The sequence below is a fragment of the Rhodoferax sp. GW821-FHT02C08 genome (assembly GCF_059421805.1).
Genome location: NZ_JBWKVR010000012.1, coordinates 114,213 through 164,591 on the forward strand (window position 1 = coordinate 114,213; position 50,379 = coordinate 164,591).

The window sequence follows — 50,379 nt, forward strand, 5'->3', positions numbered from 1 at the left end:
CGATATCTTTTTGGGTGTGCCCTTCAATATCGCCAGCTATGCGCTGCTCACGCACATGGTGGCGCAGCAGTGCGACCTGGCGGTGGGCGACTTCATCTGGACCGGTGGCGACTGCCACATCTACAGCAACCATGTAGACCAGGTGAACGAGCAGCTGAGCCGCACGCCCTACCCCTACCCGACGCTGCATATCAAGCGCAAGCCGGCCGATATCTTCAGCTACGAGTTTGATGACTTCGAGGTACTCGACTACCAATGCCACCCGGCCATCAAGGCGCCGGTGGCGGTGTAAGCATGGCCAAGCTGCACCTGATTTTTGCGCGCGCCGCGAATGGCGCGATCGGCGTGAACGGCGCCCTGCCCTGGCATCTGCCCGAAGACATGGCGCACTTCAAGCGCACCACGCTGGGCTGCCCGGTCATCATGGGCCGCAAGACCTGGGATTCACTGCCAGCGCGCTTTCGGCCGCTACCGGGACGCGTGAACATCGTGGTGACGCGGCAAGCCGATTGGCAGGCCGAGGGCGCCTTGCGGGCCGGCTCGGTTGCCGAGGCTGCAGCACTGTGTCCGGCCGATACCGATGCCTGGGTGATAGGCGGCGCCGAGATCTATGCGCAGGCCTTGCCGCTGGCACAGACCGCCGTGGTCACCGAGATCGGTGTGGCGTTTGACGGCGATGCATTCGCCCCAAGCTTCGGCCCCGAATGGACCGAGACCAGCCGCGAAGCGCACACCAGCAGCACGGGCCTGCCGTTCAGCTTTGTGCGCCTGCAGCACGGCGCTTAAAAAACTAATTTTTTGATAGCAGCTAGCGCAGGTGGAATGTGCGCTAGCGGCCTAAAAAGCTTAGAATTTTTTAGCGCTGCTGGGTCTTGCCACTGTCGTCCGACAGCACGATTTCCACGCGGCGGTTCATCTGGCGGTTCTGCGCCGTGTCATTGGCCGCCACCGGATAGGCTTCGCCATAGCCACGGATGGCCACACGCTCATTGGCCACCCCCATACCTTGCAAGGCGCCACGTACCGCATTGGCCCGGCGTTCCGACAACTCCTGGTTATGCGCCGATCCACCGGTGCTGTCGGTAAAGCCCTCGACCAGCACCTTGCGCTGCGGGTTCTGCTGCAACACATCGGCCAGCTTTTGCGCGGTGCGCATGCCGTCCGGCGTCAGCCTTGCCTGGTCGGTGCCAAACAGCACGTCGCCCAGGGTGATGACCATGCCGCGCTCGGTTTTCTTGGCGGCCAGGTCGGCCAGTTGGGCTTCGAGCTGGGCGTTGCGGGTCTGGGCTTCGGTGGCGATGCGGCGGGCTTCTTCGGTCTTGCGCTGGGCATCGGCAGCATCGCCTTGGGCGACCAGGGCATTTTGCTGGGCTGCAAGCGCATTGGCCTTGGCCTGGTCGGCTTCGTTCGAGCGTTGCTGCAGGCGCAGTGCGTCGCTTTCCTTGCCAGCCTTCACGACATCGGTTTCGGCCGCCTTCTGGACAGCGGCTTCACGTGCCAGCGCGATCTTCTGCTTGGCCAGGTAGGCCAGCTGATCCACCTTTTCCGGCTTGTCCTTGTGGTCGGCCGAGGCATTGGCCTGGGCCAGCGCATCGCCGGCCTGCTTCAGTTCCAGCGGGGCATAGCGGTTGACATCGGAATTGGCCTGGGCCGACTGGTAGTCGCTACGGGTTTGCTCCAGTAGGCTGGTGCTGGTGGGCAGGGAACTGCAGGCGCCGAGCAATACAGCAAGGGCCAGGGCGACGGGGGTGGCGTAGAGTTTTTTCATGGTGTTCTTTCTTGGGGTTTACTTGCTGGCGCGGTCGAGTTCTTCACGCAGAACGCGCACGCTGTCTTGCATCGCATCAGCGGCCGCCTGCGACTTGGCTGAGTTGGCTTTACCCTGGGCCAGCTTGGCATCGGCCTGGGCCTGGTTCGCCAGCACCGCGGCCAGCTTGTAGTCCTTGTTGTCCATGGCCTTTTGGGCGGCGGTCATTTTTTCGCGGGCCGAGGCCATCTCCAGCGGAGCGAACTCTGCCCCGCCGGCACCGGCTGCGTTGTCTACCGCGGCTTTGGATACCGCGACATCGGCGGTGGCCGGGGTTTTCATGCTGCTGCAACCAAACAGCAGTGCCAGGGCAACAGCACTCGCGGCCAAGGGCCAGTTCATTTTTGTCATAGATATCTCCAGTGGAAAAAGGGAATTCAGAAAGCCTGCGCCTGGCCGTCGGTAGACAGACCATGCGTTACGTGCCTTGGCAAAACCAGCTTGCCTAGCGCATTGGGAATGGCCTCGATATGCACCACGGGGGCGCTGCCGGTGACCGCGCCAAACATGGTGGCAAAGGCCGAATCGGCGGCGTCGCGTCCTATACCCAGGCGCACAAAGCCCATGGGAACGGCTACGCCAGAGGCGTCAAAGATGTACCAACGGTCACCCAGAAAGACCTCCACATAGGCGTGGAAATCGGTCGGGCCCAGGGTAGGGTCGGCACCGTAGTCGATGCCGGTGGTGAAGCGCGCCGGAATGCTGACGGCGCGGCACAGCGCGACCATCAGATGCGCGAAGTCGCGGCACACGCCAACCCGGTCCACCAGGGTGTCGATAGCCGTGGTGTTGCCATCGGACGAGTTGGAACGGAAGTTGATACGGCTGGTTACCCAATTGTGGATGGCCTCAACCCGGCTGTAGCCAGGCGGTAACTCGCCAAATTCATTGATGGCCAGGCGGTGCAGGCGGTCGGATGGACAGTAGCGGCTGGGGTATAGGTACTGCAACACCTCGCCCGGAATATCGGCCACACCGACCTCAGGGATGTTCTCTGGCAGCGCGGTGAAATGGGCCAGCTCCACCGTCGCCTCGTAGTGCACGTTCAGCGCACCGGTGGTGGCGGTCAGCCGCAGATAGCGGTTTTGCGTCACGGGGTCGGTATACAGCTTATGGGGTACGGGCTGGCTGATCTTCAGTACCTCCGCCACTACCGTCTGGTGCGAGGTCTGGGCCGCATGGATATTGAAGATGAAATCGCACGCAGGCGCCGTGATGGCGTAGTCCAAGCTGATCGAAAACTGGAGCCGTACGGCAGGAGGCTTGGAAGGAATCTGGGTGGTGGTCATGGTGGTGCGTTGGTATGCGGCCAGTCTAGGCAGAAGCCCCCAGGCCCAGAAGCGGACACCAACGCGGCCTACGGTAGGACAAGCACAGCAAGCGACCATGGCCAAGCGCCTACAGGGTTTAGCTTTTTCGCTTCATTTTCTATAGCATCCCGGGCTTGGCATATATGCAATGCAGGGTGTGACCAAAGACCTTGAACAGGTTCCAAACGCAAAAAAACCACCCGCTGGCTGTACCAGGGGGTGGCGGGTAACGCGGCGCGGTCAGATGGTCCTATCCGCGCGCGCGAAGGCGCTACTTCTTCAGGGTCATCTGGTTGTTGACGCTGTGCACATCCTCCACGGCGCGAGCCACCTGCAATGCGCGGTCGATCTGGCCCTGGTTGTCCACAAAGCCGCTGAGCTGGACCTCGCCCTTACGGGTCACCACAGCGATGTCGAAACTCTTCACGCTTTCGTCGGCCAGCAACGCGGCCTTCACGCGGGTGGTGACGATGGCGTCGTCCACCTTGTTGCCCACCGTGGTGTCGCTGGCCTTCATCGTCATTTTGTTGTCTATGGTCTTGACGCCCTGAACCCCCTTGACGATGGCGCTGATGCGTTCGACTTGGGCCAGGTTGTCCACAAAGCCACTGAGCTGCACCTCGCCCTTGCGGGTTTCCACTTTGACGTCCAGGCTCTTCACTTCGGGGTCGGCCAGCAAGGCAGAACGCACGCTGGCTGTGACCACGGTGTCGTCGATCTCGGTGCCCACGGTGGTGCTGGGCGTACTGGCAGCCGTGTCTACCGGTTTGCTGCAGGCCATGAGGGACATGGAGATGGCTGTGGTCAACAAGACTTTGGAGGCGTAACGTTCTAACTGGGTCTGCATAAGGTCTCTTTCTGATCTCGGATAAATGCCGTTCTGGTCACGGCGAGCTATGCAATGATTGTTGGCCGGCAGCTGGCAAACTTCTATCAGTCCAGGGGCGGCCTGCCTGTAAGCCGACTCCTACACACGCTGCTCTGTAGGCAACGTCTGACAGCGCCGAGCGCCCGTGACTGGTAGGCTATGGCGACCATTTACGCGACGATGCAGCCAGATGAATACCGCTCCCCCTGCCACCACTCCCTTGACGGCCCGCAGCAGCTGGAAACTGATCACCCAGGTGGCGCAATCCTGGGTGAATGACTACGCGTCCAGCATGGGTGCGGCCCTGGCCTACTACACGCTGTTTTCACTGGCGCCCATGTTGCTGATCGCCATCTCGGTGGCCGGTCTGGTGTTTGGCGAGACCGCTGCGCGCGGCGAGATCGCGGCGCAGCTGCAGTCCTTCATGGGCGACCAAGGTGCTGCCGCCGTGCAGAGCCTGCTGGTCAGCGTGCACAAACCAACAGAGGGCACGCTGGCCACACTGCTGGGCCTGGCCCTGCTGTTCATCGGCGCCACCTCGGTATTCGGCGAACTGCAAAACGCGCTGAACCGCATCTGGCGCGTGCCTGCGCAGGGCACCACGCGCGGCTGGATCGCGCTGGTGCGGGCGCGCCTGCTGTCCTTCGGCATGATCCTGGCCATTGGCTTCTTGCTGATGGTGTCCCTGGTAGTCAGCGCCGGGCTGACCGCCACCGAGCGCTGGCTGGAGCCGGTATTCGGCGGCTGGTTCTTGGTGGCCGCCGTGGCCAATGCGGTGGGTGGCTTTGCCCTGGTAGCCGCCATGTTCGCCCTGATCTACAAGCTCATGCCCAACGCACGCGTGGAATGGAAGGACGTATGGATTGGCGCCATCTTCACAGCCCTGCTGTTCACCGTGGGCAAGTCGCTGATCGGCCTGTATGTGGGCCGCAGCGGTGTGACATCGGCCTACGGTGCGGCGGGCTCGCTGGTGGTGATCTTGCTGTGGGTGTACTACTCGGCGCAGATCTTTCTGCTGGGCGCCGAATTCACCTGGGGCTATGCCAATACCTTCGGCTCGCGAGCAGCCACGGCCATTGCATCAACGCGCAGCCAATAGGCGCTGCACACCTACGTCCAGCCCGCCCATGAAGGACTCCACCGCGCGGGTATAGCCACTCTCCAACCCCAATTGCTGGTTGATATCACGGTGTGACAGATCTTGGCCCAGCACACTGGCGCGTACACCCAGCGCGGTGGCCCTGCTCACAAACTGCTGCGCCTGCACGCATGAGTCGCTGCGCCGGGTGGAACATACGGCCAGCAGCGGGGCCGCGGACGCCTGCAGCACATCTGCTGGCGACACCTGGCGCCAAAACACAGGGTCGCTGCCAAAAGCCGTGTCGTACAGGCGCATATGCCACGCCTGCATGATCTGCACCACGTCCAGTGCCGCACTGTCCAACGCCACCGTGCCCAGCCAGGAGCGCACGCCCGGCGCCAGGGTCGGCGCGGCGTCCAGCAAAGCCACCAAATGCGCCCCGGCCGAATGCCCGAGCAAGATGAACTTGCCAGCGTCGCCACCCCAGCCCACCGCCTGCTGCTGGGCCACGGCCAGGGCGTGCGCCACGTCCTGGGCCTGCACCCGCACATCGGCCTGCGGCAGCATGCGGTAGTTCACCGACACGAAGATAAAGCCCTGGCCCACCCAACGCGCCAGCTTGTTCTGCACCACCGTCGCCGCACCTTTGTCCCCCACCCGCCAGGCCCCACCGTGCACCATGAACAGCACCGGTGCCCCCATCGGCTGGGCCGGCAGGTAGACATCCATGCGCTGCAGTGCGTCCGGGCCATAGGCCACATCGCGCAGCACGCGGGCGCCGGCAGGCAGCGTCACCGTGCCCACTGGGCCATCGTCCTCGAGGCCCTGCTCCTGCTGCACCGCGCGCCGCTCCAGCAGGCGGTCGCGCAGCGGGCCGGCCTGGGCGGCGGCGCAAAATGCCAGCAGACAAACACCGGTTCGCAGTACCGGCCAAAGCAAAGATGGTGGGTTCATAAACGGCCTCATACGGTTTGGCTCACCAATGCAGCAAGCATGCCAAGTTGCCACTGGAACTCGGGTTCAAAGGACTCTCGTTCGGCCACTGCCGCATAGCCGCCCTGGGCGTAAACCGCGGCGTACGCAGCATAGCTGGCTGCCTCCAATGCCTTACCTTCGATTGCCTTGGCTACAGCGTAGGTGGCAGAGACTGCGGCATGGCCACAACCGTCGATTGACTTGGAGCCTTGATGGTGGTTTGCCAAACGCGCGGCTTCGACGACAAGCTCACACAAACCGTCGCGATCGACAGACCCGGACAAATAGGCACCGAGCCTGCGCAGGCATTTCTCCACATCTGGCTCTTCGAGTAGGTGCTTGATCCGCATCGCGCAGGCATACCCAAACGCAAGCCGCAAATGCTCGTTGGCAGGCTCATGCAGAGCGACTTCTTTTGCGAGTTGATCAAGGGCGTGGTTCATACAACGCTCCCAGAAGGGGTGTCAGGATTCCGCTGCAGCTTGCCTAACGAAACGCATCCACCCCACGGCAGTTGCGCCTGTTAACGATGCAGCAATCGACCGAACAGTGTGCCATGAAAGCCCAACCACAGGAGTCACTTCACCGTGCACACCAAGCGGACGGGCAGCTTCGTGCTACGCGCCACGTCGCCGCGCACCACCCCGGTTTGCACATTCACCACCCAGCCATGCAAGAACGCCAGGCGGTTGGCGTTCTGCTCCGTCACGCCCTTCTGGATGTTCTTGTAGTCGTAGGGGTTGACCGACCTGCTATCGATGCTGGCCGAGGCCGTCCAGTACCACTCCGGCGGCGCCGAGGGAAACAAGGCCTTGGCCCCCTGTGCCGCAGCCTCGCCTTTGCCGATCAAGTGCTGCAGCTCCTTGACACCCGGTACACGCCAACATGCGTCGTCCGCCTTGGCACGCGCGCTCGCCAGCACGCGCGCTTCGGCATAGCTGACGAGCTTGGGATCGCCCACACAGGTTTGACCGCTCCACTGCATACCCTCCACACAGCGCGCCCACGCCAGCCTGCTTTGCATGTCAAACACAAAGCTGCCGTCCTTGGACACCACCAGGCTGGGCGATTCCTCCGGGCTGGCTGCCTGGGCGGACTGCATGGCGACGAAGCACAGCAACGAGGCAGCGATGTGGGAGTAATAGTGCATACGCATTGTCTGGTTGGAGCTGCTTCACAAAATCCTGCACACGCAGAGCAACAAAGTTTCTGGAAACCCCGCATCCCAGCGATGGGCACTATAGCGCGGGCATTTTTTGCACAGAATTTTCCGCACCCAATTTGCTCTTATTTTCGTAGCCTCTTACCCATGTTTTCTTTGCGCTAAGTCAGGTTTTGTTCAATAAACCAATTGCCACATCCCTATACCCCCATGCACGAAAAAGACTGTTCACCCTAAGAACCAGTTCAAGGGCTTAAGGCTTACGCCACAAATTGATTGCGAATTTCATCAGAAACACCCCGACGGCGCCTAGCAGTATGGCGGGCAGCAGGATACCCGAGCCATCCGCTTCCACGCCGCCCGCGGTGTAGCTTGGCATTGCCGCGGAGTTTGGTGCGTATTCAGCGCTGAAGTAGAAGTGCAGTGATGCGAGCAGCAACCACATTGCCCAACCGAGCACTGCGGCGGCGAGCCCTCCAACGACCACCGAGATTTTGCGCAATGCAAATTCCTTTCAATGCCTCAACGTAGTGGTGTTATGCAAGATCTCACGTACGCCTACTTCAGCTCCGCGTAACTCATCTCACCGATCTTCTTTGCCAGCGTATCAATACCAAGCCATGCATTTCGATAGTAGTCTTCAACGGCGTAGTTTTTGCCTTGATAGGCAATGACTGCCTTGATCTCATCTTTGCCTGCAAAAGCGCCGGCCAGGAATCTGGCTGCATCTCCCCGGGCTGCGTACTCTTTGATGGTGAGGTTGGCGTAATTCACCTTAGAAACTTTGCGCCCTGCCTTGCTCGCAGCCTCGTTGTAGCCCTCAACAATGAGACTCGGAATGGTGGGCTTAACCGCACAAGTACCGCAGTCAATTGTGACCTGCAGCGCTGGCACTTCAGCCACTAAAGGAGTTGGCTGCGCGCCAACGCCAGTACCTGCGTTTGTGTTTGTAGTTGTTGGGGTCGTGCTGGCACAACCAGAAACAAGAATGGCAACAGATGCGACCACTATGCCAACGTTATTTTGAATGCTCAAGAAGATGCTCCCAGTAGAGGTGGTAACGAATAGATTAATGAAGCCTAAAAAATAGCGCTTATCAGCCCAGCAGCGATGCAAGAAAAAGGTGATTTTTATGCATGGCGCTTTCGCCTTGTTGGACTGACTCCACGCTCGGAAACGGCGTTGGATCAAGGGATGCATTAGGGGCTCTCTGATCCCTCCCAGCCAACATATCCAAATTATGTCCCGGTGCTACGCATCGCAGCCATCTTCGGTATGTGCCGCGTGAACCCAACAAGCCCGGCCCACGCCAGGCCATGTGACATGGGCCCTAGCAGCCGCAAACCAACACCCACAAATACCAGGTGACTTCCCTTGATGGGTTGCAAGCACCACAGGAACAATCCACAACATCTTTATACTGTTTAAATGCACAGCCCTCGCCGCATCGCCCACCTCGACATGGACGCGTTCTACGCCTCCGTGGAGCTGCTGCGCTACCCGCAGCTCAAGGGCTTGCCGGTGGTGATTGGCGGCGGGCGGCGCAAGGAGGACGAGGCTTTGCGGCTGGCGCATGGCGGCGCCTTGGCAGACATTCCGGTGGCGGCGTTTCCGCTACTAAAGGACTATGTGGGGCGCGGCGTGATCACCACCGCCACCTACGCGGCGCGGCAGTTTGGCGTGGGCTCGGCCATGGGGCTGATGAAGGCAGCCAAGCTGTGTCCACAGGCGATCTTGCTGCCGGTGGACTTTGAGGAAATCCGCCGCTATTCGCGCCAGTTCAAATCAATTGCCACCAGCATCGTGCCGGTGATGGAAGACCGCGGGGTGGACGAGATCTACCTGGACTTCACCGAGGTGCCTGGCGGCCAGCGCGAGGGCGGGCGGGTGCTGGCCCGGCTGATCCAGAAGGCCATACAAGACGCCACCGGCCTGACCTGCTCGGTAGGCGTGGCGCCCAACAAGCTGATCGCCAAGATGGCCAGCGAATTCAACAAGCCCAACGGCATCTCCGTGGTCCATGAAAGCGATGTGCAGACCCTGATCTGGCCGCTGAGTTGCCGCAAGATCAACGGCATAGGCCCCAAGGCCGGCGAGAAGCTGGCGGGCCTGGGCATACAGACGATTGGCGAGCTGGCCGCGGCCGAACCGCAGTGGCTGGTGGGCCATTTCGGCAAGGCCTATGGTGCCTGGATGCATGAGGCCGCCCATGGTCGCGATACGCGTCCGGTGGTGACCGAGAGCGAACCCGTGTCCATGAGCCGCGAAACCACCTTTGACCGTGACCTGCACGCCGTCAAAGACCGGGCCGAGCTGGGCGCGGTGTTCACCCGGCTGTGCGAACAGGTGGCCGCTGACCTGCAGCGCAAGGGCTATGTGGGCAAGACGATCGGCATCAAGCTGCGCTATGACGACTTCAAGATCGCCACGCGCGACCACACGCTGAGCCTGCCCACGGACGACGCCGCGCGCATACGCCAGGCCGCAGGCCAGTGCCTGAAACGTGCGCCGCTGGACAAGCGGCTGCGGCTGCTGGGCGTGCGGGTGGGGTCGCTGAGCAAGCGCGATGCCGCCGCGGATAGTTCAGATAAAAATATGCCTCCAGCGCAGGTAGTACCTGCACGAGCAGCTATCCATTTGGAAGCACAGACGGGCTGGCTGTTTTAGGCGTGGGCCGAAGCACCGGGCCTTCCGTTATGGCTTCTGTATCCGAATGTAGCTTTACGTTATTCTGTGTCGCCTGCAGCTTCGGAAGCTTTTATGAGACAAAAATACCCCACGCTGGTCCTGGCTGCACTAGCTCTGTGCAGCCCGTGGGCGCTGGCCGATACCGGCAAGCTGCTACTGACCGGCGGCGTCAGCAGCATCGACGGTACAGCCGGCGGTGGCTTGGGGCCTTGGGCCGTGATTGGCAGCAATGCGACCGAGCGCGAAATCGGCGCCAGCGCGGCCATCACCCGCCTGCACACCCAGGACTATGGCCTGACCGTCGCCAGTGCGGCCGTCGGCATCCATGACCGGGTGGAGCTGTCGATCGCGCAGCAGGACTTTGACGCATCGCCAGCGTTGGCGCTGAACAGTATTGCCGCCTTTGGCGTCACGCCGGGCCAGCACATCAAGATGGACATTCTGGGCGCCAAGGTCCGCGTGGCGGGCGACGCGGTGCTGGACAGCGACAGCTGGATGCCGCAGATCGCCGTGGGCCTGGAGCACAAGACCGTGCACCCCGGCTCGCTGGGCTCGGTGCTGGACTTTCTGGGCACCCAACGCAGCGGCACCGACCTGTATGTCAGCGCCACCAAACTCTTCCTCGCACAAGGCCTGTTGGTCAACACCACACTGCGCAGCACCAATGCCAACCAGAACGGCCTGCTGGGCTTTGGCTCGGCCGCGCCAGGCAAGAACCAGCGCAGCCTGCAGCCTGAAGTGTCGGTGGCCTATCTGTTGAGCAAAAACCTGACCCTGGGTGCCGAGTACCGCTTCAAACCGAACAACCTGGAAGCGCTGGGCGCGGCCGCCGGCCTGGGCTCGGCGCTGCGCGAGGACAACTGGGCCGATGTGTTCATCGCCTGGGCGCCCAGCAAGAACCTGTCGCTGACCCTGGCCTATGTAGACCTGGGCCGCATCGTGCCGGGCGTCACGTCCGACCGCAAACAGACCGGGGCCTATCTGTCGGCCCAAATCGCATTCTGAGGAGCCACACCATGCCCGCCATCCGCCTATGGACCGCCGCCGCTGCGCTGTGCATTGCCTGTTGCGCCCAGGCCCAAACCAGCACCGCCGCGCTGTACCAGTCGCTGGGTGAAAAGTCCGGCATCACCCTCCTGATGGACGACTTTGTGAACCGGCTCAAGGCCGACCCGCGCATTGGCAGGATGTTCGACGACATCAAACCCGCCTACCTGAAGGAACAGCTGACCGACCAGGTCTGCGAAATCAGCGGCGGCCCGTGCAAGTACGAGGGCGAGGAGATGAAGAAGTCGCACGAGAAGCTGGGCATAGACAAGGCCCAGTTCAATCTGCTGGTGGAAATACTGCAGCGCGCCATGGACGCGCGCGGCATTCCGTTCACCGCGCAAAACCAGTTGCTGGCCAAGCTGGCGCCCATGCACCGTGAAATCATCACAGTGCACTGAGCCCCCACGCGCTTTAAACAAAAAGAGCTGCCAGCGCAGATAGCACCTGCGCTGGCAGCTCTTTATTTAATAGCAGTCCAGTTAAGGCGTTGTACGCAGCTCGCGCCGCAGCATCTTGCCCACGGTGGACTTGGGCAGGGCGTCGCGGAACTCCACGCTGCGCGGGCGCTTGTAGCCGGTGAGCTGCTGGGCGCAGAAGTCCAGCAGCGTGGCCTCGCTGAGGCTGGCGTCTTTTTTCACCACAAACAGCTTCACCGCCTCGCCCGTCGCCGCATCGGGCACGCCCACGGCCGCGCATTCCAGCACCAGGGGGTGGAAGGCGGCCACGGCTTCGATCTCGTTCGGGTAGACGTTAAAACCGTTGACCAGGATCATGTCCTTCTTGCGGTCCACGATGCGCACATGGCCCTGCGCGTCCATCACGCCCACGTCGCCCGAGAGGAAGTAGCCATCGGCCGTCATGGCGGCGGCGGTGTCCTCGGGGCGCTGCCAGTAGCCGGCCATCAGCTGCGCGCCCTTGATGGCGATCTCGCCGGCCACGCCGGGGGCCACTTCCCGGCCGGCATCGTCCACGATGCGCAGGTCCACGCCCGGCAGAGGCAGGCCGATGTGGCCGGTGAAAGCCTGCAAATCGGTGTGGTTGGACGTGACGGCGGAGGCGGTTTCCGACAAGCCATAGCCCTCGGTGATGGGGCAGCCGGTGGCCGCCAGCCACTGGCTGGCCACGGCGGCCTGCACCGCGCTGCCGCCACCATTGGAAATGCACAGCTCGCTGAAGTCCAGTTGGCTGAAATCGGGGTGCTGCAGCAGCGCGTTGTATAGGGTGTTGACTGCGGGGAACATGTGCAGCTTGTAGGGCTTGAGCTGTTGCAGCATGGCGGACTGGTCACGCGGGTTGGCGATCAGGATGTTGCGCCCGCCGGCCCGCATGCCCAGCAGACTACACACCACAAACGAAAACACGTGGTACAGCGGCAGCGCGCAGACAATGGTGAACTGCGTTGTGCGCACACGGCGCGCCAGGCCCGGGCGCATCCAGGCCTCGCAGGCCAGCAAGCTGGCGGCCAAGGTGCTGTGCAACAGGGTGGCGCCCTTGCTCACGCCCGTGGTGCCGCCGGTGTACTGCAGCACCGCCGGGTCGCTGGGCTGGATCTGCGGCCGCTGGAACGGCAGGCCATGGCCCTGGCATATCGCGTCGGCCAGGCGGGTGCGACCATCGTCACGCGGGGCTGCGGCAGGTGCTGCCAGCAAGGCTGGCAAAGCCTGGCCGGCGGGCAAGCCCAGCAGGTCCGCACCGCCTACCACCAGCACGGTCCGAACATCGGTCAGAGCCAGGATGGCGTCCAGCGTGGGCAGAAACGGCTCCAGCACGATGATGGCCTTGGCGCCCGAGTCCTGCAGCTGGTGCAGCAGCTCGCGCGGGGTGTACAGCGGGTTCACGTTGACGGTGATGCAGCCAGCGCGCAGCACGGCCGCCATGGCCACCGGGAAGCTCAGCAGATTCGGCAGCATGGTGGCCACGCGGTCCCCCGGCTGCAGTCCCTGGGCCTGCAGCCAGGCGGCCAGCGCCAGGGATAGGGCGTCGACATCGCCATACCGCAGGGCATGGCCCATAGACACATAGGCTTCGCTATCAACGTGCTGGGCAAAGCTCTGCTCCAGCATGGCCACGACATCTGGAGTGGCCGAAGTGTCGAGGGTGGTGGGCATGCCGGGCGGGTAATGGGCGTGCCAGGGGCGTTGCATGGTGTTTCTCCGTAGATGGGACAAGTCGCTCAAATATAGCGCCCTCCTCCACGTGCTTTTCAGAGCCCCATGAAAAAGGCCCTTCCCGCAATTTCAGAAAGGGCCTCCAGCTATCCTAAAGATAGCATTTATAGACGAAAAAACTAGGCAGCCATCTTGGCGGTTTTTTCATCCAGCAGGACTTCAGGCGCGTTCGCCTCGACCCAGGTTTCCTGGTTCAAGCCGGCGTGCAGGCGGTCCATATCGAGGTCGCCGGTCCATTTGGCGACCACCAGGGTGGCCACGCCGTTGCCCACCAGATTGGTCAGCGCACGGGCTTCGGACATGAAGCGGTCAATGCCCAGGATCAGCGCCAAGCCGGCCACTGGCACATGGCCCACGGCAGACAGGGTGGCAGCCAGCACGATGAAGCCGCTGCCGGTCACGCCGGCCGCACCCTTGGAGGTCAGCAGCAGCACCAGCAGCAGGGTGATCTGCTGGCCGATGTCCATCGGGGTGTCGGTGGCCTGGGCGATGAACACCGCGGCCATGGTCAAGTAGATAGAGGTGCCGTCCAGGTTGAAGGAATAACCGGTGGGGATCACCAGGCCAACCACAGACTTCTTGGCGCCCAGGTTTTCCATCTTCTCCATCATGCGTGGCAACACCGATTCGCTGGACGAGGTGCCCAGCACGATCAACAGTTCTTCCTTGATGTACTTGATGAACTTGATGATGCTGAAGCCGTGCAAACGGGTGACGATGCCCAGCACCACCAGCACAAAGATCAGACAGGTCAGGTAGAAGGTACCCATCAGCTTGCCCAGCGAGAACAGCGAGGCGATGCCGTACTTGCCGATGGTGAAGGCCATGGCGCCAAACGCACCGATGGGGGCCAGCTTCATGATCACGCCGACAATGCTAAACAGCACATGCGAGAACTTCTCGATGAAGTCAAACACCTGGGTGCCACGGCCACCAAACTTGTGCAGCGAGAAGCCGAACAGCACCGCAAACAGCAGGACCTGCAGGATCTCGCCCTTGGCGAACGCGTCCACCACCGAGGTGGGGATGACGTTCAGCAGAAAGTCCACCGTGCCGGCCATCTTGCCAGGGCCGGTATAGGCGGCGATGCCCTTGGTGTCCAGCGTGGAGGCGTCCACATGCATGCCGTTACCGGGCTGTATCAGGTTCACCGTGACCAGCCCCACGATCAGCGCCACCGTGCTCATGATCTCGAAGTACAGCAGGGCCAGGCCACCGGTCTTGCCGACCTTCTTCATGTCTTCCATGCCGGCAATGCCCACCACCACGGTACAGAAAATGATGGGGGCGATGATCATCTTGATCAGCTTGATGAAGCCATCGCCCAGGGGCTTCATTTCGGCACCCAGCTCGGGGCGGAAATGCCCGAGGGCAATGCCGATCGCCACGGCGAACAGCACTTGCACATACAGGGAAGCGTAAAACGGCTTCTTGGGGACGGAGGGGTTCGCTTGCATAGGGCGGCCTTTTCAGGAGTAGGAGAAAAATACGCGGCCACATCACCGCACATATTGCAAACAACTTTAGGCCCGAAAACCGGCCGCGACAGTGTGGAAAATACCGCCCCAGGGCCTAGGGTTTACCCCGGTATTTCTTTTACCCCACGGGCAAACTGACACGATTTACGCTCACAATGTCTCCATGGAAAACACAGACAAACTCAACGACCGCAACGTTGCCCTGGCCTGGGCGGAACTGCAAGCCCACGCCAGCGCGGGCCAGCCTCTGGAGGCCGATGCTTACCGCCTAGCCTTTGCCGACCCGGAGTTTTTGCTGCGCCGCGAAACCCGGGGCATACGCTTCCAACTGGAAATGCTCAAGCCCGACCTGGAGCAACAGGAGCAAGGCATAGAAAACACGGTAGTGGTGTTTGGCAGCGCCCGTTTCCCGGCGCCCGACGATGCGCAACGTGAATTGGCCGCAGCACAAGCCGGCGACGACGCCACCGCATTGAAGGTAGCCGAGCGCCGCATGCGCAATGCCCACTACTACGACCAGGCCCGGCTGTTTGCCCGCCTGGTGGCCCAGTACAGCGCCGACCAGCCAGCGGAAGACCGCCTCTACATCTGCACCGGTGGCGGCCCCGGCATCATGGAAGCAGCCAACCGCGGCGCACATGAAATGGGCGCGCTGAACGTAGGCCTGAGCATTGCCCTGCCGCATGAGCAAAGCGGCAACCGCTATGTGTCGCCCAGCCTGAACTTCAAGTTCCACTACTTTGCGCTACGCAAGATGCATTTCATGATGCGCGCCAAAGCCCTGGTGGCCTTCCCCGGCGGCTTTGGCACGCTGGACGAGCTGTTTGAAGTGGTCACCCTGGTGCAGACCGGCAAGGCCAAGGCCGTGCCCATCATCCTGTTCGGCACCGACTACTGGAAGGGCCTGCTGAACTTCGACGTGCTGATAGAAGAAGGCGCCATCTCCCCAGCCGACCTGAAGCTGTTCACCTACGTGGACACGCCGGAGGAAGCCTGGAGCGCCATGCAGGCGTTCTACAAGCTATAAGACCTTGAAGACGCTCTAAGCCTGTTCAAGACTCGCCGAAGTCGGCGGTCTTGAGCTGCCAGGCGGTGCGGGTGCCGCTGCCCACCACCACACCCACCACCCAGAACAAGCCAGCCACGCCGATGTAGGCGCTGGCCAGGCCAAACAGCATGGGCATCATCACGCTGGATGCGTTGATGGTCATCAGGCGCAGGCCCAGCGCCTCGCCATGGCGGTGCTCGGGCGTAATCTGGTGCAAGGTACTCATCACCATGGGTTGCACCGAGCCCAGCACCAACCCCAGCAAAACCGAGCACGCCCCCATGGCCACAGCGCCATGCAGCAGCGGGTATGCCGCAAACAACAGCGCCGTGGCACCCATGGCACCTGTAATCACCGCCCATTCGCGCAAATGTTGGGCCACCAGGGGCATGACCATGCGCACCACAGCCGCCGCAATCGCGAACACGCCCAGAATGGTGCCTATGGTGGAAGCACTCAGGCCGCGCTCATGGCCAAGGATGGGCACCACGAAGGTATGCACGTCCCAGCAGGACGACAGAAACCAGTTCACCAGCAACAAGCGGCGCAGCATGGGGTCGTGCAGCAAATCCCACACCCGGGCCTTGGCCGCGTTGGCTGGCGGGTGGATGGGCGGCAGCTCCTGCACACCACGCACCAGCGCCCAGGTCAGCACGGGCAACAACGCCAGCATGGCGAACGCGGCGCGGTAGCCAAAGGTGTCACCCGGCGCGGCGCCCGCATAGTCAATCAACAGCCCGGCCCCGAACGGCCCGATGAAGTTGGACACCGCCGGCCCCATGGCCAGCCAGCTGAACACCTGTTTGAGTTGGGTCGAACCCTCCACCGCCCGGCCCACATGGCGCTGCAACGCAATCACGGCTACGCCGGTAGCCCCGCCCGACAGCAAGGCGCTGAGACACAGTACCGGGTAGACCGGAAACACAGCCGCCAGTCCAGCCCCCAGCACCGCCATGACCACGCTGCCGGTGACCGGCAGGCGCAAGCCGTTGCGATCCGCAAAACGCCCGGCGGGCAAGGCCAGGAACACCTGGGTCAGAGCAAACAAGGCCAGCAGGAAGCCCACAGAGAAAGCACTGTATCCGGCTTTCAGGGCCAGCAAGGGTGAGGCCAAGCGCAGGCCTGTCATGCAAGCATGCAGGCAGATCTGGGCCAGTATCAGACGCGCCAGGGCCAGGGTCATGCCGGCCCGTCGTCCAGATCGGCCTGCGCGGGCAACAGAGCCTGCGCCTCTGCGTCCGGCAAGGCCTCGACCACTTTCAGCGCACGGCGCATCTGTCGTGTACGGGTGTCGGCCTTGTCCAACGTGTCGGAGGCTTTTTGCACCTGCTCGCGGATGCGCGCCACCCATTCGCCGTAACGCTCGAACTCGGTCTTCACCGCGCCCAGCACCTTCCAGACTTCAGACGCCTGCTGCTCCAGCGCCAGCGTGCGGAAGCCCATGTGCAGGCTGTTCAGCATGGCCAGCAAGGTGGTTGGGCCGGCCAGGGTCACGCGGTAGTCGCGCTGCAGGCTGTCCATCAGGCCGGGGCGGCGCAGCACCTCGGCGTACAGGCTCTCGATCGGCAAAAACAGGATGGCGAAGTCGGTCGTATGCGGCGGCGCCAGGTAGCTCTCGGCAATGGATTTGGCCTCGGTGCGAATGCGCGCCTCCAACGCCTTGGCAGCTGCCTCGGCAGCAACAGCGTCGGCGCGCTCGTGCGCGTCCAGCAGGCGCTCGTAGTCGTCACGCGGGAACTTGGCGTCTATCGGCAGCCATACGGGCGCGCCGTCGGCGCTGCGGCCCGGGAAGCGCACCGCAAAGTCCACGCGCTGGTTGCTACGCGGCTTGGTCTCGATCTGCTTGCCGTATTGCTCCGACGTCAGCACCTGCTCCAGCAGGTTTTCCAGCTGCACCTCGCCAAACATGCCACGGGTTTTGACGTTGGTCAGCACGCGCTGCAGGTCACCCACGCCTTGGGCCAGCGACTGCATCTCGCCCAGGCCTTTGTGCACCTGCTCCAGCCGGTCAGCGACTTGCTTGAAGCTTTCGCCCAGGCGGGTTTCCAGGGTGTTTTGCAGCTTCTCGTCTACGGTCCGGCGCATCTCATCCAGCTTGGCGGCATTGCTTTGCTGCAGCTGCTGCAGCTGGCTTTCCAGCGTGGCGCGCACCTCGCCGATGCGCCGGGCATTCGACTCCCCCAGGGCCTGAAGCTGGGTGCTGAGCGTGTCAGACAGCGTCTTTTGCAGCAATGCCAGCTGCTGGGCGAAGGCGTCAATCTGCGTGTTCTGCGTGCGCGTGGCCTCGGCGCTTTGCTGCACCAGGCTGCGCTGGAAGGTGGCGAAGCTGGTAGCCAGCTCTTGGCGGTCGGTACGTGCGGACTCGGCGATCTCGCGGCGCAGCTCCTGGGCCAGCCGGTCCATCGCCGTGTGGTCGGGTGCGGCGGGCTTGCGCAACAGCAGCAAGGCGAGCAACAGCAGGTTCAGCACACCCAGGCCAGACAGCAGGCCCCATTCGATTCCAGTCATGTATGCTATTTATTTCGTAGCTAGATGCGCAAGGTTTATGGGCGTGAGCGGCTTGTTTTTTATAAGAAAACCGACGAGATTGTCGGTGGCCAGCTGGGCCATGGCGGTGCGCGTGGCGACGGTGGCGCTGGCGATGTGCGGGGTCAGCACCACGTTCGGCACGGTCAGCAAATCAGGGTGGACTTTCGGCTCGCCCTCAAACACGTCCAGGCCAGCGGCGGCGATGCGCCCCGCACGCAGGGCCACGGCCAGGGCCGCATCGTCCACGATGCCGCCACGGGCGATATTGACCAGGGTGGCGGTGGGCTGCATCAGCGCCAGCTCGGCTGCACCTATGGTGTGGTGCGAGGCGGCCGAATACGGCACCACCAACACCACGTGGTCGGCGGTCTTCAGCAGCTCCTCCTTGGACACGTAGCGGGCCTTGCATGCGGCCTCGGTCGCGGCGTCCAGGCGGGAACGGTTGTGGTAAACCACGTTCATGCCAAAGCCATGGGCGCCACGCCTGGCGATGCCCTGCCCTATACGGCCCATGCCGATAATGCCCAGCGTGCTGCCGTGGATCTCGGCGCCAGCAAACATATCGTAGCTCCACTTCTTCCACAGGCCGGCGCGCAGGAAGTGCTCGCTCTCACAGACACGACGGGCAGTGGCCATCAACAGCGCAAAGCCGAAGTCGGCCGTGGTTTCGGTCAGCACATCGGGCGCATTCGTGGCCAGCACGCCGGCCGCGCTCATGGCGTCGATGTCGAAGTTGTTGTAACCCACGGCCATGTTGGCGCAAATGCGCAGCTGCGGGCAGGCGGCCAGCACCTCGGCATCGATGCGTTCGCTGCCGGTGGTGAATGCCCCTACCTTGCCTTGCAGATGGGTGATGAGGTCGGCCTTAGTCCAACTGGCGTCGTCCTGGTTGGACTCCACTTCAAAGTGCTGCTCCAGCTGGGCAATGGTGGATGGGAATATCTTGCGGGCAACGAGGATGGCGGGTTTGGTCATGTAGGGGTCTCGATTTCAAAAACCTGGCGCAGGTAGGCGATATATTTCTCGTCGTCGCACATATTCTTGCCCGGGCTGTCGGACAGCTTGGCCACGGGCTGGCCATTGCAGCGGGTGAGCTTGATAACGATTTGCAGCGGCACGTGGTTGGGCGGGTCGCCCATGTCGTTGGTCAGGTTGGTGCCGATACCAAAGGCCAGCAGGCAACGGCCGCGGAACTGCTGGTACAGCTCGATGGTGCGTGGCACCGTCAGGCCGTCGCTGAAGATCAGGGTCTTGGTCAGCGGGTCCACGCGGTTCTGCTTGTAGTGCGCCAGCAGGCGCTCACCCCAGCGGAAAGGGTCGCCGCTGTCGTGGCGCGCGCCGTCGAACAGCTTGCAGAAGTACATGTCGAAGTCGCGTAAAAACGCGTCCATGCCGTAGACGTCGCTGAGGGCAATGCCCAAGTCTCCTCGGTATTCCTTGGCCCACATTTCAAAGCCGAACACCTGACTGTCGCGTAATCGCGGGCCCAGTGCCTGGCAGGCCTGCAGGTACTCATGGGCCATGGTGCCGAGCGGTGTCAATCCTAATTTCATAGCATAGAACACATTGCTGGTGCCCGCGAACTGGCCTTTTGATCCCGCACCCAGGCGGGCCACCAGCACCCGCAGCACCTCTTCATGCCAGGCTTTGCTGAAGCGTCGGCGGGTGCCGTAGTCGGCAATCTTCAGTTCCTGCAGGCCGTCGGCACGCAACTGCTGGATCTTGGCGTCCAGGCGGCGGCGGCCCTCGATAAAGTCGGGCACCGGCTGGGTGTTGCGGAAATAGACCTCGTTAATGATGGCCAGCACCGGGATTTCAAAGGGAATCACGTGCAACCAGGGGCCCTGGATAGAGATCTCGATCTCGCCGCTGGGCAGGGGCGTGACCTGGATGTATTTCTCGTTCAGCCGGAACAGGCCGAGAAAATCCACGAAATCGCTCTTGATGAAGCGCATGGAGCGCAGGTAGGCCAGCTCAGCCTCCTGGAAACGCAGGCTGCACAGCGAGCGGATTTCGTCGCGTATCTCTTCTACAAACGGGGCCAGCTGGACGCCGGGGTTGCGGCATTTGAACTTGTATTGCACCTGCGCCGCAGGGAACTGGTGCAGCACCACCTGCATCATCGTGAACTTGTAAAGATCGGTGTCAAGCAGGCTGGTGATGATCATAGAAAGCGTGGCCGCCAAGGCCCCACAACGCGGTAGCTAAAGAAGTGCCGCAAAGTGTAGGGGATTCACGCCAACGTGACCTGGTGGAGAACCATAGGCCTCCAGCCAGGCTGGCTTTAAGGCCGGTTCATGCGCCCAAACGCAATGCCCCGGCCACCGGCGCCGCCGGGGCATGGCCGTAGCCATCACGCAGCTTGAATACCGCCACCACCTGCACCAGCTCATTGGACTGGGCACGCAGGCTGTTGGCGGCGGCGGCCATTTCTTCCACCAGGGCGGCGTTCTGCTGCGTCACCTGGTCCATCTGGGTGACGGCCTCGCCGACCTGGGCCACGCCCATGGACTGCTCGTTGCTGGCAGTACTGATCTCGCCCATGATGTCAGTCACCTGTTTGATGGAGTTCACCACCTCGGCCATGGTGGCGCCCGCCTGGTCCACCTGGGCCGTGCCCTGGGCCACGCGCTCCACACTGGTACTGATGAGGTGCTTGATCTCTTTCGCCGCGTCGGCGCTACGCCCGGCCAGGCTACGCACCTCGCTGGCCACCACGGCAAAACCACGGCCTTGCTCGCCCGCGCGGGCAGCTTCCACGGCGGCGTTCAAGGCCAAAATATTCGTTTGGAAGGCAATACCGTCGATCACGCTGATGATGTCGCTGATCTTCTTCGAGCTGTCGTTGATGCCCTTCATGGTCTCGACCACCTGGCCCACGGCCGCGCCACCCTTGGCGGCCACCTGGGATGCTTTCATCGCCAGTTCGTTCGCCAGCCGAGAACTGTCGGCGTTTTGCCGCACATTGGAGCTCAGCTCCTCCATGGAGGCCGCAGTCTGCTCCAGCGCGCTGGCCTGGCTCTCGGTACGCGCGCTCAGGTCATCGTTGCCCTGGGCGATTTCGGCACTGGCGGTGGCCACGTTTTCAGAGCCGGAACGCACATTGGTCACCACCCGCTCCAGGCTGGACTGCATCTCACCCAGGCTGCTCAGCAATTGGCCCACTTCGTCGGTGCGCTGGCCGTTGATGCGGGCAGTCAGGTCTCCAGCAGCCACACGGCGTGCCAAACCGATCGCGTCATGCAGAGGCAGCACAATGCCACGCGCCAGGTGCCAGGCAGCGGCTGCCGCCAACACAAAGGTGAGCACAAACGCCAGCGCCGCAATGCGCACCAGGTTACGGTGCTGGACCTCGCTGCTGGACAGCGCCGCTGCCACATTGGCGTCCTGGATCGCCACCAGATGGCTGATCGCATCTATCCATTGGTCCTGCACCGGGCTGACCTTGGTAACCAGGATGGAGGCCGCGGTATCCGGGCGGAAATTGCTGGCGTACTCTTCGGCCTTTTGCAAGGGCTCCAACGTGTCCTGCTCCAGCTTGGCGGCTTTAGCCAGGTCCGCAGCCTCCTCCGCGGTGGGTTCCAACTGGGTGAAGCGGGCGAGATTCTTCTTGTAGACCTCTTTCAGGGCGCGCAGGCCATCCACTTCTTTTTTCATTTCGTCCACGTCGGAGCGCAAGCCGATATTGCGTGCCTGCAGACCCTGTCGGAACACCGTGTCGCGCATGGCACCGGCAACTTCCCTGCGTTCCTTGGCCTTGTTAAGCGCACTGTCAAACTGGACCCGGCCCTGCGCATCCAGCACGAACGTGGCCACCAGCACCAGGGCTGGTAACACCAGTGCCATGCCCACGGCTAGATACAAACGCTGCGAAATCTTGAGATTCATGGCCGTACCTCCCATACATGGGACGGCCCCATGGCACGCAAACCCGATTCAGTTGTTTCAAACATGCTGCTGTGTTCCTTGTGTCCATACCTGTTGGCATCTGCGATGCCCGCGCGTCCGCTCAGCTAGCCGCTGTACGCACTGACTATCTCTTGGAAGCAGCAGCGCACCCATACTGGTTTACCATTAATCAAGTCGATTGATTTATTGGAACATCGCAGGCCGCGACACCGATACCTAACGACAGAAAACAGATACGCAAACCACCAAGAGTCCCGACTATCCGGCAATCGCACACAGATGACACTAGGGTTTTCGATAAGTAAAACAAATTGATTTAGTAACTATAGTTCGCTGCCCGCCTGAAATTCAGCTTGTATTTCAACGGCACCTGCCCCCAACCGAACCCTGTGTTCATTCCTATCCTGGAGACAACATGAAGAAGTCCACCGCTACCCTGGTACTTTCCGCCATTGCTTTCGCTGCTACCAGCGCCTGCGCTGCCGAGCCCGTGATCGGCCTGATCACCAAGACCGAAACCAATCCCTTCTTCGTGAAAATGAAAGAAGGCGCGCAAGCCGAGGCCAAGAAGCTAGGTGCCAAGCTGCTCAGCGCAGCCGGCAAGGCAGACGGTGACAACGCCGGGCAGGTGACGGCCATTGAAAACATGATCGCAGCTGGCGCGAAGACCATCATGATCACCCCCAATGACTCCAAGGCCATCGTCCCCAGCATCAAGAAGGCTCAGGCGCAAGGCGTGATGTTCATCGCCCTGGACAGCCCCACTGACCCCGTGGAGGGCACGGACGCCCTGTTCGCCACCGACAACTACAAAGCCGGTGTTCTGATTGGCGAATACGCCAAGAGCGCCATGGCTGGCAAGCCCGCCAAAATCGTGACCCTGGACTTGTTCCCTGGCCACCCTGTGGGCGCACAACGCCACAACGGCTTCATGAAAGGCTTTGGCCTGGCCGCAGCTGACGCCAAGAGCAACGAGCTGTCCAAGACCGCTGAAATCGTTTGTATGGCCGACAGCTTTGGCGACCAGGCCAAGGGCCAGACCGCCATGGAAAACTGCCTGCAGAAGAATCCTGACGTGAACGTGGTCTACACCATCAACGAACCCGCAGCTGCAGGTGCCTACCAGGCACTGAAGGCCGCAGGCAAGGAAAAAGACGTGCTGATCGTGTCGGTGGACGGTGGCTGCGCAGGCGTGAAGAACGTCAAGGCCGGCATGATCGCCGCCACCTCGCAACAGTACCCGCTGAAGATGGCCAGCATGGGCGTGGCTGCTGGCGTGGCATTCGCCAAGGACGGCAAAAAGGCCTCCGGCTACACCGACACCGGTGTGACGCTGATCACCGACAAGCCACAAAAAGGCGTGGACAGCAAGGACACCAAAGTTGGTATGGACTTGTGCTGGGGCAACAAGTAATCTGGCTCTGAACTGAACCGTGGGGCGCCTGTTTGCGCGGGCGCCCTATTCCCTCCCTTCATCCCAAAGACCACCATGGCTAGCCTCAAAGAAAAACTACCCCCCATAGGCACACTGGGGCCATTTATCGCCCTTTTCATTGCGTGCATATTTTTCGCGACGCAAAACGAACGCTTTCTCTCTGCAACCAATTTCTCACTGATCCTGCAACAGGTGATGGTGGTGGGTGTTATCGCCATCGGCCAAACACTGATCATTCTGACCGCCGGCATCGATTTATCCTGCGGCATGGTGATGGCCCTGGGCGGCATCGTGATGACCAAGGTCGCGGCTGAATTCGGCCTGCCTGCACCGCTGGCCATACTCTGCGGTATCGCAGTCACGGCATTTTTTGGCTTGGTCAACGGCCTGCTGGTAACCCGCATCAAGCTGCCCCCGTTCATCGTGACGCTGGGCACACTGAACATCGCGTTTGCAATCACGCAGCTGTATTCCAACGCCCAAACCATGACCGATGTGCCCCCCCTGATGACAGCACTCGGCACTACTTTCCGCATCGGCGGCACGGCTGTCGCCTGGGGCTCGGTGGTCATGCTGCTGCTTTATTTGGGTGTGTGGTTCTATCTGCGTGAAACCGCATCCGGTCGCCACGTCTACGCCGTAGGCAACAACCCCGAAGCTACCCGTCTAACCGGTATTCCGACCGAACGCGTACTGCTGGGCGTCTATGTGTTGGCAGGCATCTTCTACGGCATCGCCTCCCTGCTGTCCGTGGCCCGCACTGGCGTGGGCGACCCCAACGCCGGCCAGACCGAGAACCTGGACGCCATCACCGCCGTGGTGCTGGGTGGCACCAGCCTGTTTGGTGGCCGCGGCATGATTCTGGGTTCGCTGGTCGGAGCCATCATCGTGGGCGTACTGCGCAACGGCCTGACGCTCATGGGTGTGCAGTCCGTCTACCAGGTTTTGATCACCGGTATTCTGGTGATCCTGGCCGTCACCATTGACCAACTTTCACGCAAGGGAGCCCGTTGATCATGGCTAACGACGCAAAAATTGTGATGCGCGCCACTGGCTTGGTGAAGCGCTACGGCCAGGTAACGGCCTTGGACGGTGCCGACTTCGAGTTGCGCGCCGGTGAAATTCTGGCCGTGATTGGCGACAACGGCGCGGGCAAATCGTCTCTCATCAAATGCCTGTCCGGCGCCACGATTCCCGACTCCGGTGAAATCCAGCTCGACGGCGAGAACATCCATTTCAAGAGCCCCATGGATGCCCGCAAGGCCGGCATCGAAACGGTGTACCAAGATTTGGCCGTGGCAGCTGCCATGTCGATTTCGGAAAACCTGTTCCTGGGCCGCGAAATCCGCCGCGATGGCTTTATGGGCAATGTGCTGCGCATGCTCGACAAGAAGAAGATGCTGGAGCAAAGCATCGCCCGCATGAACGACCTGAAAGTAGGTATCCGGTCTATGACCCAGGCGGTGGAAACCCTATCGGGTGGACAACGCCAGTGCGTGGCAGTTGCCCGCGCTGCCGCTTTTGCCCAGCACGTGGTGATCATGGACGAACCCACGGCCGCCCTGGGCGTCAAAGAAGGCAATATGGTGCTGGAGCTGATCCGCCGGGTGCGCGACAAAGGCCTGTCGGTGGTGCTGATCTCGCACAACATGCCGCATGTATTTGAAATTGCCGACCGTATCCACGTGGCCCGCCTGGGCAAACGCGGCTGCGTGTTGAACCCCAAGGCCATCAGCATGGCCGACACCGTTGCGGTCATGACCGGGGCCATTCGCCCCGACGAGCTGCCCGCCGGTTGCCTGGCGAATTGAAAGACTGACGCATGCTCAAAGGAATTGATCCACTGCTCACGCCCGAGCTGTTGAAGGTTTTGGCGGAAATGGGGCACGACGACGCGGTTTTGTTGGCCGATGCCAACTTCACCGCAGTGCGCCTGGCTGCTGGCAAACCGGTGCTGCGCTTACCCGGTGTCAGCATGCTGCGGGCGGTGCAGGCCGTCAACTCGGTGCTGCCACTGGCGACAGATGTGGAGTCACCGGTGGCGTTCATGCAGGTCTCGGATACCACCGCGCCCTATCGCTCGGGCCTGCAACGCGAGGTGCTGGAATTGCTGCAGCCCAGCCTGCAGCCGGGCCAGAACCCCGAGCCTATCGAACGCTTTGCGTTTTACGAACGGGTGCGCAACATCTACGCCATCGTGTTGACCGGTGAACTACAGCCGTTCGGCAACTTCATTCTGCGCAAAGGAGTGATCGGCGAAAATCTACGCCCATGACTCCCCCTCTAGCCTCGCCCCTGCTGCGCCCGCGCGGCTCCAACCATGTGGGCATGCGCCAGTTCAACGAACGTGTGGTGCTACAGGCCATCCGCCAGCACGGCAGCCTGCCCAAGGCCGAACTGGCGCGCATTACCAGCCTCACGGCCCAAACGATAGGGCTGATCACCTCCCGCCTGGAAGAGGACGACCTGCTGCTGCGCCACGAGCCCGTACGCGGGCGCATCGGTCAGCCGTCCGTCCCTCTCGCGCTGAATCCAGACGGCGCGTTTTCCATAGGTATCAAGGTCGGGCGGCGTGGTACCGATTGGTTGCTGGTGGACTTCACCGGCAAGGTACGCCAACGCCTGACCCTGCCCTATGCCTTTCCCGATGCAGCCACGCTTCTACCGGCCTTGGGCCAGCACCTGGCCACGCTGTGCGATGCGCTGGGGCCGCTGAGCCCTCGCCTGGTTGGCATCTGCGTAGCCGCGCCCTTCCAGCTCGGCGGTTGGCACAAGATGCTGGGTCTGTCAGAAGCCCAGTCCAGTGCCTGGAACCAGATTGACCTGGGTGCCGAGGTGCAAGCCATGACCGACCTGCCGGTCAGCTTTGCCAAGGATGCCACCGCAGCCTGCGTGGCCGAGTTGGTGGCGGGCCAAGGCCGCAACCTGAAGACCTTTCTCTACCTGTTTGTCGATACCTTCGTGGGTGGCAGCCTGGTCATCAACTCGCATCTGCACGCTGGCATGCGCGGCAATGCCGGAGCCGTGGCTTCACTGCCCATGTATCTGGCGCAAACGACCGGCGCCGCACCCGAGCAATTGCTGGTCAATGCCTCCCTGTGGGAGCTGGAACAACGCCTGCAAGCCCACGGTCTGGACCCCAGCGCAGCCTATGATGAACGCGCAATGCAAGCCCCGTTTGCCACAGAAACCCAGAAATGGGTGACCCGTGCCGCCAACGCCCTGGCGCACTGCGTGGTCAGTGGCACGGCGTTTCTGGCTCCGGAGGCCGTGGTGATTGATGGTTCCATGTGCCGCCCGCTGTTGCAGCAACTGCTGGCCAGCACCCAACAGGCGCTGAAAGACTACAACTGGGAGGGTCTGTGGCCCACACCCATCGTGGCAGGCAGCATAGGCTCGGACGCGCATGCCCTGGGCGGAGCCCTGCTGCCCCTGCACTCCAACTTTGCACCCGACCGGGATCTGTTCCTCAAAGCGTAAACATCGCCCCCTAAAACGGCACCTCGCCGTGGAACTGTTCCGCCAGAAAATCCAAGAACCGCCGTACCGATAACACCATGCACGGCGCAACGGCAACACCGGCCAGCGCAGTGGGTGAGATCGAGGCACAGATGCCTAAAGCCCCAAGGCCTGCCAACGCCGCCAGTACTCCAGCGCCACGGTGTAGGTGTTGACCTGCACCTGCACCGTCTGCTCCAGCTGCGTGCCGTAGCCGCCGGCCATGGCAAACGCCAGGGGCAGACGGCGCTGCCAGGCCCAGTCAAAAACACGACGATCGCGCGCCTGCAATCCATCAAAACTGAGCTTCAGGCGCCCCAAACGGTCTCCCTCGAACGGGTCGGCACCGGCCAGGTAGATCACAAGATCGGGTTCAAAGCGCTGGCCCAACTGCTCCAGCGCGTTTTCCAGCGCCTCCAGATAGGCCACGTCGCCGCAGCCATCGGGCAAGCCCACATCCAGGTCACTGGCCTGTTTAAGAAACGGGAAGTTCTTTTCTCCGTGCAATGACAGGGTGAAAACGCTGGCATCCCCTTGGAAGATGCTCGCCGTGCCATCGCCCTGGTGCACATCCAGGTCCACCACCGCCACCTGCAAAGGCCTGCGGTGCGTACGCCCCCACTCCATCTGCGCTACGCGAGCGGCAATGGCCGCATCGTTGAACACACAGAAACCAGCCCCCTTGTCGGCACGCGCATGGTGCGTGCCCCCCGCCATATTCGCGGCAATACCCTGCCCGGCCATGGCGTCACGCACCGCCGCCACCGTAGCGCCCGCTGAGCGGCGTGAGCGCTCCACCATGGCCTGGCTCCAGGGAAAGCCAATGTCCCGCATCACCTGCGGCTGCAGTTGCACGATAGACCCATCCTCCAGCGACTGGATATAGGCGGGATGGTGGGCCAGGGCCAGCTCTCCATCACTGGCACGCGGCGCCTCACGCTGCACGACCTGGGCCAGCTCCGAGGCCACGCGGTCGCGCAACATGCGGTACTTGGCCATGGGGAAACGGTGACCCGCAGGCAGGGGCAGCACAAAGTGGTCGGAGTAGTACGCGTGCATGGAAATCGCTATCGCAATGTGACTAAGGTGCAGGCCCCACCTGGGGATAGAGTCGAGTATCTAATGTGCTGCAGCGCAGCATAAAAGCCTTGCATGCCAGAACAGGCGGCCTATAATTTAATCCATGCTGCACTGCAACATAAACCGGCGGATAGCCAGTCTCAGCGCAGATGTTGGATCTTTTACCGTTTCTTAATTAACTGGAGATTTTTATATGATGACTGCTGAACAAGTTCTGGCCTCCCACAAAGCTACCGTTGAAACCCTGTTCGGTCTGACGACCAAGGCTTTCGAAGGCGTTGAAAAGCTGGTGGAACTGAACCTGACCGCTTCCAAGGCAGCCCTGTCCGAAGCCGCTACCCACTCCCAAGCTGTTCTGAGCGTGAAAGACGCCCAAGAACTGCTGGCCCTGCAAGCTGGCCTGCTGCAGCCCCTGGCTGAAAAGACCGCCGCTTACAGCCGCCACCTGTATGACATCGCCCAAGGCACCAGCGCCGAATTCGGCAAAGCCATCGAAGGCCAAACCGCTGAAGCCCAAAAGAAGGTTGCTGGCCTGATCGAAAGCGCTGCCAAGAACGCCCCAGCCGGCTCCGAGTCCGCCGTAGCTGTGCTGAAAAGCGCCGTGACCGCTGCCAACAACGCTTTTGAATCCGTTCAAAAGGCTGTGAAGCAAGCTTCCGACGCCGCTGAAGCCAACTTCAAGGCTGTTGCTGCTACCGCTGTGAGCGCCGCTGGCACCACCGCCGCTGCCGCTACCAAGAAGCGTTAATTCGCCAAGGGCTTTCCTGGCTGCATGCCAGGGCCCGAACGGACAGTCCTGATTTGAAGCCTAGGTTTCCACCAGTTGTCTCCTCGGGTCCTTTCGACGCCATCAGGCTCAGGGATCCCTTACAGGCCTCGTCGCAAGATGGGGCCTTTTTTTATGCCCGTTTACTTTCAGGCCTGCGTCAATGGCTCTTGGCCAGCATGGCCGCCTTGAGCTGCGGCAGAGCCTGGAGCATGGCCGCACGCCCGGCCTCGATGGCACGGCGGCGCGCGCCAAAATCGGCACTCTTCACGCCCAGCAAAGACGGGCGTACCACCACATCGGCTTCACGCAGCTCGTAGACATTGATGCTCTTGCCCATGATGGCAAAGGTTTGCAGCAATATCTGCATGGTGTCGTTGGCCAGGTTGCCTTCGGGGGCGCTGGAAATATCCACCGCCACCACCAGCTCAGCCCCCATCTGCCGCGCATAGCGCACAGGCACGGGTGACACCAGGCCGCCATCCACATATTCGTGCCCGGATATCTTGACCGGCTGGAATACCGCCGGCACCGCACTGGAAGCGCGCACGGCGGTGCCGGTATCGCCGCGCTGGAACAGTACTGCGTCGCCGCTGTTCAGGTCCGTCGCCACCACACCCAAGGGCATGGGCATGCTTTCAATCGGTCGGCTGCCCACCTGGGCGTTTACATATCGGGCCAGGGCGTCGCCGCGCAACATGCCGCGGCTGAAAATGGGCAAGGTCCAGTCGGTAAAGGCCGCTTCCTCCATGGTCTCGGCCACCTGCTGCAGCTGCGCGCCGTTCTTGCCGCTGGCATACAGCGAAGCCACCAGGCTGCCGGCCGAGGTACCCACCACCAGATCGGGGCGTATACCCGCCTCTTCCAGCACCTGGATCACCCCCACATGGGCAAAACCGCGCGCTGCGCCGCCGCCCAGGGCCAGGCCTATGCGCGGCGGACGCTTCACGGCGGGCGGATTCGGTGCCGGCGGGGCCACCTCCACCGGTGCCGTCACGCAGCCCGCCAAACCCAGGGCAGCCCCCAGCAAGGTGCCCAATACCAAACCACGGCGCCCATTTGGCCCCCACTGCTGCGCTTGTGCGTCTTGTCTGCCCATCGTGTTCCTGCTTCTATCAAAAAAATAGCGGCTGGCGCACATGCTACGTGCGCCAGCCGCTATTTTGATGCCCAAACCAGGCTAGGCAGGTAAAGCTGCTTTTTTAGCGTTCACGGCCTTCACGATACGCGGCAGCAGCAGCACGGACAGCACCACCACCAGCAAGGTCACAGACATGGGCCGCTCCAGGAACACCGTCCACTTGCCCTCGCCTATCGACAAGGCGTTGCGCATCTGAGCCTCAGCCAGCGGGCCCAGAATCATGCCCACTACCACTGGTGCGGTCGGAAAGTCAAAGCGCCGCATCACCACGCCCAGCAGGCCGATGCCGTACAGGAGCACCAGATCGAACGCGCTCTGGCGCATGCCGTACACGCCCACCGTGGCGAAAATCAGGATGCCGGCGTACAGCTGGGGCTTGGGAATCTTCAGCAGCTTGACCCACAGGCCCACCATGGGCAGGTTCAGCACCAGCAACATCACATTGCCGATGTAGAGCGAGGCAATCAGCGCCCACACCAGTGAGGCGTTGGTGTCAAACAGCTGCGGACCCGGCTGTATGCCGTAGTTCTGGAAGGCGCCGAGCAAAATAGCCGCCGTGTTCGAGGTCGGGATGCCCAGCGTCAACAACGGAATCAGCGTGGCGGTGATGGCCGCATTGTTCGCCGCCTCCGGCCCGGCCACGCCCTCGATGGCGCCGGTAGTGCCAAACTCCTCCTTGTGCTTGGAGATCTTTTTCTCCACTGCGTAGCTCAGAAAGGTAGGAATCTCGCTACCACCCGCCGGAATGGTGCCGAACGGAAAGCCGATGAAAGTGGCCCGCAACCAGGCCGGCCAGGAGCGCTTCCACTCGGCCGCCGTCATATGCACCTTGCTCATGGGGTTGCGCGACTCGGCCACGCGCCCTTCGAACATCACGTTGTACAAAGCCTCGCTCACGGCGAACAGGCCCACGGCAATCAGCACCACCTCCAGCCCGTCCATCAGCTCAGGCACACCGCCGGTGTAGCGGGCCGCACCGGTCAACTGGTCCAGCCCCACCAGGCCCATGGCCAGGCCGATGAACAGCGAGGTCAACCCGCGCAGCGTGCTCTTGCCCAGCACCGCGCTCACAGTGGTGAAGGCCAGCAGCATCAGCAAGAAGTACTCGGGTGGACCGAGCCGCACCGCATAGGTCGCTACCAGGGGTGCAAACAGCGTCACCAGCACCGTGGCGATGGTGCCCGCCACGAACGAGCCTATGGCCGCCGTGGCCAGCGCCGCGCCAGCCCGGCCGCTCTTGGCCATCTTGTTGCCCTCCATGGCCGTGACCATGGAGCCCGTCTCACCCGGCGTATTCAGCAAAATGGAGGTAGTGGAGCCGCCGTACATCGCGCCGTAGTAGATGCCGGCAAAAAAGATCATCGAAGCCGTGGCCTCGACCTTCACCGTGATGGGCAGCAGCATCGCCACCGCCGTAGCGGGACCAATGCCCGGCAGCACACCAATCGCCGTGCCCAGGGTGCAGCCCAGCAGCGCCCACAGCAGGTTGATGGGCGTGCCTGCAGTGATGAAACCCTGCAATAAGTTGTTCCAGATATCCATTACAGCCACCCCGTCTGCGTCAGGCCAGGCAAGTTGATGGCCAATAGTTTGGTAAACATCCAGTACACCGGCGCGGAAATCAAAAAACCCACCAGCCCATCACGCAGGCTGGCCCGCAGCCCCCGGCCGCGTTGCCCCTCGGCCGAGGTAAAACCGCGCACCGCCAAGGCAAAGCACAGAGTGCAGCTCAAAATGAAACCCAGGCTGGTGATCAGTGCCGCATTCGCCAAAATGCCGACCGACACCCAGGCAAACGCCACCCAATCGGCCCGCTCGGCACCCGAGGCCTCGTCCATGGCGCGGAAGCCGCCAGTGCTGGCCTCCCACACCATCCAGGCGCCCAGCACGCACAGCACCAGCGCCACCACCCAGGGTAGAAAGTTGGGGCCCACGCCCGCATAGCCGGCCTCGGAGGTGATGCCCAGCGCACCCAGCGCCATGGCCGCACCCAGGCCCACCGTACCCAGACCAATCCAGGTCTGGGGAGATCGCACAGCCAACGCCATGGCCTTACACCATGCCCGACTTGACCATGGTGGCGCGCAAGCTGGCGAAGTCGTCGTCCACGAACTTCTCGAACTCGGCCCCGGTCAGCAGCGCAGGCGTCCAGTTGTTCTTTTCCACCGCCTCGGCCCAGGCCTTGGACTTGGTAGCCTTGACCAGCACGTCAATCAACTGCTTGCGCTGCTCTGGCGTGATGCCGGCCGCGCCATAGACGCCGCGCCAGTTGCCGATCTCCACATTGATGCCCATCTCCTTCAAGGTCGGGATGTCCACGCCCTTCATGCGCGTGCCCGAGGTCACGGCCAGCGCCTTCATCTTGCCGGTCTTGATGTATTCAGAGAACTCGCTCAGGCCGCTGCCGCCCACCGTGACGTTGCCGCCCAGGATGGCCGCAGTCGCCTCGCCGCCGCCCCGGAAAGCCACATAGTTGATCTTGGACGGGTCCACGCCCACGTCGCGGGCAATCATGGCCGCGGCGATGTGCTCGGTGGAGCCGCGCGAGCCGCCGCCCCATTTGATGCTGCCCGGATCTTTCTTGAGCTGCTCCACCACTTCCTTCATGGACTTGTAGGGCGAGCTGGCCGGCAACACGAACACGTTGTACTCGGTGGTCAGCCGGGCCAGCGGCGTGGCCTGGGACAGGCTGACCGGCGGCTTGCCGGTGATGATGCCGCCCAGCATCACGGCGCCCATCACCATCACGGCGTTCGGATCACCCTTGTTGCCGTTGACGAACTGCGCCAGGCCCAAGGCGCCCGCAGCGCCGCCCTTGTTGTCAAAGCTCACGGTATCGGCCACCTGGGCATCCGTCATGGCCTTGCCCAGGGCGCGGCCCGTGGTGTCCCAGCCGCCACCCGGGTTGGCGGGGATCATCATCTTGATATTGGGCGCGGCACGGGCCGACAGGGGCAAGGTTCCGGCTGCGGCCAGCGCCGCCAGGGACTTCAGAAAAGCATCACGACGCATCGCGGTCTCCTTGTGGATTGTTGGAATCGGTCGATGATGCAAAGCCAGCCTGTCAGTTGGCTGTCGAAAAGCACTAGGGAAAATGCTAGGCCCCACGGGCGCTTACAGTCTCGCCTATGCGATTACTTCTGGTGGAAGACGACCCGGCCATGCAAACCACGCTGCTGCGCGCGCTGGGCCGGCAAGGTATGCGGGTGCAAGCCTGTGGCGACGGCCGCGCCGCGCTGGACCTGTGGCTGGCTGCGCCGCCCGACGTGGTGCTGCTGGACCTGTCCCTGCCCAGCATGGACGGCCTGCAGGTGCTGGATGCCGCCCGCAAACAGGGTCTGCGCACGCCGGTGCTGATACTCACCGCGCGCGGCACCGTGGGCGACAAGATCCTGGGCCTGAACACCGGCGCCGACGATTACCTGCCCAAACCCTTCGACCTGGAAGAGCTCGAAGCCCGGCTACGCGCCCTGGCCCGGCGCAGCAACGAATCCGCATTTGGTTTTGAAGAAAAATCGGCCTCCAGCGCAATCAATCTGGGCGCACTTCGCTATGAAAAAGAGAGCGGCGTACTTTACCACCTGGACCAGCCGCTGGAGCTTAGCCCGCGCGAGCTGGCCATGCTGCGCCCATTGATGGCCCAGCCCGGCCATGCGGTTAGCAAGGAACGGCTGTTTGAGCTCGTCTTCCCTGGCGCGCAAGAGGTGCAGTACGAAGCCATCGAAGTAGTGGCCTACCGCTTGCGTAAAAAGCTCAGCGCCACCGGCGTACACCTGATGACCTTGCGCGGCCTGGGCTATCTGCTCAAGGAAAGCGCTTGAAACCCAGCCGCTCCCTGCGCAGTACGCTGCTACTGGGCATTTTGCTGCCGGTGCTGCTGGTGGTGGGCATCAACACCTACAGCCTGTACGAGCAGGCGCTGGAAGCCGTCACCACCGCCTACGACCGCAGCCTGCTGGCGTCGGCCAAGTCGATCGGCGAAGAACTGGAAGTGGATGGCTACGACGACAAAGCCGTGCTGCGCGCCACCGTGCCCTATGCTGCGCTGGAGGCCTTCGAGGCCGACAACAAAAGCAAGATGTTCTACCGCGTCTCCAGCCTGGACGGGCAGCTGGTATCGGGCTACACCGTGCTGCCCTTCTGGCATGGCAGCATTCCCCAGCGTCCACCCTATGCCGCGCTGGTGGACTTCTACAACGACAGCGTGGGCGAGGAGCCCGTGCGCGTGGCCGTGCTGCTGCAACCGGTGGCCACCCAGACAGGTCGCGCCATGGCCGTGATCCAGGTGGGCGAAACCCTGGAGTTGCGCCACACCCTGGCGCGCCAGATCCTGATCGACACCCTGTGGCGCCAGGCCGCGCTGATCCTGGTCATCGCCGTGCTAGTGGTCGCCGTGGTGCAGCACGCCACCGGCCCGGTACGCCAGCTCAGCCGCACACTGCAAGACCGCCCCGAGGGCGACCTGACTCGCCTGGCCGCCCCCGACGCACCGCGCGAACTGCGCCCCCTGCTGGACGCCACCAACCAGGTCATGGACCGCCTGCAGCACTTGCTGGACCACCAGAAACGCTTTGTGCGCGACGCGGCGCACCAGTTGCGCACACCCTTGGCAGTACTGAAAACCCAGGTCCAGTCCGCCCTGCGCAGCGACGTCGAGCCGCTGCAGGCCCTGCATGAAATCAACGCCACGGTAGACCGCGCCACCACCCTGGCGAACCAGATGCTGGCCCTGGCCAAGGTGGAGCAATTGCGCCAGCAGGACGACGCCCAGCCCCTGGACTGGGCCGAGGCCGTGCGCGCCGTGGCCCTGGACCTGTCACCGCTGCTGGCCGACAAAGACCTGGACTTCGCGCTGGACACCCAGCCCACCCGGGTGCGCGCCCACGACTGGATGCTGCGCGAGCTGACGCGCAACCTGCTGCACAACGCCATCAAATACAGCCCCCATGGCGGCACGCTGGAAGTCCAGCTCAGCCTGGAGGGCCGCCACGCCCAGCTGCGCATTGCCGATGACGGCCCGGGCATCTCGCCCGAGCTGGCACGTCGCCTGTACCAGCCCTTCTCGGCCGGTGACGTGCACCATGGCTCCGGTATGGGTTTATCGATCTGCCAGGAGATCGTGCACGCCCTGGGCGGTACCATCAGCCTGCAAAACCGCAGCCGGCAGGGCCAGCACGACGGGCTGGACGCCTGCGTGCGCTTGCCCCTGACAACCTGACCCGAGGACGATGGAAAAACTACGTATCGACAAATGGCTATGGGCCGCCCGCTTCTACAAGACCCGCAGCCTGGCCACCGAAGAGGTCAACAAGGGCAGGGTGCAAGTCGCCGGCCAGGACGTCAAACCCGCGCGTGAAATCAAGGCCGGTGACCACATCACCCTGCGCCAGGGCCCCATGGTGCGCACCGTGGTGGTAGTCGGCATCAGCCAGGCACGCGGCCCGGCCCCTGTCGCCCAAGCCTTGTACGCCGAAACACCAGAAAGCCTGCAAACCCGCACCGCCGCCGCCGAGCAGCGCCGCCTGGCCCCGGAGCCGGCCCTCAGCCTGGACCACGGTCGCCCCACCAAGCGCCAACGCCGCGACCTAGACCAGGCAGGCCAGGCCTGGGGCGATCGGTGGAGTGCCTCGGTGGACGACTGAAAAAGACTAGAAAAACTAGGCGAACGCGGAAAACGCGCTGATCAAACCCTGGTTCTTGCTGTCGGCCACCACCTGGTAGGCCAGGGCGGGATTGCTTTTCAGAGCCGCCGTCCAGTTCGTGGCATTGGCATCGCTTTGGCTGGCCGCCACGCTGCCGTACTCGCCCGACGCAATCGCCAGATCGCTGCTACTGACCGGCGTGCCCGTTTCGGTGGAGTCCAGCAAATCTGCCGCATTGGATTGCGCCGTATCAGCAACCGCGCTGGTGCCGGCCTGCAGATAGGAATTCAGCAGGCCTGCCGCGGTGTAGGTTGGGGTGGTGGCAGCGCCAGAGCCAAACGACGCAATGATGGACGCGTCACTGGACTGCTGTATGGCCTGATCCGTGAGCTGATAGAGCCCAGCCAGCCCGTTGCCCACAGTGTAGGGGGCGACCAGACTGCTGCTGGAGCTGATTGTGGATATTGCGGCCATGACGAACTAATTCTCGGCCTCGGGTCACCGGTTTTCAAGCAGGTTTACACAGCGATACCAGCCGCGGGCCCAGGAAGCCGTCAACGATAATGCACGGTCTGGGCCTAGCCGCCCACCCGCACGCGCATTCCATCGATTACCCGACTACCTGTTTCCCCCACATCACATCCAACACATGGGAACCAAAACCCAATCACAGCCAGCGGCCAGCCCCGTAGATCTCTCGAGCCATACGCCCATGATGCAGCAGTACCTGGCCATCAAAAACGAGCATCCTGAGACCCTGGTGTTCTACCGCATGGGCGATTTCTATGAGCTGTTCTTCGGCGATGCCGAGAAGGCCACGGCCCTGCTGGACATCACGCTGACCAAGCGCGGCCAGACTGCTGGCCAGCCCATCCCCATGTGCGGCGTGCCCTTCCACTCCATGGAAGGCTACCTGGCCAAGCTCATCAAGCTGGGCGAATCGGTGGCGATTTGCGAGCAGGTGGGCGAAGTCACGGGCAAGGGCCCGGTGGAGCGCAAGGTGGTGCGCGTGGTCACCCCCGGCACGCTGCTTGACCCCGAGCTGCTGGCCGACAAGACCGAATCCGTGCTACTGGCCGTGCACCAGGGGCCACGCAATAGCTGCGGCCTGGCCTGGCTGAGCGTGACGCGCGCCGAAATCCACCTGGCCGAATGTCCCAGCGACGAACTGGAGGCCTGGGTGACGCGCATCGCCCCCAGCGAACTGCTGCACAGCGCCGATGCCAGCGCCAGCTTCAGCCAACGCATCCAGACGCTGAAGCGCGCGTCGGCCACGGCCCTGTCCAGCACCGCGCGCCCGGCCTGGCAGTTCGACGCTGCCCTGGGCCAGCGCAAGCTGCTGGAGCAGTTGCACGCTGCCAGCCTGGAAGCCTGGCAGGCAGAAGACCTGCCCCAGGCCCATGCCGCCGCTGCTGCGCTGCTGACCTTTGCCGAGCACACCCAGGGCCGCGCGCTGTCCCACGTACAGACCATCCGCGTGCAGAAAAGCGATGCCAGCATCAGCCTGCCGCTGAGCACCCGGCGCAATCTGGAGCTGACGCAGACCCTGCGCGGCGAGGACAAACCCACGCTGTTTTCCCTGCTGGATACCTGCAGCACCAGCATGGGCAGCCGGGCGCTGAAGCGCTGGCTGCTGGAGCCCCAGCGCGACCGCAGCGAAGCCGCGCTGCGCCTGCAAGCGATTGGCGTGCTGCGCGAAGCCGGCATGGGCCAGCGCCTGCGCGAACAGCTCAAAGGCAGCGGCGACGTGGAGCGCATCAGCGCCCGCATCGCGCTGCGCCAGGTGCGCCCACGCGAACTGGTGGCCCTGCAGTACACGCTACAAAAAACAGAGCTACTGCTGCAGGCAATACCAGCGCAAACGCCGTATTTGGCCCAAATCGCTGGCGCGCTGCAACCACCCGAAGGCTGCGCCGCCCTGCTGCAGCGCGCCATCCTGGACGAGCCCTCGGCCCTGGTGCGCGATGGCGGTGTGATCAACCACGGCTTTGACGCCGAGCTGGACGAGCTGCGCGCCATCCAGACCAATTGCGATGCCTTTCTGCTGGACCTGGAAACCCGTGAAAAAGCCCGCACCGGCATTGCCAATCTGCGCGTGCAGTTCAACAAGGTGCACGGCTTCTACATCGAAGTCACCCAGGGCCAGGTGGACAAGGTGCCCGATGACTACCGGCGCCGCCAGACACTGAAGAACGCCGAGCGCTTCATCACCCCCGAGCTCAAGGCCTTCGAAGACAAGGCCCTGAGCGCCCAGGAGCGCGCGCTGTCGCGCGAAAAATGGCTGTTTGAACAGCTGCTGGACCAGCTGCAGGCCTTTGTGCCGCGCCTAGGCCAGCTGGCCTATGCCCTGGCCGCTCTAGACGTGCTGTGCACCCTGGCCGAGCGATCCCTGACACTGAACTGGTGTGCGCCGGTATTCGTCAAGGAACCCTGCATCGCCATCGAAGGTGGCCGCCATCCGGTGGTGGAGGCGCGCCTGGCCGAAAACTCCAGCGCCAGCTTCATCGCCAACGACACGGCCATGGGCCACCGCCAACGCATGCAGATCATCACCGGGCCGAACATGGGCGGTAAATCGACCTATATGCGCCAGGTGGCCATCATCGTGCTGCTGGCCAGCATGGGCAGCTATGTGCCGGCCGACAGCTGCCGCCTCGGGCCGATAGACGCCATCCACACCCGCATTGGTGCGGCGGATGACCTGGCGAATGCGCAATCGACCTTCATGGTGGAAATGACCGAGGCAGCGCAAATCCTGCACAGCGCTACCGCCCACAGCCTGGTGCTGATGGACGAGATCGGCCGCGGTACTTCCACCTTTGACGGCCTGGCCCTGGCCAGCGGCATTGCAGCGCACCTGCACGACAAGACCCAGGCCTTCTGCCTGTTTGCCACGCACTACTTCGAGCTGACCGAGTTCCCGGCCTCGCACCATGGCGCGGTGAACATGCATGTGAGTGCCGCCGAGTCGGGCCGCGACATTGTCTTCCTGCACGAGCTGCAGCCCGGCCCGGCCAGCCGCAGCTACGGTATCCAGGTGGCGCGCCTGGCCGGCATGCCGGCCGCCGTGCTAAACCACGCCCGCCACACCCTTGCCGCGCTGGAGGACCACGCCCAAGGCAGCCAGGCACAGGTAGACCTGTTCGCCGCCCCGCCCGAGCCGGTGCAATTGGGGCCTGGCCCCGTAGAATCGGCGCTGGCGGCCATCCAGCCCGACACGCTGTCCCCCCGCGACGCCCTGGAGGCCCTGTACAGCCTCAAGAAACTAGCCCAACGCGAGCAGGGCTGACCTGCTGCTCCACCACGAATCTATTGCGCCATGACCTACTGCGTCGCCATCAAACTCAATGCCGGACTGGTTTTCCTGTCCGACTCCCGTACCAATGCCGGCCTGGACCAGATCAGCACCTTCCGCAAGATGATCGTCTATGAAAAGCCGGACGACCGCTTCATGGTGCTGCTGTCGGCCGGCAACCTGAGCATCTCGCAGTCCATCCGCGAAATCCTGCAGGTCGAGCAGCTGAAGGAGCACGAAGACAGCGAACCCATCACCATCTGGAACGCCAAGAGCATGTTCGACGCGGCCCGCGTGCTGGGCGCCGCCGTGCGCCATGTGTACGAGCGCGACGCCGCATCGCTGCGCCAGGCGGGGGTAGAGTTCAATGCCTCCATGATCTTCGGCGGTCAGATCAAGGGCGAAGGCATGCGCCTGTTCCAGGTCTATTCGGCCGGTAACTTCATCGAAGCCACGCACGAAACACAGTACTTCCAGATCGGCGAATCCAAATACGGCAAACCGGTGCTGGACCGGGTCATTTCCCCCGACACCCCGCTGGACGAGGCCGCTAAATGCGCGCTGGTGTCCATGGACTCCACGCTCAAGTCCAACCTCTCCGTTGGCCTGCCACTGGACTTGGTGGTCTACGAAGCCAACAAATTCCAGACCGACAAAGTGGTCTGCATGGACGAAAACAACCCCTACTTCCGCATGCTGCACAGCAGCTGGGGCAAAAAGCTGCGCGAAGTGTTCGACAGCATCGAAGACCCGATGTGGAACGGCGAGGCCACCAATGTGCCGCTGATGGTGGAATCCGGCCGCGGCAAGCCGCTGCGCAAAATCACCACGCCCAACGAGCGGCTGATCTAGAGCCGCAGGCAACGCCCCATGCGGTGGCGTATGCTGAACTTACGTGACTGCCCTCTGCCGTCCAATTGCACACAATGGCAGTCATGCAATCCATCATCTTCGCGCACGCCAATAGCTTCCCCGCATCCACCTACCGCGTCCTGTTCGACAACCTGCGTGCCCGAGGCTACGCGGTGCAAGCGCTGGAAAAAGTCGGCCATGACCCGCGCTACCCGGTCAGCAACAACTGGCCGCAACTGGTGCAGCAGTTGGCCGACTTTGCGGCAGAGGTGGTGGCCCAGCAGGGCGAGCCGGCGTTTCTGGTGGGGCATTCGCTGGGCGGATTTTTGAGCCTGATGACCGCCGCGCGGCATCCAGAACTGGCCCGCGGCGTACTGCTGCTGGACTCGCCCCTGGTGGGTGGCTGGCGCGCCACCACGCTGGGCGCCTTCAAGCGGACCAAGATGGTCGAAACCGTATCACCCGGCAAAGTCAGCAAAGGGCGCCGCCAACACTGGCCCAGCCAGCAGGCAGCGCTGGAGCATTTTCAAAGCAAGAAAGCCTTCGCCCGCTGGGACCCGCAGGTGCTGCAAGACTATGTGGTGCATGGCATGCAAGACCTGGACGGCAAGCGCGTGCTGGGCTTTGACCGCGCGGTAGAAACCGCCATCTACAACACCCTGCCCGACAACCTGGAAAGTCTGCTGCGCCACCACCCGCTGAAATGCCCTGCGGCCTTCATAGGCGGTACGCAGTCGGCCGAGATACGCCAGGTCGGCATGGCGCTGACCAACAAGGTCACCCATGGCCGCACCATGATGCTGGACGGCAGCCACCTCTTCCCCATGGAAAAGCCGATGGCCACCGCAGCCGCTATTGAAGCAGCGCTGCGCAACATGGGCGGTGGCTGAACCTGGCCTAACTCAGTGCTGAGTAAAAAAGGGCTGCAGCGCAGCCAGTCCATCGATAAAGACAACCCGCTCGGCCATCTCCGCAGGCATGCCTTCACGCGGGTGTAAGCAAAATACCTGCATGTCTGCGGCCAGCCCGGCCTGTACACCGGGCAGGCTATCTTCCACCACCGCGCAATGGCGGGGTTGTGCGCCCAGGGCCTGGGCCGCATGCAGGAAGAGCCCGGGGTCGGGCTTGAAAGAGCCCACTTCGTAAGCACAAAAAATGCGCTCGCCCAACAAGGGCAACAGCCCCGTCAGGCCCAGCGTCAGCTCCACCTTGGCGCGCGGGCCGTTGGTGGCCACACAGAATGGCAATTGCAGACTTTGCAGCAGCGCCAGGGCCCCTGGCAAGGCCTCCAGGCCCTGGCGGAAGCGAAGCTCCATCTGACGGCGCACCTGCAGCGTGAAATCGGCCTGAAATGCCAGTGACGAGGCCGGTGAGGTGGACGGCAACTGCGACGCAATCCAGGCCACACAATCCGCCATGCGCGCCCCACGGAACTGCTGGAAGGCCTGCGCACGCGTCAGGTCCACGCCGTGGGCGCGGGCCATCTCGAACATCACCTCCATGCCCGGCTCCTCGCTGTCCACGAGGGTACCGTCGGCATCAAAAATGACGGCATCTATGCGCATGGCCACCATCCGGTTTACGCCGCCCAGTTCACTGTGCCGGTCCACCAAGTGGCCAACACCACCAGACCGAAGGCGATGCGGTACCAGGCAAACACTTCAAAGCTGTGGTTGGCGATGTAGCGCAGCAGCCAACGTATGCACAGCCAGGCCGCCAGAAAGCTGACGATGAAACCCACCGCGAACAGCGGGAAGTCGGCCATGGACAATGAGGCCCGCTCCTTCCACAGGCTGTAGCCACCGGCAGAGATCAGGGTCGGAATGGCCAGGAAGAAGCTGAAGTCGGTAGCCGTCTTGCGCGACAGGCCCAAGAGCATGCCGCCGATGATGGTGGAGCCCGAGCGGCTGGTGCCGGGGATCATGCCCAGGCATTGCACAAAGCCCACCTTGACAGCATCCCAGGCGGTCATGTCGTCGATGTCTTGCACACGGGCCTTGGGCTTGGCGTAGCGCTCCACCCACAGAATGATCAGACCGCCGACGATGAAGGCCGCCGCCACCACCGGGGCATTGAACAGATAGTCCTTGATCTTCTTGTAGACGAAGAAGCCAATCAAGCCGGCAGGCAAAAAGCCCAGCGCCACGTTGAACACGAAACTGCGTGCCTTGGGACTGGTGGAAAACTCGCTCACCGAACCTGAGATACGCTTCCAGTAAACGATGATGACGGCCAGAATGGCGCCTGTCTGGATGGCGATATCGAACACCTTGGACTTGTCATCCGTCATGCCCAGCAAGGTGCCAGTCAGGATCAGGTGGCCGGTACTGGAGATGGGCAGGAACTCGGTCAGCCCCTCCACAATGCCCATGATGGTCGCTTTGATCAGCAAAATAATGTCCACGCACGCTCCCTAAAAACTGTTGTGCAGCGATTATCACAGCGCGACAAGACACTACAAACGGGACTCGGGCGCGTTGCTTTTCTTTACACCCTGTGCGCAGGGCAGGCCCGAACCTGCCCCGCAGCGATCAACTGCCGCAGGTGCTGCTCGCGCTGGTGCCGGTGCTACCCAACCACTGGCTCAGCGCCGCGCTGTAGGCCTGGTCGAAGCGGCCGTAAATATTGCTGCCACTTTGGTTGGTACAGCTGGAATCACCACCAAAAAGTTGTCCCACCAGATAGTGGCCACCACTGGACGAGGTCTGGAACAGCGGCGAGCCGCTGCTGCCCTCTTCCGTGGCGCCGCTGGTGAACACCGCATTCAGGAAATTGCCGCTGGTCACGTTGGACACGGAACAAGTCCGGCTCTGCGACGTGGAGCTTATTTGGCTGCACAACTGGAACGAAGCCACGGTACCGGTGCTGACCTTCTCCAGATCGCCCTCGGGGAAGTGCAAGCCAGCCACGGTGGCACCTATGGTGGCCGGGTCCACCAACCAGCCCGCATACATGGCTCCCGTAGGCGGCGTGTCGAGCAGACGCATGAACGAGGTATCGGTTCCGCTGTTGGCATACAGCAAGGTGGCGCCGCCGATGCGGGTCGTGGAAGACGAGCTCAGCGCAGTACTGTTGCAGCTGGCAGAGCGGTAGAACCAGTAGGTCTGCAGACTGCTGGCCTCGGTCTGGGTGGAGATGCAGTGGTTGGCCGACAGAAAGTACGGCGTGCCACTGGAGCTTGTATCGTTCAGCAGCGTACCCGAGCACTGGTACAGCGTGCCGCCGGAAGCAAACACCATGCGGGCCACGGCATTGCTCTCCTTGCTGCTATAGCTGCTGTTGCAGTTCACATCAACCTCGCAACTGCCTGAACTACCAATGGCACGGGCGGTGACCGTGCTGGAATCCAGCGGCGACACCACCAGATGCGACAGGCGAGGCACGGCAATCTGCACCGTACTGGTGGCGACCTGGGCGGGCAGCTCTATCTCCAGCGTGGCCTCCTGGCCTTGCACCAGCGGAGTCCAGTAGGTACGCGCGTTGTCGCTGCTGTCGCCACTGTCCAGATTGCGCTGCACGGCATCCAGCACGGTCTGGCCAGAGACCACATAGGCCGTGCTTGCATCCTGCGCATAGACGCGCACCGTAGCGCCGGCAGGCAGGCTTTTCACCAGCATACCCAGGCGCAGACCCTTGGCGTCTTCGGAGCTGAAACTGATGGCCGCGCGCTGGCCGCCGCTGACCGTGCTCTGCCAGCCCAGCACCGCGGCCGTGCTGTCCACACTGGCGGTCAACACCACGTCGCGTGCCAGGCCGATACGGCGCGGCACGCCGATGCTGCTGCTCTGTGACACCTCGGCCAGGCGGGCCTGGCTCAACGTACCCAGGCTGATCGACCAGGCGTTGATGGCCGTGCCGCTGCGCGCCTGGATGGGCGAAACATCGGAGCCCTGGCTCAGCATGGGTTCGACCTGCACCGCGGTATCCAGCGACGCCGATTTGGCTACGCTACTCACGCCATCCAGCGCGGACGAGGAACAGGTCGTCGTAGTCGTTGTCGTCGTGGTGGTCGTGGAGGAAGAACCTCCACCACTACCGCCGCCGCAGCCCGCCAGCACAAGCACTGCCGCCCAGGCTCCCAGTTTCAAAACATCTGCCATTCACCATCTCCGTAAAGCAATTGCGCCAATCATACGTACTGCAGACACGTGTTCACGGCCTAGCCCAACCACAGACACCCACTCTTTACACAATCTTAAATATTCAGAAAAAAGTCACTCTGCCGCATATAAATACAACGAGGACAGCTATTAAATTTGAAGCGCAACCAACCATTCAGGCAGCGATTACCCGGTGGCTTCATAAAGCCATACACAAGGCATATATTTCCTCCACATGGTGGACGCAGAATGCGCCGGCCCCCGGTTGCAAACACCCCGTGGGCGATTCACCGCCGCAGAGCAGGCACACGCCGCTCTGCCGCCCTTTCTTGCTTCTACGCGCCACCCGATTCCGATGCCCTACTTCTCCCGCGTTTCCCTTCTGGGGCTGGTCCTGTTACTGCAGAGCCCGGCGTTCCCCGCTTTGGCGGCAGCACCAGCATCGAAAGCCATCACACTGAATTTCTCCAACGCCGAGATAGAGGCCGTTGCCCGCACCCTGGCCGTCATCACCGGCCGCAACCTGGTGGTGGACCCGCGCGTCAAGGGCACGCTGTCGCTGAGCAGTGACACGCCCATCACACCGGCCAAGGCCTGGGACCAATTTCTGGCGGCCCTGCGTATGCAGGGTTACACCATGGTGGAGACGGCGGGGCTGTACAAAATCGTGCCCGAAACCGAGGGCAAGCTGCAGTCCGAGTCGGTGCGGCTGGACGCTGGCCCGCAACGCGGCGACCAGATCGTCACCGAGATCTTCAAGCTGAACTATGAGAACGCCAACAACCTGGTGTCGGTGCTGCGCCCGCTGATCAGCGCCAACAACGTGATCAACGTGAACAGCGGCAACAACTCCCTTGTCATCACCGACTACGCCAACAACCTGGGCCGGCTGCGTACCATCATTGCCGCGATGGACACTCCCAGCGCCACCGATGTGGAGGTCATGCCCCTGCAGCACGCGCTGGCAGCCGACCTGGCCGCAACCGTGCAGCGCCTGACCGACAGCTCCGGCGGCAAAACTAGCAGCACCAGTAGCAGCGCCGCCGCCACGCCCAGCCCGGGCGCAGCCACCGCCCCTGCAGCTGCCAGCACGGCCACGGCTTCCAGCGGCGGCGCCTCGGTACTTGCGGACACGCAAAGCAACAGCCTGCTGGTGCGTGCGCCCAACTTGGCGCAACTGGCCTTCATACGCTCTCTGGTGGCCCGGCTGGACCGACCCCGGGCGAACAGCAATGTGCGGGTGATCTACCTGAAGAATGCCGACGCCACCCGCCTGGCCAAGGTGCTGCGTGCCGCCTTCCCAACGGACTCGACCAGCGGCGGCAGTAGCAGCAGCTCCGGCAGCACCAGCACACCCAGCGTGGCCCAGGTCGCCAGCAATAGCTCCAGTTCGAGCAGTGGTAGCAGCAGTGATAGCTCACAAGCCAGCGCACCCGTCACCGCCACGGCCCAGCCCTCCACCGGCGGCGGCATCCAGGCCGACCCGGCCAGCAATGCCCTGATCATCACCGCGCCCGAGCCCCGCTTCCGCGAGATGTACCCCATCATCGAGCAACTGGACTCGCGCCGCGCGCAGTTATATGTGGAGTCGCTGGTGGTGGAGGTGGACGCCACCAAGACCGTGGACCTGGGCGTGCAATGGGCTTCGCTATTCGACGTCAGCAGCAGCACCACCCTGACCCTGGGCACGGTGGCCAAGGCACTGGAGGAAATGACCGGCACCAACATCCTGTCCACCGCCAACATCGTGACGCTGGACAACGAAGAGGCCAAGATCGTAGTGGGGCAAAACGTGCCCTTCATCACCGGCTCGTACACCACCAGCACCAGCTCCAACCCGTTCCAGACCATCGAACGCAAGGACGTGGGCATCACCCTGCGCATACGCCCGCAAATCGGCCAGAACGGCAGCATCCGCATGACCATCTACCAGGAGTCGTCGTCGGTGGCATCCACCAGCTCCACTACCGGGCCTACCACCAACAAGCGCTCCATCGAGTCCACCGTCATGGTCAACAACGGCAAAACCATTGTGCTCGGTGGCCTGATCGAAGACAGCCACACCGACGACGCGGCGCAGGTACCTGGCATTGCGGATGTGCCCTTTCTCGGCGCACTGTTTCGCAGCATGAGCCGCACACGCAAAAAGACCAATCTGCTGGTGTTTCTGCGGCCGGTGGTGATGGCCGATGAGAACGCCGCCGACGCGCTATCGCTGGACCGCTACGACTACATCCGCGCCAAGCAGAAGGAGATGCCGATGGACATCCACCAACTGCCGCCAGACACCAGCCTGCCCCTGCTGCCGCCCAGCGCCTCTGGCGCCCAATAGATTGTGAACAGACTCTCAAAAGTTAAGTAAATTTGCGAATAGCATGGTTGACGTATCCATGCTGCACCGCAATAATCCGCCCATCTTAATTTTGGAGTGCCCAACGTGGACAGTGCCAGTAGTTGTTGTGATGTGAAGCGTGCCGCGGTATCCGCGATAGCCGCTGTCTTATCAGCCATCTGACGCCACGTTATCTGTGGTTGTGGGGCTGCCAAGACAGCCGCCAGAACCACTTTCAGACGGTGTAGCCCACCGTGTGAAAGTAGCCGTACTCCCTTCCCATTGCTTGTAGTTGCTGAGGCAAAGCCTGGTCTTTGCCGGCGACTCATTGCTGCTCCGTCAACGCTCGGGCGCCCTGCTTTGCACAGGAGCGCGCGATGCCTTTACCCTTTGCCCCCCGCCGGGACCTGGCTGCCCATACGCCCACCCACGCCGCAATGGCTGCGGCCACGCCGCTGCATGCGCCCCCAACCAAGACGGATGTCCAGACCCTGGACGCCGTCAACGCGCTGGACCACGGCTGCGTCTGGCCCACCCACCGCTTGCGCTGCTTTTTACAACTGCAGCACAGCAAGGCTTTTGCGGGTTCACGCTGAGCCCCTGAGCACCAAGCTATTTTTGGCAAAGGAGATGTCCCATGGACCCGTCACCCAGTAGGCGCTTGCATGCGCCGCCTTCTCATCACCACTGCCATTTATTTCCAACCCTCGCATCCGGCCCTGACCTGGAGGCACCGGCTCACCTGAACACGTGAGGCGTTTGCTCCTGGGCCACGGCCGCCAGGAGAAACCCATGCTGTTCCACACCCTCGATCCCCGCGCTGCGCTGCTGCGCCGCCGAGCTGGCACACCAGCCCAAACCGAACCGGCTTCGGCCACCCACCTCTCCCGCCTGATGCTGCGCGCCGCCATGGACGACGTGCCGGCGCTGCTGACCCGGCTGGATACGCAGGCCAACGGCCTGGAGCATGCGCAGGCCGCACGCCGGCTGGAGCAGGTGGGCCCCAACGAGGTGGCACATGAAAAGCCCGCCCCCTGGCGGCTGCATCTGTGGCGCTGCTACAGCAACCCGTTCAACCTGCTGCTGACGGTGCTGGCCAGCGTGTCCTATCTGACCGACGACGACAAAGGTACGGTGGTAATCGGCAGCATGGTGGTCTTGTCCACCCTGATCCGCTTTGTGCAAGAAGGCCGCTCCAACCGCGCGTCTGCCCAGTTGAAGGCCATGGTCAGCAACACGGCTACGGCACTGCGGCGGGACGCGGCGCATGCGGACATGCCGCCGACATACACCGAGCTGCCCATCCAGCAGCTGGTACCCGGCGACCTGCTGCAGCTGTCGGCCGGCGACATGGTCCCGGCGGACTGCCGGGTACTGAGCGCCAAGGACCTGTTCATCAGCCAGTCGGCCATGACAGGCGAATCCTTGCCGGTGGAAAAGTTTGCCGAGCGCCGCTCGGGCAGCGACAACTTGCTGGAACAGGCCAACCTGCTCTTCATGGGCAGCAACGTGGTGTCCGGCTCCGCCCTGGCCCTGGTGGTCACCACCGGCAACAACACCTACTTTGGCACCCTGGCCCTGCGCGTCACCCGCAGCGACCGCGCACCCACCGCTTTCCAGGCAGGGGTGAACAGCGTCAGCTGGCTGCTGATCCGCTTTGCCCTGGTGATGGCGCCGCTGGTGCTGCTGATCAACGGCTTCACCAAGGGCGACTGGGCCGAGGCCCTGTTGTTTGCCCTGTCCATCGCCGTGGGCCTGACGCCTGAAATGCTGCCGATGATCGTCACCTCCACACTGGCCAAGGGCGCTGTCATCCTGTCGCGCCGCAAGGTGGTAGTCAAGCGCCTGGATGCCATCCAGAACTTCGGCGCCATGGACGTGCTGTGCACCGACAAGACCGGCACGCTGACCCAGGACAAAATCGTTCTGGAGCGCCACACCGATGTGTTCGGCAACACTTCCGCACAGGTGCTGCAGTACGCCTACCTGAACAGCTACTACCAGACCGGCCTGAAGAATCTGCTGGACCGCGCGGTGCTGAACCATGTGGATCTGCAAGCCAGCCCGCCACTGGCGCAGGCCTACCGCAAGATCGACGAGGTGCCGTTTGACTTCCAGCGCCGGCGCATGTCGGTGGTGGTGTGCGGACAGCCAGACCAGCACGAACTCATCTGCAAAGGCGCGGTGGAGGAAATGCTCTCGGTCTGCACCCAGGTGCGGGTAGATGGGCAGAACGTTCCGCTGGACGCGCACATGCTGCTGCGTATCCAGGACGTCACCCGCCAGCTGAATGCCGAAGGCCTGCGCGTCGTGGCCGTCGCCATGAAGACGACGCCAAGCAGCCACACCGTGTATGCGGTGGCCGATGAAACCGGGCTGACGCTGCTGGGTTACGTCGCCTTCCTGGACCCGCCGAAGGAATCCACCGCTCCGGCGCTGAAGGCCCTGGCGGACTACGGCGTGGCGGTGAAGGTGCTGACCGGCGACAACGAACTCGTCACCGCCATGGTCTGCCGACAGGTGGGTCTGCAGGTGCAGGGCGTACTGCTCGGCCACCAGATCGACAAGATGGACGACGCCGCGCTAGCCCATGCCGTGGAGCATCGCAATGTGTTTGCCAAACTATCGCCGCTGAACAAGGAACGACTGGTACGCGCTCTGCGGGCCAACGGCCATGTGGTGGGCTTTCTGGGCGATGGCATCAACGATGCGCCTGCGCTGCGTGCCGCCGACATCGGCATCTCGGTAGACAGCGCGGTGGACATCGCCAAGGAAGCCGCCGACCTGATCCTGCTGGAAAAAAGCCTGATGGTGCTGGAAGAAGGCGTGATCGAAGGCCGCAAGACCTTCAGCAATATGCTGAAGTACATCCGCATGACGGCCAGCTCCAACTTTGGTAACGTGTTTTCGGTGCTGGTGGCCAGCGCATTCATACCGTTTTTGCCCATGCTGTCACTGCACTTGCTGGTGCAAAACCTGATGTACGACGTATCGCAGATCGCCATCCCGTTTGACAACGTGGACGACGAGCTGCTGCAGGCGCCGCTGAAATGGAACCCGGCCGACATCGGCCGCTTCATGGTGTTCTTCGGGCCCATCAGCTCTGTCTTCGACATCACCACTTTTGTGCTGATGTGGTTCGTCTTCAAAGCCAATAACGCGGCCCAGCAAACGCTGTTCCAGTCGGGCTGGTTCGTGGTGGGCCTGCTCACCCAAACCATGATCGTGCACATGATCCGCACGCCGAAGATTCCGTTCATTGAAAGCCGCGCGGCCTGGCCACTGATGCTGATGACGGTGCTGACCATGGCGGCCGGCATTTTCCTGCCCATGGGGCCGCTGGCCGCGTATTTCAAACTGCAGGCGCTGCCGCTGTCCTACTTCCCGTGGCTAGGGGCGATTCTGCTGGCCTATATGGTCCTGACGACATGGCTGAAGCAGTTTTACATCCGCAAATTTGGCTGGCAATAAGACCATTTATAGAAACGATAACACCGCATGAAAACACTGGAAGCTCTGCAATATTTCGATGCTCTGGCGCTGCTGGACACCCTCATCCGTCTGGCCACGGCCTTTGTGCTCGGCGGCATGATTGGCCTGGAACGCCAGGTGCGCCAGCGCACCGCAGGCCTGCGCACCAACACCCTGGTTGCGGTAGGCGCCGCCATTTTTGTCTCGCTGGGCGACCGGCTGTTTGAACTGCATGGCGGCGGGCAAGGTGCCGTCACCATCGTGGCCTATGTGGTGTCGGGCATAGGCTTTCTGGGTGCGGGTGCCATCATGAAAGAAGGCGCCAACGTGACCGGCCTGAACACCGCCGCCACTCTGTGGGGTTCGGGTGCCGTGGGGGCCTGCGCCGGCTCCGGCCTGGTGGCCGAGGCCGCGCTGGCGGCGCTGTTTGTGCTGGCCAGCAACACGCTACTGCGCCCGGTGGTCAACCGCATCAACCGCCGCCCGGTGAACGAGGAAACCAGCGAAGCCACCTACACCGTCTACGCGATCTGAAAGAACCTGCTCAAGGTCTTTTTGGGGCCGCGTTGGGGAGCAATCGGGATGAGTTGGCTGTCAGCGCCTGCAGCATGGGCTCTCTGCCCATGCAAGGGTGATGGCGGGCAAATCGCCCGATTTCTCCCCAACCCGTAGGGCAGTTGCCTTCTCGGGCAGT

The 50,379-nt window shown here is 62.7% G+C and carries 47 protein-coding genes and 1 pseudogene (1 of these 48 cut by a window edge); 23 read left to right on the forward strand and 25 right to left on the reverse strand.

Annotated features, from left to right (window positions below):
* Both AC07VY_RS15950 and AC07VY_RS15955 read left to right on the forward strand, forming a co-directional pair.
* Positions 1-292 carry the final stretch of a thymidylate synthase gene (locus AC07VY_RS15950; protein ID WP_495098238.1) on the forward strand. It extends 548 nt beyond the left edge of the window, so only the last 292 of its 840 coding nucleotides appear in the window; the start codon falls outside the window, past its left edge; it ends in the stop codon at positions 290-292.
* 2 nt (positions 293-294) lie between these two features.
* A complete protein-coding gene (locus AC07VY_RS15955) occupies positions 295-786 on the forward strand; it encodes a dihydrofolate reductase (protein WP_495098237.1) in 492 nt (163 codons plus the stop codon).
* Between the two features lie 70 nt (positions 787-856).
* Here AC07VY_RS15955 and AC07VY_RS15960 read toward each other — a convergent pair whose 3' ends face one another.
* From AC07VY_RS15960 to AC07VY_RS15975, 4 genes are all read right to left on the reverse strand, one after another.
* Complete coding sequence (locus AC07VY_RS15960) at positions 857-1,768, reverse strand: OmpA family protein (RefSeq protein ID WP_495098236.1); 912 nt, start codon at positions 1,766-1,768, stop codon at positions 857-859.
* Positions 1,769-1,786: 18 nt separating this feature from the next.
* Positions 1,787-2,158, reverse strand: a complete 372-nt coding sequence (locus AC07VY_RS15965; protein WP_495077138.1) for a DUF4398 domain-containing protein — start codon at positions 2,156-2,158, stop codon at positions 1,787-1,789.
* A 26-nt stretch (positions 2,159-2,184) separates the two neighbouring features.
* Positions 2,185-3,096, reverse strand: coding sequence for a transglutaminase-like domain-containing protein (locus AC07VY_RS15970; RefSeq protein WP_495077137.1), 912 nt, complete (start codon positions 3,094-3,096; stop codon positions 2,185-2,187).
* 292 nt (positions 3,097-3,388) lie between these two features.
* A complete protein-coding gene (locus AC07VY_RS15975; protein WP_495098235.1) occupies positions 3,389-3,964 on the reverse strand; it encodes a BON domain-containing protein in 576 nt (191 codons plus the stop codon).
* A gap of 211 nt (positions 3,965-4,175) precedes the next feature.
* Between AC07VY_RS15975 and AC07VY_RS15980 the strand changes: the two genes are divergently transcribed.
* Positions 4,176-5,084, forward strand: a complete 909-nt coding sequence (locus AC07VY_RS15980; RefSeq protein ID WP_495077135.1) for a YihY/virulence factor BrkB family protein — start codon at positions 4,176-4,178, stop codon at positions 5,082-5,084.
* On the opposite strand, the gene AC07VY_RS15985 is transcribed toward AC07VY_RS15980, so the two are convergent.
* The 5 genes from AC07VY_RS15985 to AC07VY_RS16005 all read right to left on the reverse strand — a co-directional run bounded on the left by AC07VY_RS15985 (position 5,067) and on the right by AC07VY_RS16005 (position 8,403).
* Positions 5,067-6,020, reverse strand: coding sequence for an alpha/beta hydrolase (locus AC07VY_RS15985; RefSeq protein ID WP_495098234.1), 954 nt, complete (start codon positions 6,018-6,020; stop codon positions 5,067-5,069). The genes AC07VY_RS15980 and AC07VY_RS15985 overlap by 18 nt on opposite strands.
* Positions 6,021-6,028: 8 nt before the next feature.
* Positions 6,029-6,484: a hypothetical protein gene (locus AC07VY_RS15990; RefSeq protein WP_495098233.1), complete on the reverse strand. Its 456-nt coding sequence runs from the start codon at positions 6,482-6,484 to the stop codon at positions 6,029-6,031.
* A 134-nt stretch (positions 6,485-6,618) separates the two neighbouring features.
* Complete coding sequence (locus AC07VY_RS15995; protein WP_495098232.1) at positions 6,619-7,191, reverse strand: Lcl domain-containing protein; 573 nt, start codon at positions 7,189-7,191, stop codon at positions 6,619-6,621.
* Positions 7,192-7,456: 265 nt separating this feature from the next.
* Positions 7,457-7,705, reverse strand: coding sequence for a hypothetical protein (locus tag AC07VY_RS16000; protein ID WP_495098231.1), 249 nt, complete (start codon positions 7,703-7,705; stop codon positions 7,457-7,459).
* 56 nt (positions 7,706-7,761) lie between these two features.
* Positions 7,762-8,403: a hypothetical protein gene (locus tag AC07VY_RS16005; RefSeq protein ID WP_495098230.1), complete on the reverse strand. Its 642-nt coding sequence runs from the start codon at positions 8,401-8,403 to the stop codon at positions 7,762-7,764.
* Positions 8,404-8,631: 228 nt separating this feature from the next.
* Between AC07VY_RS16005 and dinB the strand changes: the two genes are divergently transcribed.
* From dinB to AC07VY_RS16020, 3 genes are all read left to right on the forward strand, one after another.
* Complete coding sequence (gene dinB, locus AC07VY_RS16010) at positions 8,632-9,870, forward strand: DNA polymerase IV (protein WP_495098229.1); 1,239 nt, start codon at positions 8,632-8,634, stop codon at positions 9,868-9,870.
* A gap of 93 nt (positions 9,871-9,963) precedes the next feature.
* A complete protein-coding gene (locus AC07VY_RS16015; RefSeq protein ID WP_495098228.1) occupies positions 9,964-10,896 on the forward strand; it encodes a DUF3034 family protein in 933 nt (310 codons plus the stop codon).
* Between the two features lie 11 nt (positions 10,897-10,907).
* Positions 10,908-11,339, forward strand: a complete 432-nt coding sequence (locus AC07VY_RS16020; protein WP_495098227.1) for a group I truncated hemoglobin — start codon at positions 10,908-10,910, stop codon at positions 11,337-11,339.
* Positions 11,340-11,420: 81 nt separating this feature from the next.
* Here AC07VY_RS16020 and AC07VY_RS16025 read toward each other — a convergent pair whose 3' ends face one another.
* The gene (locus AC07VY_RS16025; protein ID WP_495098226.1) at positions 11,421-13,085 is read right to left on the reverse strand and encodes an AMP-binding protein; all 1,665 of its coding nucleotides are present in this window, start codon (positions 13,083-13,085) and stop codon (positions 11,421-11,423) included.
* A gap of 143 nt (positions 13,086-13,228) precedes the next feature.
* Positions 13,229-14,566, reverse strand: coding sequence for a dicarboxylate/amino acid:cation symporter (locus AC07VY_RS16030; RefSeq protein ID WP_495098225.1), 1,338 nt, complete (start codon positions 14,564-14,566; stop codon positions 13,229-13,231).
* 184 nt (positions 14,567-14,750) lie between these two features.
* Here AC07VY_RS16030 and AC07VY_RS16035 point away from each other — a divergent pair, with 184 nt between their 5' ends.
* Positions 14,751-15,614: an LOG family protein gene (locus AC07VY_RS16035; RefSeq protein ID WP_495077124.1), complete on the forward strand. Its 864-nt coding sequence runs from the start codon at positions 14,751-14,753 to the stop codon at positions 15,612-15,614.
* Positions 15,615-15,639: 25 nt separating this feature from the next.
* On the opposite strand, the gene AC07VY_RS16040 is transcribed toward AC07VY_RS16035, so the two are convergent.
* The 5 genes from AC07VY_RS16040 to AC07VY_RS16060 all read right to left on the reverse strand — a co-directional run bounded on the left by AC07VY_RS16040 (position 15,640) and on the right by AC07VY_RS16060 (position 22,052).
* Positions 15,640-16,818, reverse strand: coding sequence for an MFS transporter (locus AC07VY_RS16040; RefSeq protein ID WP_495098224.1), 1,179 nt, complete (start codon positions 16,816-16,818; stop codon positions 15,640-15,642).
* Complete coding sequence (locus tag AC07VY_RS16045; RefSeq protein WP_495098223.1) at positions 16,815-18,143, reverse strand: DNA recombination protein RmuC; 1,329 nt, start codon at positions 18,141-18,143, stop codon at positions 16,815-16,817. Before AC07VY_RS16045 ends, AC07VY_RS16040 begins: the two co-directional genes overlap by 4 nt.
* A gap of 9 nt (positions 18,144-18,152) precedes the next feature.
* On the reverse strand, positions 18,153-19,139 hold the full coding sequence (locus AC07VY_RS16050) for a 2-hydroxyacid dehydrogenase (protein ID WP_495098222.1): 987 nt from the start codon (positions 19,137-19,139) through the stop codon (positions 18,153-18,155).
* On the reverse strand, positions 19,136-20,332 hold the full coding sequence (gene pncB / locus AC07VY_RS16055; protein ID WP_495098221.1) for a nicotinate phosphoribosyltransferase: 1,197 nt from the start codon (positions 20,330-20,332) through the stop codon (positions 19,136-19,138). Before pncB ends, AC07VY_RS16050 begins: the two co-directional genes overlap by 4 nt.
* A gap of 127 nt (positions 20,333-20,459) precedes the next feature.
* Positions 20,460-22,052 carry a methyl-accepting chemotaxis protein gene (locus AC07VY_RS16060; RefSeq protein WP_495077119.1) on the reverse strand — a complete coding sequence of 531 codons (1,593 nt, stop codon included), beginning with the start codon at positions 22,050-22,052 and terminating at the stop codon, positions 20,460-20,462.
* A 436-nt stretch (positions 22,053-22,488) separates the two neighbouring features.
* On the opposite strand from AC07VY_RS16060, the gene AC07VY_RS16065 reads away from it, so the two are divergent.
* The 5 genes from AC07VY_RS16065 to AC07VY_RS16085 all read left to right on the forward strand — a co-directional run bounded on the left by AC07VY_RS16065 (position 22,489) and on the right by AC07VY_RS16085 (position 26,988).
* Entirely contained in the window at positions 22,489-23,487 is a 999-nt protein-coding gene (locus AC07VY_RS16065; RefSeq protein WP_495098220.1) for a sugar ABC transporter substrate-binding protein, read from the forward strand.
* 75 nt (positions 23,488-23,562) lie between these two features.
* Positions 23,563-24,522: an ABC transporter permease gene (locus AC07VY_RS16070; protein ID WP_495077117.1), complete on the forward strand. Its 960-nt coding sequence runs from the start codon at positions 23,563-23,565 to the stop codon at positions 24,520-24,522.
* Positions 24,523-24,524: 2 nt separating this feature from the next.
* The gene (locus AC07VY_RS16075; RefSeq protein WP_495077116.1) at positions 24,525-25,319 is read left to right on the forward strand and encodes an ATP-binding cassette domain-containing protein; all 795 of its coding nucleotides are present in this window, start codon (positions 24,525-24,527) and stop codon (positions 25,317-25,319) included.
* A gap of 11 nt (positions 25,320-25,330) precedes the next feature.
* Positions 25,331-25,783 (forward strand): RbsD/FucU family protein, encoded by a 453-nt coding sequence (locus tag AC07VY_RS16080; RefSeq protein WP_495077115.1) that lies wholly within the window; start codon positions 25,331-25,333, stop codon positions 25,781-25,783.
* A complete protein-coding gene (locus AC07VY_RS16085; protein WP_495077114.1) occupies positions 25,780-26,988 on the forward strand; it encodes an ROK family transcriptional regulator in 1,209 nt (402 codons plus the stop codon). Before AC07VY_RS16080 ends, AC07VY_RS16085 begins: the two co-directional genes overlap by 4 nt.
* Before the next feature lie 135 nt (positions 26,989-27,123).
* Here AC07VY_RS16085 and AC07VY_RS16090 read toward each other — a convergent pair whose 3' ends face one another.
* The gene (locus tag AC07VY_RS16090) at positions 27,124-28,065 is read right to left on the reverse strand and encodes a histone deacetylase family protein (RefSeq protein WP_495098219.1); all 942 of its coding nucleotides are present in this window, start codon (positions 28,063-28,065) and stop codon (positions 27,124-27,126) included.
* Between the two features lie 214 nt (positions 28,066-28,279).
* On the opposite strand from AC07VY_RS16090, the gene AC07VY_RS16095 reads away from it, so the two are divergent.
* On the forward strand, positions 28,280-28,834 hold the full coding sequence (locus AC07VY_RS16095; RefSeq protein WP_495077112.1) for a phasin family protein: 555 nt from the start codon (positions 28,280-28,282) through the stop codon (positions 28,832-28,834).
* 178 nt (positions 28,835-29,012) lie between these two features.
* On the opposite strand, the gene AC07VY_RS16100 is transcribed toward AC07VY_RS16095, so the two are convergent.
* The 4 genes from AC07VY_RS16100 to AC07VY_RS16115 all read right to left on the reverse strand — a co-directional run bounded on the left by AC07VY_RS16100 (position 29,013) and on the right by AC07VY_RS16115 (position 33,005).
* The gene (locus tag AC07VY_RS16100; RefSeq protein WP_495098218.1) at positions 29,013-29,951 is read right to left on the reverse strand and encodes a patatin-like phospholipase family protein; all 939 of its coding nucleotides are present in this window, start codon (positions 29,949-29,951) and stop codon (positions 29,013-29,015) included.
* Positions 29,952-30,032: 81 nt separating this feature from the next.
* Positions 30,033-31,535 (reverse strand): tripartite tricarboxylate transporter permease, encoded by a 1,503-nt coding sequence (locus AC07VY_RS16105; protein WP_495098217.1) that lies wholly within the window; start codon positions 31,533-31,535, stop codon positions 30,033-30,035.
* The gene (locus AC07VY_RS16110; protein ID WP_495098216.1) at positions 31,535-32,041 is read right to left on the reverse strand and encodes a tripartite tricarboxylate transporter TctB family protein; all 507 of its coding nucleotides are present in this window, start codon (positions 32,039-32,041) and stop codon (positions 31,535-31,537) included. The genes AC07VY_RS16105 and AC07VY_RS16110 overlap by 1 nt, the downstream gene beginning before the upstream one ends.
* A gap of 4 nt (positions 32,042-32,045) precedes the next feature.
* On the reverse strand, positions 32,046-33,005 hold the full coding sequence (locus AC07VY_RS16115) for a tripartite tricarboxylate transporter substrate binding protein (RefSeq protein WP_495098215.1): 960 nt from the start codon (positions 33,003-33,005) through the stop codon (positions 32,046-32,048).
* 116 nt (positions 33,006-33,121) lie between these two features.
* On the opposite strand from AC07VY_RS16115, the gene AC07VY_RS16120 reads away from it, so the two are divergent.
* From AC07VY_RS16120 to AC07VY_RS16130, 3 genes are read left to right on the forward strand one after another with little or no spacing between them, the layout of a single operon-like run.
* A complete protein-coding gene (locus AC07VY_RS16120) occupies positions 33,122-33,814 on the forward strand; it encodes a response regulator (protein ID WP_495098214.1) in 693 nt (230 codons plus the stop codon).
* A complete protein-coding gene (locus AC07VY_RS16125; RefSeq protein WP_495098213.1) occupies positions 33,811-35,211 on the forward strand; it encodes a sensor histidine kinase in 1,401 nt (466 codons plus the stop codon). The genes AC07VY_RS16120 and AC07VY_RS16125 overlap by 4 nt, the downstream gene beginning before the upstream one ends.
* 10 nt (positions 35,212-35,221) lie before the next feature.
* Entirely contained in the window at positions 35,222-35,635 is a 414-nt protein-coding gene (locus tag AC07VY_RS16130) for an RNA-binding S4 domain-containing protein (protein WP_495098212.1), read from the forward strand.
* A gap of 15 nt (positions 35,636-35,650) precedes the next feature.
* Here the strand turns inward: AC07VY_RS16130 and AC07VY_RS16135 are convergent, their stop codons facing one another.
* On the reverse strand, positions 35,651-36,109 hold the full coding sequence (locus AC07VY_RS16135; RefSeq protein WP_495098211.1) for a hypothetical protein: 459 nt from the start codon (positions 36,107-36,109) through the stop codon (positions 35,651-35,653).
* A gap of 238 nt (positions 36,110-36,347) precedes the next feature.
* Here AC07VY_RS16135 and mutS point away from each other — a divergent pair, with 238 nt between their 5' ends.
* The 3 genes from mutS (at position 36,348) to AC07VY_RS16150 (ending at position 40,672) form a co-directional block, all read left to right on the forward strand.
* On the forward strand, positions 36,348-38,924 hold the full coding sequence (gene mutS, locus AC07VY_RS16140; RefSeq protein WP_495098210.1) for a DNA mismatch repair protein MutS: 2,577 nt from the start codon (positions 36,348-36,350) through the stop codon (positions 38,922-38,924).
* 30 nt (positions 38,925-38,954) lie between these two features.
* Positions 38,955-39,782: a proteasome-type protease gene (locus AC07VY_RS16145; RefSeq protein ID WP_495077102.1), complete on the forward strand. Its 828-nt coding sequence runs from the start codon at positions 38,955-38,957 to the stop codon at positions 39,780-39,782.
* Positions 39,783-39,865: 83 nt separating this feature from the next.
* Positions 39,866-40,672, forward strand: a complete 807-nt coding sequence (locus AC07VY_RS16150; protein WP_495098209.1) for an alpha/beta fold hydrolase — start codon at positions 39,866-39,868, stop codon at positions 40,670-40,672.
* 12 nt (positions 40,673-40,684) lie between these two features.
* Here AC07VY_RS16150 and AC07VY_RS16155 read toward each other — a convergent pair whose 3' ends face one another.
* The 3 genes from AC07VY_RS16155 to AC07VY_RS16165 all read right to left on the reverse strand — a co-directional run bounded on the left by AC07VY_RS16155 (position 40,685) and on the right by AC07VY_RS16165 (position 43,882).
* Entirely contained in the window at positions 40,685-41,392 is a 708-nt protein-coding gene (locus AC07VY_RS16155) for an HAD family hydrolase (RefSeq protein WP_495111319.1), read from the reverse strand.
* Positions 41,362-42,186, reverse strand: a complete 825-nt coding sequence (locus AC07VY_RS16160) for an undecaprenyl-diphosphate phosphatase (RefSeq protein ID WP_495077100.1) — start codon at positions 42,184-42,186, stop codon at positions 41,362-41,364. Before AC07VY_RS16160 ends, AC07VY_RS16155 begins: the two co-directional genes overlap by 31 nt.
* Before the next feature lie 127 nt (positions 42,187-42,313).
* Positions 42,314-43,882 carry a trypsin-like serine peptidase gene (locus tag AC07VY_RS16165; RefSeq protein WP_495098207.1) on the reverse strand — a complete coding sequence of 523 codons (1,569 nt, stop codon included), beginning with the start codon at positions 43,880-43,882 and terminating at the stop codon, positions 42,314-42,316.
* 355 nt (positions 43,883-44,237) lie between these two features.
* Between AC07VY_RS16165 and AC07VY_RS16170 the strand changes: the two genes are divergently transcribed.
* The 4 genes and pseudogenes from AC07VY_RS16170 to AC07VY_RS16185 form a co-directional block, all read left to right on the forward strand.
* Complete coding sequence (locus AC07VY_RS16170; protein ID WP_495098206.1) at positions 44,238-46,214, forward strand: secretin GspD/PilQ domain-containing protein; 1,977 nt, start codon at positions 44,238-44,240, stop codon at positions 46,212-46,214.
* Positions 46,215-46,591: 377 nt separating this feature from the next.
* Positions 46,592-46,810 carry a hypothetical protein gene (locus tag AC07VY_RS16175; protein WP_495098205.1) on the forward strand — a complete coding sequence of 73 codons (219 nt, stop codon included), beginning with the start codon at positions 46,592-46,594 and terminating at the stop codon, positions 46,808-46,810.
* 196 nt (positions 46,811-47,006) lie between these two features.
* Positions 47,007-49,685, forward strand: coding sequence for a magnesium-translocating P-type ATPase (gene mgtA / locus AC07VY_RS16180; RefSeq protein WP_495098204.1), 2,679 nt, complete (start codon positions 47,007-47,009; stop codon positions 49,683-49,685).
* A gap of 27 nt (positions 49,686-49,712) precedes the next feature.
* A pseudogene (locus AC07VY_RS16185) lies at positions 49,713-50,216 on the forward strand (MgtC/SapB family protein); the annotation flags it as partial.
* Positions 50,217-50,379: the final 163 nt, after the last annotated feature.

Excerpts from the sequence above, each read along its gene's own strand:
- AC07VY_RS15955 (WP_495098237.1), top strand. The coding sequence starts at position 295 with ATGGCCAAGCTGCACCTGATTTTTGCGCGCGCCGCGAATGGCGCGATC.
- dinB (WP_495098229.1), top strand. The coding sequence starts at position 8,632 with ATGCACAGCCCTCGCCGCATCGCCCACCTCGACATGGACGCGTTCTAC.
- AC07VY_RS15995 (WP_495098232.1), bottom strand. The coding sequence starts at position 7,191 with ATGCACTATTACTCCCACATCGCTGCCTCGTTGCTGTGCTTCGTCGCC.
- AC07VY_RS16080 (WP_495077115.1), top strand. The coding sequence starts at position 25,331 with ATGCTCAAAGGAATTGATCCACTGCTCACGCCCGAGCTGTTGAAGGTT.
- AC07VY_RS16050 (WP_495098222.1), bottom strand. The coding sequence starts at position 19,139 with ATGACCAAACCCGCCATCCTCGTTGCCCGCAAGATATTCCCATCCACC.
- AC07VY_RS16095 (WP_495077112.1), top strand. The coding sequence starts at position 28,280 with ATGATGACTGCTGAACAAGTTCTGGCCTCCCACAAAGCTACCGTTGAA.
- AC07VY_RS16100 (WP_495098218.1), bottom strand. The coding sequence starts at position 29,951 with ATGGGCAGACAAGACGCACAAGCGCAGCAGTGGGGGCCAAATGGGCGC.
- AC07VY_RS16040 (WP_495098224.1), bottom strand. The coding sequence starts at position 16,818 with ATGACCCTGGCCCTGGCGCGTCTGATACTGGCCCAGATCTGCCTGCAT.
- AC07VY_RS16170 (WP_495098206.1), top strand. The coding sequence starts at position 44,238 with ATGCCCTACTTCTCCCGCGTTTCCCTTCTGGGGCTGGTCCTGTTACTG.
- AC07VY_RS15985 (WP_495098234.1), bottom strand. The coding sequence starts at position 6,020 with ATGAACCCACCATCTTTGCTTTGGCCGGTACTGCGAACCGGTGTTTGT.
- mutS (WP_495098210.1), top strand. The coding sequence starts at position 36,348 with ATGATGCAGCAGTACCTGGCCATCAAAAACGAGCATCCTGAGACCCTG.
- AC07VY_RS16110 (WP_495098216.1), bottom strand. The coding sequence starts at position 32,041 with ATGGCGTTGGCTGTGCGATCTCCCCAGACCTGGATTGGTCTGGGTACG.
- AC07VY_RS16135 (WP_495098211.1), bottom strand. The coding sequence starts at position 36,109 with ATGGCCGCAATATCCACAATCAGCTCCAGCAGCAGTCTGGTCGCCCCC.
- AC07VY_RS16150 (WP_495098209.1), top strand. The coding sequence starts at position 39,866 with ATGCAATCCATCATCTTCGCGCACGCCAATAGCTTCCCCGCATCCACC.
- AC07VY_RS16070 (WP_495077117.1), top strand. The coding sequence starts at position 23,563 with ATGGCTAGCCTCAAAGAAAAACTACCCCCCATAGGCACACTGGGGCCA.
- AC07VY_RS15990 (WP_495098233.1), bottom strand. The coding sequence starts at position 6,484 with ATGAACCACGCCCTTGATCAACTCGCAAAAGAAGTCGCTCTGCATGAG.
- AC07VY_RS16085 (WP_495077114.1), top strand. The coding sequence starts at position 25,780 with ATGACTCCCCCTCTAGCCTCGCCCCTGCTGCGCCCGCGCGGCTCCAAC.
- AC07VY_RS16105 (WP_495098217.1), bottom strand. The coding sequence starts at position 31,535 with ATGGATATCTGGAACAACTTATTGCAGGGTTTCATCACTGCAGGCACG.
- AC07VY_RS16120 (WP_495098214.1), top strand. The coding sequence starts at position 33,122 with ATGCGATTACTTCTGGTGGAAGACGACCCGGCCATGCAAACCACGCTG.
- AC07VY_RS16130 (WP_495098212.1), top strand. The coding sequence starts at position 35,222 with ATGGAAAAACTACGTATCGACAAATGGCTATGGGCCGCCCGCTTCTAC.
- AC07VY_RS15960 (WP_495098236.1), bottom strand. The coding sequence starts at position 1,768 with ATGAAAAAACTCTACGCCACCCCCGTCGCCCTGGCCCTTGCTGTATTG.
- mgtA (WP_495098204.1), top strand. The coding sequence starts at position 47,007 with ATGCTGTTCCACACCCTCGATCCCCGCGCTGCGCTGCTGCGCCGCCGA.
- AC07VY_RS16145 (WP_495077102.1), top strand. The coding sequence starts at position 38,955 with ATGACCTACTGCGTCGCCATCAAACTCAATGCCGGACTGGTTTTCCTG.
- AC07VY_RS16090 (WP_495098219.1), bottom strand. The coding sequence starts at position 28,065 with ATGCACGCGTACTACTCCGACCACTTTGTGCTGCCCCTGCCTGCGGGT.
- AC07VY_RS15980 (WP_495077135.1), top strand. The coding sequence starts at position 4,176 with ATGAATACCGCTCCCCCTGCCACCACTCCCTTGACGGCCCGCAGCAGC.
- AC07VY_RS16025 (WP_495098226.1), bottom strand. The coding sequence starts at position 13,085 with ATGCAACGCCCCTGGCACGCCCATTACCCGCCCGGCATGCCCACCACC.
- AC07VY_RS15970 (WP_495077137.1), bottom strand. The coding sequence starts at position 3,096 with ATGACCACCACCCAGATTCCTTCCAAGCCTCCTGCCGTACGGCTCCAG.
- AC07VY_RS16045 (WP_495098223.1), bottom strand. The coding sequence starts at position 18,143 with ATGACTGGAATCGAATGGGGCCTGCTGTCTGGCCTGGGTGTGCTGAAC.
- AC07VY_RS15965 (WP_495077138.1), bottom strand. The coding sequence starts at position 2,158 with ATGACAAAAATGAACTGGCCCTTGGCCGCGAGTGCTGTTGCCCTGGCA.
- AC07VY_RS16075 (WP_495077116.1), top strand. The coding sequence starts at position 24,525 with ATGGCTAACGACGCAAAAATTGTGATGCGCGCCACTGGCTTGGTGAAG.
- AC07VY_RS16030 (WP_495098225.1), bottom strand. The coding sequence starts at position 14,566 with ATGCAAGCGAACCCCTCCGTCCCCAAGAAGCCGTTTTACGCTTCCCTG.
- pncB (WP_495098221.1), bottom strand. The coding sequence starts at position 20,332 with ATGATCATCACCAGCCTGCTTGACACCGATCTTTACAAGTTCACGATG.
- AC07VY_RS16005 (WP_495098230.1), bottom strand. The coding sequence starts at position 8,403 with ATGCATCCCTTGATCCAACGCCGTTTCCGAGCGTGGAGTCAGTCCAAC.
- AC07VY_RS16115 (WP_495098215.1), bottom strand. The coding sequence starts at position 33,005 with ATGCGTCGTGATGCTTTTCTGAAGTCCCTGGCGGCGCTGGCCGCAGCC.
- AC07VY_RS16175 (WP_495098205.1), top strand. The coding sequence starts at position 46,592 with ATGCCTTTACCCTTTGCCCCCCGCCGGGACCTGGCTGCCCATACGCCC.
- AC07VY_RS16020 (WP_495098227.1), top strand. The coding sequence starts at position 10,908 with ATGCCCGCCATCCGCCTATGGACCGCCGCCGCTGCGCTGTGCATTGCC.
- AC07VY_RS16060 (WP_495077119.1), bottom strand. The coding sequence starts at position 22,052 with ATGAATCTCAAGATTTCGCAGCGTTTGTATCTAGCCGTGGGCATGGCA.
- AC07VY_RS16065 (WP_495098220.1), top strand. The coding sequence starts at position 22,489 with ATGAAGAAGTCCACCGCTACCCTGGTACTTTCCGCCATTGCTTTCGCT.
- AC07VY_RS15975 (WP_495098235.1), bottom strand. The coding sequence starts at position 3,964 with ATGCAGACCCAGTTAGAACGTTACGCCTCCAAAGTCTTGTTGACCACA.
- AC07VY_RS16015 (WP_495098228.1), top strand. The coding sequence starts at position 9,964 with ATGAGACAAAAATACCCCACGCTGGTCCTGGCTGCACTAGCTCTGTGC.
- AC07VY_RS16035 (WP_495077124.1), top strand. The coding sequence starts at position 14,751 with ATGGAAAACACAGACAAACTCAACGACCGCAACGTTGCCCTGGCCTGG.
- AC07VY_RS16165 (WP_495098207.1), bottom strand. The coding sequence starts at position 43,882 with ATGGCAGATGTTTTGAAACTGGGAGCCTGGGCGGCAGTGCTTGTGCTG.